Here is a 57,671-nt window from a genome sequence, read left to right as displayed (position 1 = left end):
ACCTGCTGCGCCTGCGCACCCACGGCATCACCCGCGACCCGGCCGACCTGCAGCGCGAGCCCGACGGCGGCTGGTACATGGAAATGCAGGAGCTCGGCTACAACTACCGCCTGCCCGACCTCAACTGCGCCCTCGGCCTGAGCCAGCTCGCCCGCGCCGACGAGGGCCTTGCCCGCCGCCGCCAGCTGGCAGCCCGCTACGATGCGGCCTTTGCCCAGGTGCCGGGCGTTACGGTGTTGGCGCCTGCCCGAGCCGGCCACGCCTATCATCTCTACGTCATTCAAGTAGCGCATCGGCGTGAGCTGTATGACTTTCTGAAAACCAAACAGATATTCGCGCAGGTGCATTACATCCCGGTGCACCGTATGCCTTACTACGAGGCCCAGGGCTGGCGCGCGGGAGACTTCCCGCTGGCGGAGGAATACTACGCGCACTGCCTCAGCATCCCCATGTTTCCGACGCTGACCGACGAGGAGCAGGACTACGTGGTGGCCTGCATTCGGGAGTTTGTTGAAGCGCCCCATGCTCGCTGATATGACGCCCCCCGATGCCCGAAACCTGGCCGGCCGCTTGGCGCTGGGCACCGTGCAGTTCGGCCTAGACTACGGCATCAACAACGTGGCCGGCCGCCCCGACGACACCACGGTAGCCGAAATTCTGAGTACCGCCCAGGCCGCCGGCATCAGCCTGCTGGACACGGCCGCCGCCTACGGCGACAGCGAAACCCGCCTGGGCGATTGGCTAAGCCGCACCGCCGCCGGGGCTCGGCCGTTTGAACTGGTCACCAAACTGGCGGCGGGCCCGGCCGGGGAGGTACGACAGGCTTTGCAGGAATCGCTGGCGCGGCTGCGGCAGGCTTCGATTTACGGCGTGCTGTTCCACCAGTTTGCCGGGTTTCGGGAGCATCCGGCGGCCTGGGAGGTGTTGCGCGAGGCGCAGGCGGCGGGCACGGTGCAGCGCATCGGCGTGTCGCTCTACCATCCCGAGGAAGCCGAGTGGCTGCTGGCCCACCCGATGGGCGTGGGTTTGGTGCAGCTGCCTTTTAACGTGCTCGACCAACGGTTTGGCCCGCTGCTGCCGGCCTTGCAGCAGGCGGGCGTGGAAGTGCACGTGCGGTCGGCTTTCCTGCAAGGCCTGTTGTTGCGCTACCCGGCCACGCTGCCCCCATTCTTCGCGCCGCTGGCCCCGAAAATCAGCGCGCTTGACGCATTGGCCAAGTGTGCCGAAATACCGCTGACTAGCCTGCTGCTGCTGTTTGCCGCTTATGCGCCCGGGGTTAGCCGGGCCGTCATCGGCGTCGATACGGCCGCCAATCTGCGTGAAAACCTGGCCGCGGGCGCCTACGCCGGCCAGGCCGAGCGCCTCCGGCCGGAGCTGCAAGCCCTGGCCGAAGCCACCACCGATTTTATCCTGCCTTACGCATGGCCTCCTCGCTCTTAGCCTCTTACGCCAACTTGTTCGACCTAACCGGCCGCCTCGTGCTTATTACGGGCGGCTACGGGCACCTGGGCCGCGGAATGGTAGCCGGGCTGCTGGCCCACGGCGCCACCGTGGTGGTACTGGGCCGCGATGAAGCCCGTTTCAAATCCACGTTTGCCGAGGTGCTGGCCGATGGGCGCTTGCATTTCGAAAGCTGCGACGTGGCGTCCACGCTATCGGTGCAGGCGGCGCTGGCGGCCTGCCGGGAGCAACACGGCCTGCCCCATGTGCTTGTCAACAATGCGGTGTACAGCGCTGGTCAGCAGCCCGATGCACTGACCGACGAGCAGTTTGCCCGCGGCCTCGACGGCTCGGCGGGCAGCGCCTACCGCTGCCTGCGCGAGGTGCTGCCCTACTTGCGCGAAAACGGCGGCGGCAAAATCATCAATGTGGCGTCGATGTACGGCTTGGTGGCGCCCGACTTTGCGGCTTACGATGACTACCCGCAATTCCTTAACCCGCCCCACTACGGCGCGGCTAAAGCCGCTGTCATTCAGCTCACTAAGTACTTCGCTTCGTACCTCGGCCCCGAGAATATTCAGGTAAATTGCGTGTCGCCGGGGCCTTTCCCGAGCGAGGGCGTGCAGGAAACCGCCGGTTTTGTGGCTGAACTGCAGCAGCGCAACCCATTGGGGCGCATTGGCCGGCCCGAGGATTTGGCAGGCGCTTTTGTGTATTTGAGCGCGGCTGCATCGGATTTTGTAACCGGCCACAACCTCGTGGTGGACGGGGGCTGGACCATACGCTAGACCTATGCTACCCCTCTGGCCCGTTCGCGTTGTCGTCATCATTCAGGCCCGCATGAACTCCTCGCGCCTGCCGGGCAAGGTGCTCCTGCCCCTGCCTCTGTCGGCCGAAACCACGGTGCTGGGCCACGTGGTGGCCCGCGCCCGGCAGGTGGTGCCGGCCGCCAGTGTGGTGGTGGCCACCTCCACACTGGCGGCCGACGATGCTGTGGCCGCCGCCGCCCAGGCCCTGCAAGTACCAGTTTTTCGGGGCGATGAGCAGGATGTATTGAGCCGGTTTGTGGGCGCCGCGGCGGCTCACGATGCCGAAGTGGTGGTGCGCATCACCGCCGACAATCCGGCCCTCGACCCGGCCTTCATGCGGGCGGCCGTGGCCCACCATCTAGCTACGCAGGCTGACTACACGCTGACAACGGGTTTGCCTTTAGGCACTAATGTAGAAGTGCTGACGGCCGCCGCCCTGCGCCGGGCCGGCGCGGAAGCCACCCAGCCGGAGGAGCGGGAGCATGTGACGCCCTACCTGCGCCGCCACCCCGAGCTTTTACGGCTCGAAACGCTGCCGCTGGAGGTGCCGGCGGCGGTGGCCGGGCTGCGCCTCACCGTGGATTATCCCAGCGACTACGCCCTGCTGCACCTGCTTTATTCACAGCTTCCGGCCGATTTTTCCCTGACCGACCCGGCGGGCCTGCCCGCCCTGCTGGTAAGGCACCCTTGGCTGGCCGCCATCAACAACGCCAATACCCAGGTGCAGCCTTAGCGCCTGTTTAAGCTAGTTGTTGAGACGCGATGGCAGTTAGCCCGAATAATCGTGGCATTTTTGCACCCCGTTCACCCCGATTCCGCCCTATGTCCTCCCCGATTAATGTTCTGAGCGGTGCGCCCGTGCAGGAGCAGACGCGCCGCGAAAACTTCGCCCAAACCCTGCGCGAGTCGCCCATTCCGAACCCCGAGCTGCCCAACAACCTGGGGTTGTACCTGAATAGGCAGACGCTCTCGCGCCTGCTGTTCTTCACCGAGCTCTACCAGCAAATCATCCCGGTGCACGGCGTGGCCATGGAATTTGGGGTGCGCTGGGGCCAGAACCTGGCGCTGATGCACGCCTTGCGCGGCATCTACGAGCCCTTCAATTACAACCGCAAAATCATTGGTTTCGATACGTTTGGCGGGTTTCCGTCCGTCGATGCAAAGGACGGCGACCGAGTAAAGGCCGGTGACTATGGCGTGACCGACAACTATCAGGAATACCTCACCCAGATACTGGCCTTGCACGAGCAGGACAGCCCTATTCCGCACAAGCGCAAGTTTGAGCTGGTGGCCGGCGACGCCTCCGAAACCGTGCCACGCTACCTGCGCGACCACCCCGAAACCGTCATCGCCTTCGCCTACTTCGACTTTGACATTTACGCTCCTACAAAGGCTTGTCTCGAAGCCATCCGGCCCCGCCTGACCAAAGGCGCCATCGTGGCCTTCGACGAGCTGAACTGCCCCGAGTTTCCGGGCGAGACGCTGGCATTCGACGAGGTTTTCGGCGTGGCCAACTACGCCCTGCGCCGCAGCCCGCTCAATCCGCTGATTTCTTATTTGGTGGTGTAAGCATTGGTTGTCGGAATCTTACTGAACGTCATGTCGAGCGCAGCCGAGACATCTCACTAGGGTCGTCCTCGCGATTGATTTACTGTTGCACGCGAGATGTCTCGGCTGCGCTCGACATGACGTTTTGGTTTTTTAGTCTTTAACATGCCCACCTATCGTCCCCTTTCCCAAGCCGACTACCGCTGGCACGACTACCAGCTCGTGCCCATCCGTTACGAGGACCGGGAGCCTATTCAGGCTTGGCGCAATGCCCAGCTCGAAGTGCTCCGCCAGGCCGCGCCGCTCACCGTCGAACAGCAAGACGCTTATTTTCAGCGGGTAGTGATGCCATTGTTTGAGCAGGAGCAGCCGGGGCAGCTGCTATTTTCATTGCTGCACCGCGGCGAACTGGTGGCTTACGGCGGCCTCGTCCACATTTCCTGGGCCGACCTGCGCGCGGAGGTTTCTTTTCTGGTGGCACCTGAGCGGGCTGCGGATGCGGTCATTTACCGCCAAGATTTCCGGGCCCACCTGCGGCTGCTGGGTAAGGTGGCGTTTGAAGAACTGAAATTCAACCGCTTGTTTACTGAAACCTACGACATCCGGCCGGCGCACGTGGCCATTCTGGAGGAAAGCGGCTTCCGGCTGGAAGGGCGGCTGCGGCAGCACATCCAGCTCGCGCCGGGTACTTTTGCCGACTCACTGATGCACGGCCAATTGGCCGCCGACTATGCCACAGCCTTTGGTTCTGCCTCTTAAACGAATTTTTATCAGCGGCGGCGCTGGCGTGATTGGCCAGGAAATGGTGCGCCGCCTGGCCACCCTGCCCGATGATGTCGAAGTATTGGTGGGCGACCTCAAGCCCCGCCCGGCCGATTTCCCGACCCGCTTCCAGTACCGACAGGGCGACCTGAACTTCCTCACCGAGCAGGAAATCGGCGTATTTGCGCCCGAGGTGTTCATTCATCTGGCCGCCACCTTTGAGCGGTCTACCGAAACCTACGGCTTCTGGGAGGAGAACTTCCGGCACAATGTGCAGCTCAGCCACCACCTCATGACGGTGCAGAAGGACCTGCCCTCCCTGCGCCGCGTGGTGTTTGCCAGCAGCTACCTCATCTACGACCCCGCGCTGTACAACTTCGCCGAAGTGCCGGCCCAGCCCCGCAGCCTGCGCGAAACCGACCCCATTCTGCCCCGCAATCTAACGGGCATGGCCAAGCTGGCCCACGAAATCGAGCTGCGCTTCCTGCAGACCTTCCGTGGCGCGCAGTTCAGCACGGCCATCCCGCGCATCTACCGCGGCTACGGCCGCAACGGGCGCGACATCACCTCACGCTGGGTGCGCATGCTGCTGGCCGGCGAGGAAATCACGGTGTATGGCGCCGAGTCGTTTTTCGACTATCTCTACGCCGCCGATACCGCCGAAGGCCTGCTCCGCCTGGCCGCCGCCGAAGCCGTCACGGGTATCATCAACCTGGGCACCGGCCGGGCCCGCCGCGTAGCCGACGTGGTGGAAGTACTCAAGCAAAATTTCCCCGGCATGCGCGCCAACTACGTGGCGTCAGACATTCCGTTCGAAGCATCACAGGCCGATATGACACTTTGGTCCAGCCAGATAGATTGGCTGCCTTCAACCTCCTTGGAGGTGGCCATTCCCGAAATCATTGCCTACGAGCGTGGCCGTCAGCAGGCGCCCGCCGCCAAGGCGCCGGGCCATATCCTCATCAGCAGCGTGGCGGCCAAGGTACCGCTGGTGCAGGCCGTGCGGGCTGCCGCGCAGCGCCTGCACCCCGAGGTGAAAGTTATCGGCGGCGACATGAACCCGGCCTGCCTGGCCCGGCACTTCACCGACGATTTCTGGCTGATGCCCGCCACCACCGACCAGCACCTGCCCGACATCATCAGCCAGTGCCAGGCCCAAGGTATCGGCCACATCATCCCCACCCGCGACGGCGAGCTGGCCTTCTGGAGTCGGCACCGCGTCGCATTGGCCTACGCCGGCATTGCCGTGCTGGTGAGCACGCCCGAAGCCGTGACGCGCTGCCTCGACAAGCTGGAGTTTGAGGTATTTGGCCGGGCCAATGGCTTACCGGTTATCCCAACCGCGCTGGGGCTGGATGCGCTAACCTCGGATGCCAGGCAGCCAGCCACCACGGGCTTTGTGGTGAAGGAGCGGCACGGCGCCGGCTCGCTCAGCTTGGGCCTGAATCTGCCCGAAGCCGCTGCCCTCGCCCACGCCCAAACCCTGGATGAGCCCGTTTTTCAGCCCTTCATTCAGGGCCAGGAAATCAGTGTGGATGCTTATGTGGACCGCGCCGGCCGGGTGCTCGGCTTGGTGCCCCGCACCCGCGACGTCATCGTGCGGGGCGAGTCGCAGGTGACCACCACCCTGCCCGACCCGGCCCTGGCGGCCCGCCTCGTTCCCATCGTGGAAAAGCTGGGGCTATACGGGCCGCTGGTGTTGCAGGCGCTGCTCACGCCAGACGGCGAATTGCATATTATCGAGTGCAACTGCCGATTCGGCGGCGCCTCTACATTGGGCATCGCGGCGGGAGTCGATTCGTTTTTCTGGTTTCTGCAGGAAGCGGCGGGGGCTGATTTGAGCCAATTTCCGTTCCGGCCGGCGGCTGGGCCGCTGCGGCAGGTGCGCGCGGCGGCGGATGTGGTGACAGCGGCGTAGCGACGCGACTTGTATAAAAAGCCTTTCCCGTCATGCAAAGCGCCGCGAAGCATCTCGCGTGCGCAACGCAATTCAATCGGTTGAGTCGCTAGTGCACGCGAGATGCTACGCTCTGCATGACGTTTTCTCTGCTATTTATCCCGAGTCAAATCACATGCCCGTCCTTGTTTTCGACCTCGACGACACCCTTTATCCCGAGTTGAGCTATGTGCACAGCGGCTTTCGGACGGTGGCCGATTTCCTAAGCCCGCTACTGGGCGTGGCGGCCGATACGTTAGCGGCTGGCATGATGGCCGAAGAAGCGGAACAAGGGCGGGGCCAGGTGTTTGACAACGTGCTGCGCCAGCACGGACGTTGGAGCAAGGCGCTGGTGGCCGCCTGCCTGCGCACCTACCGCCAACACCAGCCCACCCTGAGCCTCTACCCCGACGCTGAGCGTTGCCTGACGCGCTTCGCCGCCGGCCCGCTCTATATCGTGACCGATGGGCATAAGGAAGTGCAGGCCCGCAAGGTGGCCGCCCTGCCGTTGGCCGGCCGGGTGCGCCACGCCTACCTCACCAACCGCCACGGCCGCCACCGCGCCAAACCAGACCCGCACGTGTTCGAGTTGATTTGCCGGCGCGAACGGGTGGCGCCCGGTCAGGTGATTTACGTGGGCGACAACGTGCGCAAGGATTTCGTGGGCATCAAGCCACTGGGTTTCAAAACCGTGCGTATCCTGCGGGGCAACTACGCCCACCTCGAAGCCGATGTGGCCCACGCAGCCGACCGGAGCATTCACTCGCTGGACGAGCTGACGGCGGACTTCGTGGCCGGACTGGTGGGCAGCTGAGGCCGGGCAAGGCTTCGGGCGCTGCCCAAACTACCTTTGTGGTTCTACTTCGCATTTGTCGTCTCATGACCGAAATCAACATCGGCGGCCGGCCCGTTGGCCCCGCGCACAAGCCGTTTATCATCGCCGAAATGTCGGGCAACCACAACCAGAGCCTCGAACGGGCCCTGGCTTTGGTGGATGCCGCTGCCGCCGCCGGCGTGGATGCCCTTAAGCTGCAGACCTATACCGCCGATACCATCACAATGGACACCGGCTTCGCCATCGATGAGGAAGGACAATCGCTGTGGGAAGGCAAGAACCTGTATAAGCTGTACCAGGAAGCGCACACGCCCTGGGAATGGCACGCCGAGCTGTTTGCCCGCGCCCAGCAGCACGGCCTGCTGGCTTTCAGCTCGCCGTTTGACGAGACGGCGGTGGATTTTCTGGAAACGCTGGACGTGCCGGCCTACAAAATAGCCTCCTTTGAAAACGCCCACTGGCCGCTGCTGCGCAAGGTAGCCGCCACCGGCAAGCCCGTGATTGTGAGCACCGGGGCCGCCACCCTGGCCGAGATTGATGACGCCGTGCGGGTGCTGCGCGAAGCCGGCTGCCGCGAGCTGGTGCTGCTGAAATGCACCAGCACCTACCCCGCCTCGCCGGACAACACCAACCTGCGCACCATTCCGGTGCTGGCCGAAACCTTCGGCTGCCCCATTGGCCTGAGCGACCACACCATGGGCGTGGGCGCCAGCGTGGCCGCCGTGGCCCTGGGCGCCTGCGTCATCGAGAAGCACTTCACCACCAGTCGCGCCGAGGGCGGCGTCGATTCGGCCTTTTCGCTGGAGCCCCACGAGCTGAAGCTGCTGGTGGAAGAAACCGAGCGCGCCCATCAGGCACTGGGCGGGGTGCAGCTCTGCATCCAAGCGGGCGAGGAGAAAAGCCGGCTTTACAAACGCAGCATCTACGTGGCCAGGCCCATTGCGGCCGGTGAGGAATTGACGACCGACAACCTGAAAATCATCCGGCCCGGCGACGGCCTCTGGCCCCGCCATTGGGAAACCGTACTGGGCCGCAAGGCCGTGCGCGACCTCAAGCCCGGCACGCCGCTCACGTGGGAGGCCCTGTAGTGCCGCCGCGCACCCTGCCGCTGCTAGCGCGCCTGCGCGACATTCTGCAGCTGCGCTTTTCCGACGTGTATGCCTCGGTGCCGGCGGCGGCCATGGCCAGCATCTCGCCCGCCAATCCGCTCCGGCGCCTAGCGCGGGTGCTGGGCTACGCGGGATTGCGGCTGGTGGGCAACATCTTCCAACTCATCAAAAACCGCGAAGACCTGCACGGCAAAGTGTGGCTCTACGTAGTGAGCGCCAACAATTACGATGCGCTGAGCTTCATCAAAGAAGCCCGACCCGATGCCGTGCTGCTGGCCGGGCAGGCCAAAAACGTGGGGCGCTACGCCGGACAGGTCAACCGGCTGTCACTGCGGCGCAAGCTCCTGTATTACTGGCAATTTCCCGTGGTTTTTGTTGGGTTGCTGCGCTCGGAGGGCTGGCGGGCATGGCGTTTTTTTGACTTTATTTTCTACGCCATCGGTTACTACGAGGTGTACCGCCGGGCCCTGCGCCACTACCGGCCGCGCGCGGTGGTTTTCTCCAACGACCACAACGACGACACCCGCTCGCTGCTGCTGGCCTGCCGCGCCGAGGGCGTGCCCACGGCCTACATTCAGCACGCCAGCGTGAGCACCAGCTTCCCGCCGCTGGGCTTCGACCTGAGCCTGCTCGAAGGCCAGGACGCGCTGGACAAATACCGCCAGTGCGGCCCGGTGCAGGGCCGCGTAGAGCTGGTGGGCATGCCCAAGGCCGATGCTTTTCTGGGGCATAAGAACATACGGTTGTCGGTTGCGCGGGTCGGGCTGGCCTGCAACGTGCACGACCCGCTCCCCGCGCTGGCCACCACCCTCACTTACCTGCTGGAGGCACTGCCCGAATTATCCTTCACGCTGCGCCCGCACCCCAGCGACCCGCGCGATTTCGGCCCCTTACGCAGCGCCCTACCGTTGCTGCACTGGTCGGATGCGCGCCAGGAAAACGTATTTGCCTTTCTACAACGACACGACGCGCTGATTGCCGCCGACACCTCGACGCACTTGGAGGCCACGCTCCTCAACCTGGCCAGCATTTACTACCGCTTTAGCACCAATGCCTCGATTGATGATTACTACGGCTACGTGGCGCAAGGCTTAATAGAATCGGCCCGAAGCCTGTCCGAGCTCAAGTTATTGCTGATTGAATATCAAAAACATAAGCCCATTGACCTTTTCCGAAGGGCTGCTTATTACAATGCTACACTTGGTACCAAGTATGAGGGCCAGAGCCAAGCACTGGCCCTGCACTTTATATCCGATTGGCTAAAGTAACTTTACTGACTTGCTTCATTACTGGCTTATTATTTAGCTGCGCATGCTAACTCTTTCTACCCGACTTCACCTCTCTCGTTTCTCGTACTTTTATAAACTTATTTTCGGGTTAACGCTCGCCTTGGCTAGTGTTTTAAGCAGCAAGGCGCAAACCTTGCCTGGCCCTGGCAACTCACTCACTTTCAACGGCTACAACAGCTACATTAGTTGTGGCACCAGTAACCGGGGCATCACCCAACAGGTTACGGTGGAGGCCTGGATAAAAACGTCGAGCAACGCTTATCAGTGGATTTTGGGGAAATATTACAATTCGCTGCTGGAAGAAAAGGGCTACCACCTCGCTATTCTGGGGGGTAATGCTTATTTCAATGGACGGATTGGGGTGGGCCAGTACATGTCGTCGGGAGCGTCGGGGGCCCGCATCGACGATGGCAAGTGGCACCACCTCGCTGGCGTGTGTAACTTCAGCACCTGGCAGATTTACGTGGACGGCGTGCTGGAAAACACCGGCACCTACCCGGCTTCGCAATCGGACCTCACCACCAGCACGGCTATGGTCATTGGCTGCTACGACGTGCAGAGCGGGCAGTATTTCAACGGCGACCTCGACGAGGTACGGGTGTGGCGCACGGCCCGCACCCAAACCGAAATTCGCGACAACATGTGCCGCAAATTTGCCACGGCCCCCACGGCTCTTGTGGCCTATTATCGCTTGGACCAAAACAACGGCACCGTGGCCCTCGACAACGGCGCCGTGCCTACCAACGCCAACCTTCTGAACATCAGCGGCACTTGGCACCTGTCGGGGGCACCTGTTGGCGATGCCAGCGCGAGTTTGTACCAGAATGCCTGGCCCGCCGGCAGCCGGGTGAGCGTGGGAACAATATCCGGCGATTCGGCTGTGGTTGGCGGGATTTCTAGCCAAACCCGTGGCGTGCAGGTCTATACCATCAATGCCTTGCCGTCCATTTTGCCACCAGGCGCAGCCACAGCCAACTATGTGGGCGTGTTCACTATAGGCCCCTCGGCTACTACCAATGCCTATTCCTTGCGGCTGCATCCCCTGGTTGGCCCTAACTGCCGGAGCGCCTACTCACGCATCAGCAACGAACTGGGCTGGAATTCAACCGGCCAACTTCCGATATTGGGTAGTTCGCTTTTGCTGCAAAACGCCGCTTACCGCAGCGAATACATTTTGGGCCCCGGCATCGTTACTACGGCTGAAATCACCGGCGACTCAGTCCTTTGCAGTGGAGCACGCACCCAATTGACACTGGCTTCTCCAGCGGCCTTCACCGTCCAGTGGAGCAATGGCGCTACCTCCCCAACTATTATCAACCTATCCCCCGGTACCTACACTGCTACCGTAAATTTCGCCTCGGGTTGCTCGCGGGTATTGCGTCGCACGGTGCGCGCGGTGGCCGCGCCCGGCCTCGCCATCGCCGGAGACTCCGTGGTGTGTGCCGGCACCAGTACTTCGCTAACCGCGACAGCCACCGGCGCGACAGCCTACCGGTGGTCGACCGGCGCCACCACCCCGACATTGCCCGTCACCCAACCCGGCGCTTATACCGTGACGGCCACCTATGGCTCCGGCTGCACCGTTTCGGCCAGCCGCACGGTGCGCCTCAATGCGGCCGGCTTGCCTCCTGTCTTCTCGCTGGGCGCTGATACCACCTTGTGCGAAGGCGACCAGTTGTTGTTGCAAGGTCCTACAGGCAATGCCTTACGCTATCAATGGTCGGATGGCTCGACCAGTCGCCAGCTATTGGCCCAGACTTCGGGGCGCTACACACTGCGGGTGTTTACCGCTTGCGGCGAGCAAAGCGCTAGCCGCACGGTGGCCGTGGCTTCCTGCCTGAAGGTACCTAATATTGTGACGGCTAACGGCGACAAGCACAACGACCAGTTCGCGGTGCAGGGCCTGAAGGGCGAGGGCTGGACGCTGGAGGTGTACAACCGCTGGGGCCGGGCCGTTTTCCAAACCGCCAACTACCGCAATGACTGGGGCGCCGACGCCGCCCCCGGCGTGTATTATGTGCTGCTGCGCCGCCCTGCCACCGGTTTTGTGTACAAAGGCTGGCTGGAAGTGATGCGCTAACCGCGCGGGCCCGGCGGCTATCTTCGCGGCGTATGGCAGCCCCGGCACTTTCTGCGTCTCCCCCCCCGGCCTGGCCGGCAATTACGCCGGCGGTGCGACTGGCTTACGTGCTGCAGCACTTCTGGCAAGCCTACCCAGCCGCGCAAAAAGTAGCCATCGGCTACGAGCCAACGCTTGGCGAGGTAAGCGTTGCAAATGGCGCGGGGTCTTTTTTCGATGAAGCCAGCCCTTACTGCCCGGCTCCTAACTGGCGCAGCTGGGGCGGCCGGAAAATCCCCTTTTTCTTTGATTCTGAGCCGGAAGTCCCGCTACTGACGTTAACGCCTGGCGCCGCAATTATCAATGCAGACGTTGTTTCGGCGGCTTTTTATCTGCTCAGCGGCTGGCAGGAATACTTTTCCTTGGAACGTGACCGGCACGGGCGTTTTCCTTACGCGTGCAGCGTGCAGCAGCAGTACGGCTTCGTGGCCGTGCCGGTAGTAAACTACTATTTCGACGTGCTGAAAACAGCCGTAGAACACGTGAGTGGGCAACGCCTGGCTCCCCGCCAGTGGCAGGGCGCCCCACTCGCGGGCTTCATCACGCACGACATTGACAGCCTGCACGGCGGTTGGGGCACGGCCGTGCGGGGCGCCCTGCGGCAACGGAAGTTGCGGGAGGCCGGGCGCGCGCTGCTGGACAAAGCCCTGGGCCGGCCCGCTCCCTGGGACAACCTGGAGCAGGTGCAGGCCGCCACCACGCACCTGGGGGCACCGTCCACATTTTTCATGCTGGGCAGTTCCCAACCCGCACCCAACGGCACCGCTAACGCCGACTACGAAATAGATTCCGTCCTCTTGCAACGGCTTCGCCAACTGGAAGCCAATGGCGCCGAAACGGCCAGCCACGGCAGCTACGGCACTGCTTGCGACGACCGACAACTGCGAGAAGAAGCCGGGCAATACTCGCCCGGCCAACTGGCGGGCAACCGGTTCCATTTCCTCTGCTGGGAGCCGCGGCGCACGCCCGGCGTGGTGGCCGCCGCCGGCTTTCGCTACGATTCAACCCTGGGGTTTGCCGAACATTTCGGGTTTCGCAATTCGTATTGCCTGACTTTCTATCCGTTTGATTTCGAGCGCGCTCAGCCTCATTCCTTTCTGGAAATCCCGCTTAATGTGATGGATGCTACCCTGCAGCACCCCCAGTACCTGCAGCTACTGCCCGAAGAAATCCTGCCCGCGCTTCAGCCCATGCTGGGCGAAATAGCGCGCTTCGGCGGCGTGGCCACGGTGCTCTGGCACAACGACCATTTCGACCCGGCCAACACCGCCACCGGCCCGCGTCAGTTTGCCGAAATAATGAACGACCTGCGGGAGCGCGGCGCCGTTTTTCTCACCGGAAGCCAGATTGTGGCCGAACTTTGCGGCCAGTAACGCCTGCTTCGCGGCTGCTTTTCGTTGCCGTGCCAGCCTCCTGTCAGGTGCAAGCCCGCATTTCTCATCGCCTCCTTTACTTATTCACCATTTGGGCATTGTTCAGCGCCAGGGCATCCGCAACACCCTGATTTCCTACATTGGCCTCGCCATCGGTTTCGCCAACACCATTTTTGTGCTGCCCCGGCTGATAACCACCAGCCAGCTCGGGCTGGTGGGCGTGCTGGTTTTTCTGGCCACCATTGGGGCGCAGTTGGGCATGTTTGGGTTCGCCAGCGCGGGGCTGCGCTACTTTCCCTATTTCCGCAATCAGGGGCGCAACCACGCCGGGTTTCTGCCGCTGCTGCTGGGGCTGCCGCTGCTGGGCTTCGCGGTAGTAGCGGTGGTTATGGCCCTCGGCAAGCCCTTGGTATTGAGCTGGTACGAAGCCGAAGATGCCGCACTGGTAGCGCCGCATTATGGCGTAGCCATTGCGCTGGCGGGCGTCATCATGCTCGGCGCGCTGCAGGATGCTTACCTGAAGTCGCTGTTTCACACGTCGTTTGCCTCCTTTTGCCAGGAAATCCTGCTACGGCTGCTGATTGTAGGCGCCGCGCTGGCCTACAGTGCCCACTACCTGAGCTTTGCGGGCTTCGTGGTGGCCTACGCCGGGGCTTACGCGGTGGTGGCGCTGCTGCTGACTATTTACCTGGCCGCCATCGGCGAGTTGCATTTGCGTCCCACGCGCGCCGCTTTGCGCGTGAAGCCGCTGGGCGAAATGCTGGCTTTCGGCGGCTTTGCGCTGCTAAGCAACATTTCGGGCACGCTGCTCCTGCAAGCCGACAACTTCATGGTGGGCACCAAACTCAGCCTGGCCGCCGGCGGCATCTACCTGCTGGCCACCAACGTGAGCACGGCCCTCACCCTCCCCTTTCGGGCCCTCAACAAAACGGCCTTTTCGCTCATTGCCGAATACTGGAAGGAAGGCGACATGCAGAAAATGGGCGTGTTTTACCAGCGCGTCACGCGCCTCAACACGCTGCTGGGCTGCTACCTGGCCCTGGGCATCGGGCTCAATCTCAACTTCATCTTCGGCCTCATCCACAAACCCGCATACGCGGCCGGGGCCGGGGCCGTGCTGCTGCTGCTGGCTGGCCGCCTTTTCGATGGCATCACGGGCGTCAACGGCACCATCGTCGTCACCTCGCCCCGCTACCGCTACGATTTGGGGTTCAACGTGTCGCTGGCCCTGCTCATCGTGGGCCTAAACTGGGTGATGATTCCGCGCTACGGGCTGGAAGGCGCCGCCTTGGCTTACTGCATCGCCCTGGTCGGTATCAACTCCATCCGCACCTGGTTTGTGTGGCATACCTATGGCCTGCAGCCGTTCGACAGCCGCATTCCGCGCATCTTGGCGGTGGCCGCCGTGGCGGGCTTCGTGGCGTGGGTGCTGCCGGAAACCAGTAACATCTGGCTCACACTGCTGATGCGCGGCGGCGTTCTCACGCTGCTCTACGGCGCGGGTGTGCTGCTGACGAGCACCGCGCCGGAAGCAGTGGCGCTGCTGGATAAAATGCGCAGGCGGTAACTGTTGGGCGATGTAGAGACGCGACACTTCGCGTCTCATCGTCAGCGCTCTTAAGCTTCTGACAATTAGCGTTGAACGCCGAGACGCGAAGTGTCGCGTCTCTACACGTGTTACGCCCCCACCAGCACCGGCTGCTCCTTCTTGCGCCGCTTCGGCGACGGCCCGTTCTGGTTCATTTCGCGGTAGAAGAAGGCGAAGATGAGCGGGAAAATCAGCAGCGTGAGTACCGTGGCCGTCACCAGTCCGCCAATGACGACGATGGCCAGCGGCTTCTGCGTTTCGGAGCCGATGCCGGTGCTGAGCGCGGCCGGAAAAAGGCCAATCATCGCCATGAGTGCTGTCATCACCACCGGGCGCACACGCGAGGCCACGCCGGCTACCAAGCTGTCGGTCAGGCTCATTTTCTTGCGCAGGTTTTCCTTAAACACGGTGATGAGCACAATGCCATTCTGAATACATATCCCGAGCAGGGCAATGAAGCCGATGCCGGCCGAAATCGAGAAGTTGACGCCCGTGATGTGCAGCGCGGCAATGCCGCCGATGAGGGCAAAAGGCACGTTGGCCAGCACCAGCGCCGCGTCCTTGCCGTTGCCGAAGGTGATGAAGAGCAGGATGAAAATGATGACCAGCGACACCGGCACCACCTGGCTCAGGCGCTTGGTGGCGCGCACCTGGTTCTCAAACTCGCCGGCCCACTCAATGCGGTAGCCTTTGCCGAGCTTGATGGTCTGGTCCATCTTCTTCTGCGCCTCGGCAATGGTCGAGCCCATGTCCCGGTCGCGGATGGAAAACTTCACCGCGATGAAGCGCTGCCCGTTATCATGGTACACGAAGGCCGGGCCGTTTTCCGTCTTGATGGTGGCAATTTCCTTGAGTGCCACCTTGCTGCCGCGAATGGTGGGTACGCGCAGCTCGCCGATTTTGGCCTCCGTGTCGCGGTCCTGCTTGGGGTAGCGCACCGTTACGTCGAACTTGCGCTCGCCCTCGTAAATCTGGGTGGCAGCCTTGCCGCCCACAGCCATTTCCACTACCGTTTGCGCATCAGCGGTTTGCACGCCGTAGGCGGCCATGCGGGTCTGGTCGAGCTTCACGCTCATTTCGGGCTGGCCCAGGTTGCGCAGAATGCCCAGGTCTTTCACGCCGCGCACGCCGCCAAGCACCTTCATCACTTCGTTGGCCTTGCCGTCGAGTTCCTTCAAATCGTTGCCGAAAATCTTCACCGCCAGCGCCGCATTGATGCCAGCCACGGCCTCTTCCACGTTGTCGATGATGGGCTGCGAGTAGTTGAAAATGATGCCGGGGTACTCCTTCAGCTTCTTGTCCATCTCGTCAATCAGCTGCTCCTTCGTGATGTTGCGCTTCCATTCCTCCTTGGGTTTGAGGTTGACCTGCGCTTGCACGTAGTAGATGCCCGAGGGGTCGGTGCCGTCGTTGGAACGGCCCGTCTGGCTCAGCACCGACGTTACTTCTGGAAACGAGCGCAGGATGCGGCGGTAGTTGGCCGCCATCTTGTTGGTTTCGGTCAGCGACGACGACATCGGCAGCTTGGTTTCCACCCACAGCGCGCCCTCGTTCAGCTCCGGCAGAAACTCCGAGCCCAGAAATTTAAACGAGTACAGCCCGGCTACCACAATGGCCATCGTCACCCCGAAGCTCAGCAGCTTGTGGCGGTAGGTGAAGCCAAAGGCCTTGGTTACAATATTGTCGAAGAAGGTCACGATGGGGTTGTGCTTCTCCTTCACGTTCTTGTTCAGCAGCAGCGAGCACAGCACCGGCACCAGGGTCAGGGTCAGAATCAGGGCACCAATCAGGGCAAAGCCCAGCGTGTAAGCCAGGGGGCTGAACATCTTGCCCTCCACTTTCTCAAAGGCGAAAATGGGGAGAAGGCAGGTGAGAATGATGAGCTTGGAGAAGAAAATGGCCTTGCCCAGCTCGCCGCCGGTCTTACGAATGAGGCCCAGCTTGGCCAGCTTGTTGAACTTCTCCATCCCCACCTGATGGGCCTTGTGGTCAAGCACCACGAAAATGCCCTCCACCATCACCACCGCCCCGTCGATGATGATGCCGAAGTCAATGGCACCCATGCTCAACAAGTTGGCACTCATGCCTTTCAGTCGCAAGCACACGAAAGCAAACAGCAGCGCCAGCGGCACCACCACGCCCACCGTGAGCGTCGTCCGCCAGTCGGCCATGAAGATGAGCACGATGAGTGTCACGAGCACAATGCCTTCAATCAGGTTGTGAATCACGGTGTGCGTGCAGTGGTCCATCAGCACGTCGCGGTCGTAGAACGTTTTGAGGTACACGTCGTTGGGCAGCACCTTCTCGTTGAGTTCCGCAATTTTGGCTTTCACGCGGCCCAGCACTTCGGCGGGGTTTTCGCCCTTGCGCATAATCACGATGCCCTCCACCACGTCGCTCTGGTCGTCGAGGCCGGCCTGGCCCACGCGGGGGGCGTTACTCTCCGTCACCTGGGCCACGTTGCGCACTAGGATGGGCACGTTGTTCACGTCCTTCACGATGATGTTGCCGATGTCCTCGGGCTTGGTGAGCAGGCCGATGCCGCGTACCACGTAGCTCTGCGAGTTCTTTTCAATCACGTCGCCGCCCACGTTCAGGTTCGACTTCTGCACGGCGTCGTACACTTCCAGCGGGGTCATGTCATACTTGGCCAGCATGGCGGGGTTCACGCTGATTTCGTACACCTTACGGGTGCCCCCGAAGGCGGCGATGTCGGCCACGCCGGGCACCGATTTCAGTTGCCTCTCCACCGTCCAGTCCTGGATGGCGAGCAGTTCGTTGGTGCTGCGGCCGGTGCGGCTCTGCACGGTGTACCGGAAAATCTCGCCCGTCGGGCCGTACGGGGGCTGCACGTGGGAGTCGCAGCCGGCGGGCAGGTTCACGCCGCTCAGCAGGTTGTTCACTTGCTGACGGGCGAAGAAATCCTCCACGTTGTCCTCGAAGTTTATCTTAAGCACCGACAAGCCAAACATGCTGATGCTCCGCATATTGCTCTTCATCTGCACCGAGTTCATGGCCACCTCAATGGGCGTGCTCACGAAGCGCTCCACCTCCTCGGCCGAGCGGCCGGGCCAGAGGCTCACAATAATCATCTGGGTATTGGTGACATCGGGAAACGCCTCGATGGGCGTGTGCACGTAGCTGTATGTACCGCCGGCCACCAGCAGCGCCGTCATGAAGAAGACGAAAAAGCGGTTCTTCAACGAGAAGGCAACGATGCCGGAAATAAATTTATTCATAAAAAAAATCGGGTGGGAACAGGCAGAGGATGAGAATATGGTGAAAAGTTGATGAATAACCCGTGAGGTTTAGATGAAGTAAGGGGTATAGAAAAAGCCCGCTGCCGGATGGGGCAGCGGGCTTTTTGTCTGTAGCGTGGACGCTGCGCGTCCGCGCGATGGCGAATCGTTCGTTCGGGCGCGGACTCGCAGAGTCCACGCTACATTAATGTGCGCCCACCGTCTGCTGGCTGCCGGTGCGCTCGGCCGCCAAATCATCGCCGTAATGCGTGTGCTCGGAGCGGTAGAAGCGCTCAAATACCAACGGGAAAATAAAGAGCGTGAGGACGGTACCCGTTATCAGCCCGCCAATCACCACAATAGCCAGCGGCTTGCTCGTCTCCGAGCCAATGCCGGTGCTGATGGCGGCCGGCATCAGGCCGATGGTGGCCATTAGGGCCGTCATCACCACGGGGCGCACCCGCGAAATCACGCCTTCGTTGATGCTATGGTCGAGCGTGTGCTTTTTGACCAAGTTCTGCTTGAAGACGGAGATGAGAATCACGCCGTTCTGAATACAGATGCCGAATAGCGCGATGAAGCCGATACCGGCCGAAATCGAGAAGTTGGTGTGCGTGATGAGCAGCGCCGCGATGCCGCCGATGATGGCAAACGGCACGTTGAGCAGCACCAACCCGGCGTCTTTCAGGTTGCCAAACAGGATAAACAGGATGAAGAAAATGAGGGCCAACGACACCGGCACCACCTGCGTGAGACGCTGCTGGGCGCGGCGCTGATTCTCAAAATCGCCGGTCCATTTCTGCTCGTAGCCTTTGGGCAGGGCCACGTGGCGGTTCACTTTTTCCTGGGCTTCTTTGATGGTGGAGCCCATATCGCGGCCCCGGATGCTGAATTTCACGGCGGCAAAGCGGCGGTTGTCGTCGCGGTAAATCAGGCTGGGGCCCGTCACGGAACCGATGTTGGCAATTTCCGTCAGCGGAATGGTTTTGCCCGACTGCGTGGGCACCATCAGGCCCGAAATCTCGGTGGGCGTCTGGCGGAATTGCGGCTCGTAGCGCACGCGGATGGGGAATTTGCGCTCGCCTTCATACAGTTGGGTTGCTTCCTTACCGCCCACGGCCATTTCCAGCACTGCGGCCGCGTCCGACTTGCTCACGCCGTAGCTGGCCATGCGGCTTTCGTCGAGGTCGACGTGAAACTCCGGCTGGCCGATGTTGCGGAGCACGCCCAGGTCATCGATACCCTTCACCGTTTTCAGCACCTCGTACACCTCGCGGGCCTTGGCTTCGAGTGTGGCCAGGTCGGTACCGTAAATCTTCACAGCAATCGAGCCTTTCACGCCCGAGGCGGCTTCCTCCACGTTGTCGGTGATGGGCTGCGAGAAGTTAAAGTCGACGCCCGTAAACTTGTCGAGCTTGGCCTTCATGCGCTCCACCAAATCCTCGCGGTAGGCCTTGGATTTCATCTTCTTCTCCACTTCCGGCGTGTGCTTGAGCTGCACCAGAAACTCGTTATTGTAGAAGCCCGTCGGGTCGGTGCCGTCGTTCGGCCGGCCGGTCTGGCTCACCACGTCGCTCACTTCGGGGAAGCTCAGAAAGTCGCGCCGCATCTGGTTGCACAGCTCGTTGCTCGACTGCAGACTGATGCTTAGCGGCAGCTGCGCCCGTACATAAATCGAGCCCTCGTTCAGCTCCGGCAAAAACTCCGAACCCAGAAACGAGAATGAATACAGTCCCACCGCAGTCACGGCAAAGGCAATAACCAGACTGGCCGTTTTGCGGGCATACGTGAAGGCGAAAAACCGCTCAGCCCCGCGGTTCACGCCGCGCACGAAGAAGTTGTCTTTTTCCTTCACGTTCTTTTTCAGCAGGATGCTCACCAGCACCGGTACCAGCGTGAGCGTGAAAATCAGCGCGCCCAGCAGGGCGAAGCCCAGCGTCCAGGCCAGCGGTGAGAACACCTTGCCCTCCACTTTCTCAAAGGAGAAAATCGGCAGCAAAGCGGTGATAATAATGGCTTTGGCGAAGAAAATAGACTTGCCCATGTCGCGGCCCGACTTCTTGATGAGCCCGAGCTTGGAGAGTTTGTTGAACCGCTCCATACCCATCTCGTGCGCCCGGTGGTCGAGGGCCACGAAGAGCCCTTCCACCATCACCACAGCGCCGTCGATGATGATGCCGAAGTCGATGGCGCCCATGCTGAGCAGGTTGGCGCTCATGCCCCGCAGGCGCAGGCAGATGAAGGCAAACAGCAGCGCCAGTGGAATAATCACCGACACAATCACCGTCGTCCGCCAGTCGGCCATGAACAGGAACACGATGAGCGTGACCAGCACAATGCCTTCCATGAGGTTATGAATCACCGTTTCCGTCGAGAAATCGATGAGCTGCTGCCGGTCGTAGAAGGTTTTCATCTTCACGTCGGGCGGCAGAATTTTCGAGTTCAGCTCCTCTACCTTATCGTGCAGGCGAGCAATGACTTCCGACGGGTTTTCGCCCTTCCGCATCACCACAATGCCTTCTAGCTTGTCGTCCTCCAGGCCGCGGCCCACCTGGCCCAGGCGTGGCAGGGCGCTTTCGGTCACCTTGGCCACGTCACGCACCAGAATGGGCACGTTGTTCACGTTCTTGATGACCGTGTTGTTGATGTCGCCGATGTTGTTCAGCAGGCCGATGCCGCGCACCACGTAGTTCTGCTGGCCCTCGTTTATCACGTCACCGCCCACGTTGATGTTGGAGCGCTGCACGGCGTTATACAGGTCGAGGGGCGTGAGGCCGAAATCCTGCAGCTTGCCGGGGTTCACCGAAATTTCGTAGTCCTTCACCTCGCCGCCAAAGCTGTTCACGTCGGCCACGCCGGGCACGGCCTTCAGGTTGCGCTCAATCACCCAGTCTTGCAGGGTTTTGAGCTCGCGCACGGTTTTGGTTTTGCTTTCCAGCGTGTAGCGGTAGATTTCGCCGGTGGGGCCATAGGGCGGCTGCACGTCGGGCGTGATGCCGTCGGGCAGGTCCACCTCGCGCAACAGGTTGTTTACCTGCGGGCGGGCGAAGGCGTCGTCCACGCCGTCGTCAAAAATCACCTTCACCACCGACAGGCCAAACAGCGTGGTGCTGCGCACCGAGGCCTTTTTCTGCACCGGGTTCAGGGCGATTTCGATGGGCACGGTTACAAACTTCTCCATCTCCTCGGCCGAGCGGCCGGGCCACTGGGTGATGATGGTGATTTCGGTGTTGGTGACGTCCGGGAACGCCTCGATGGGCGTGTTCCGGTAGCTCACCACACCCATCACCACCACCACCAAGGTCATGAGGAAGATAAAGCCTTTGTTCTTAAGCGAGAAAGCAATGATGCCTTGAATGAACTTATTCATTTTCAGTCTCTAGCAATGAGGATATGATGAAGACGGGGCCGACTTTAACGGCAACAGTGACCCCGAATACGGCCGCAAAGCTCGTATCCAGTGTCACTGCCGGGGGAAGAAATGGTTAGTCGTTCAGCTCGTCGTACACGAGCAGTTGGTCTTTGGCGATGACCACATCGCCGGGCTTGAGACCGGTGCTCACGTAGCTGTAGTCGCCCACGGTTTTGGTGAGGGTCACGGGGCGGGTTTCCACGTGGGTGCGGTCCTTGTACACCATCACAAAGTTGCGGTCCTTGTCAAACACCACCGATTTGGCGGGCACGGCCAGGGCCTTGGCGCCTTCGGTATTTTCCACGCGCACCTGGGCGTACATCTCCGGCTTTAGCAGATAGCCGGGGTTTTCGAGGCGCACGCGCACTTTCATCACCTTGCTGTCGGGGTCGAGCACGTTGAACACTTTATCAATCTTGCCCCGAAAATGCTTGTCCGGGTAGCTGAGCGTGGTCACGTCGGCCGAGTAGCCCACTTTCACCTTCGAGATGTCCGACTCGAACACGTTGGCCATAATCCAGACGTCGTCCAGGTTGCTCACCGTGAACAGGTTCTGCACGTTGTCGTTGTTGAACTGCTCGTGCTCGGTGGCGTTTTTCTCGGTGATGAAGCCCGAAATGGGCGCCCGTAGCTCGTACACGCCGTCCTTGCCCACGCCGTACACGCTCAGCTGCTTGATGTTCTTGCCCACCGTGCCGCGGGCCTTGGTCACCTCCGCGCGGGCCAGCACCACGTCGCGCTCCGAGTTCAGGCCGGCTTTGTACATGTCTTCGGCCACGGCCAGGTTTTTCCGGGCAATGTCGTAGTCCGACGTGGCGGCCGTGGTCTGGTTCTGCACGTCGGCAATCTCGCTCGACTTGATGACGGCCAGCACCTGCCCTTTGGTCACTTTGTCGCCGAGCTGCACTTTCAGCTGCTCTACCACGCCGCCCACCAACGGGTACACTTTCACGGTATTGTCGCCGTCCGACTGGATTTCACCGGTCAGCACCAGTTCGTCCTGCACCGGGCGCAGTCGCACCGTGTCCAGCACAATCTGCGACATCATGGTGTCGGAGAGTCGGAAGCCTTCCTTCTTTTCTTCTTTTACTTCGGGTTTGGAGCAGCCGGCGAGGGCCACAGCGGCCAGCAAGGCCAGGAAAGGACGATTCATTGGGTTTTTAATGCTAAAAGGCGGGTCATGCAGAGCGCAGCGAAGCATCTCGCCTGTGGTATTAATTCAATCGTCAGGTTAGTGGCGGCACGCGAGATGCTTCGCTGCGCTTTGCATGACGTTCGGCTTATTGGTCGGCGCGGAAGACCGGCTTGCCCACGGCAAAATTCAACTGCTCGAAAGCCCGCACCCGGTTGGCACGCAGCGTATTGAGCTGCACCAGGTTGTTTTTGTAAGACTCGAAAAAGTCCAGGTATTCCACCACGCTTAGAATGCGCTTGGCGTAGCTCTGCTCAATGCCCACCATCAGCCGCGCAAAGGGCGCCGTGTCGCGGTCAGTGTTCTGAAACAGCTCGTCGTTGCGGGCCGCTAGCTGGTAGGCTTGGTGTACCTCGCTTTGCACCACCAGCTGCTGCTGGTCCACCAGCAGCTGGCTGCCGGCAATCTGGGCCTTGGCCACCTGGATGTTGCCCTGGTTGCGGTTGAATAGTGGCACGGCCATGCCCAGCGTCAGGGCGTTGTAGTTATTGATGTAAGAGCCGGCCTTGTCATAAGTATAGCCCACGGCCAGGTCGGGCACGGCCAGCTTCTGCTGCAGCTTCAGGTTCAGGTTTTGCTGCTGCAGGGTGGCGCGGCGGGCGTTTAAGTCGGTGCGGCGAACCAGAGCCGTGTCAATCAGGGCCTGCTCGGGGTAGCCGGTCAGGGTGAGGTCGCGGGTTTTGGTCACGTCCACCTGCGGCGCAAACTGGCTGGCGGTTGCATCGCGCAGCAGCACGTGCAGGTCGGTCTGGTCCGAGGCCACGTCATTGAGCAAGGTCTGCCGCTCGCTTTGCAGCGTGAACAAGAACGCCCGCAGCCGAATCACCTCTTTCAGCGCAATGTTGCCCTTCTCGTACTGCGTTTGGTACAAGCCCACGGTGCGCGTGAGGGAGTTGATTTCGGTGGCGTACGCCTTCAGGGTCTGCTGCTTGAAGAACACGTCGTAGAACGTGGTGCGCAGCTGGTAGCGCAGGTTGCGCAGCAGGTCCTGCAGGTTGTACTGCTCCACCACAGCGCCTTGCTGGGCGGCCAGGCCGGCGGCCTTGCGGCGCCCGGCCAGCGAAAACAGTTGCTGCACGGTCACCACGGCCTCGCTGCCCGCCGTGCCCTCCGGCACCGTGGGCCGCGCAATGCGACGGCGCAGCACATCCTGCTCCACGTAAAGGGTGGGGTTGTCAATCAGGCGGGCCTGCACGGCTTGCGCCTGGGCCACGGTCACGTTATATTGCTGGGCCAGCACGGCCAAATTGTTCTGGAAGAATTGCTGCTCGGCCTGCGGTAGCGTCAGGCGAATGGTATCGGCCGGGGCGGCCGATGGGGTTTGGGCCGCGGCCGAGCCAGCGGTCAGCAACCCGGCCCCCAGAAGGGCTATAAAACGTAGACGGAACATACTCAGCGTTGATTTCCTCACAAAGATGAAGGGAGCCGCATGAGGATAAAATGAATGATTTTTCAGGGCCACGAACGAGGATAAATACTCGCTGAACAACCCAAATACCGGGGCCAACGCTTTCCTCAGAACAAGCCCAGTTCCTTCGTTGCAAGCGGACGAGGCCCCGCGTCGGCCTCCATCTCCAGGCTGACGGCCGTGGCCGGCAGTTGCACGGCGGCCGGCCGCACGGGCGCTTCATTGCCCGCCGCCGTACCAGCCAGCACGAAGCAAAGCATCACCATCCCACCCACCAAAACTACCAACATGCTGGAACGCCGTACGGTCCATTCAACAGTCGACCCCACCCGTTCACGCACTACCGACGTCAGGGTGCGCGGGGGCGCAGTTGTTGGTTTTAAGCCCGTCGCCAACCCGCCCAGCCACAGCAGGCCCACCAGGCCTTGCAAGCCCGCCGGCAACATGGCCCGCACCGGTCCCTTGATGGCAGCCAGTTCCGAAGCCAGTCCGCTTGCCTGCAGCCGCCGGCTGGCGGCATACTGCCCCATCAAAGCCGGCAGCACCGTCCCAACCAGCTTCAATAACGTATCGGCCGATTCTGCCCGGATGCCTGCAAAAGCGCTGATGGGCTCAACCAGGACGCGGCTGCCGGTCCCAAATAGCTTTTCCAGCACGTCGTGCCCCTGCACCAGGCTATTGCCGCTGGCAAAGCCGCTGCCCAGCACGCCCAGCACACCCGTGGTGGTGTTCACATTATAATGCGTACCCAGCCACGCCTGACGGCTCAGGTTGAAAACCGCCTGACTGGCCCCGCTGCCCGATTGGTTTACCAGCCCGCACAGCACCATAGGGACAATGCCCCCGACCGCTCTGCCTACGCTCGACTCTGCCTCCCCGAGCCGGCTCGCCACGTGGCGCACCAATTCGCGCGAGAAAGCAGCTTTAACGATGTCGAGCACGTTAGGCATTCAACAGAAAAAGAGAATGTACCGGGATTAATTTTAACCCATCTTATTTCAAGCAAAATAACCACTCAAAAAATGCAGATTAATGATATTGACGCTGAATTATATGATTTACCAGCCCAACAAATGAATCTACCCGTTTAACCTTATAATGCCCAGGTTAAAAATGATGTGTAACCCGAGAAGCGCCAGCATCAGGCTCCATTTGCAAGAGCCATAACCCTATTTTACTGGCCGTGATACCTATTAATCGTCCTCATAATCGAGCCCCAGGCAGCTGTTCAGAGCTTGCAGCAGTTCGCTGGCAGCGTGTTGCTGGCCGGCTTTGCGGGCCACGGCTAGGCCCGTACGGTAAACCTTTTCGGCCTCGGCTTTCTTACCAAACTGCTCCAGCAGCTTGCCGGCGTGGTAGTAAGTACCCACGTAATCGGGGTGTTCGGCTAGCAGTTTCTGATAATATTCCCAGGCCCGTTCCGGCTCCTGGGCCCGGTATTCGGTGGCCAGGGCGTAGATGGTGAAGGCGTCAGTGGGGTCGTCTTCGTAGAAAGCGAGCAGTTGCTGCAAACGGGTGGCCGGAGTGTTCATCAGGGAGGGAGTTTTGTTTACCTTTGGGGCAAAATTGCGGCTTTTCTGCGGCATTTGGTTCTAATTGATGGGCTTCCGGAAACCGGCAAGCTCTTACAGGTTGTTATGCATGCAGCCTTTTTTCACTGATTTCGCCACCCAAACCCTCTTTCAATGAAGTTTCTGGTTTGTATTTCCAACGTGCCCGACACGACCACCAAAATCACCTTTACGCCCGATAATAAGGAGTTCAACAAGGCCGGCGTGCAGTTCGTGATTAACCCTTGGGACGAATACGCCCTCACCCGCGCCATCGAGTTGAAGGAAGCGGCCGGCAGCGGCACCGTCACCGTCCTCAACGTGGGCGAAGCCGACACCGAGCCTAACATCCGCAAGGCCCTGGCCATCGGCGCCGACGACGCTATCCGCGTGAACGCCGCTCCTTCCGATGCTTATTTCGTGGCCGAGCAGATTGCCGCCATCGCCAAAGAAGGTGCCTACGACGTGATTCTGATGGGCAAGGAAAGCATCGACTACAATGGCTTCCAGGTGCACGGCATGGTGGGCGAGATGCTGGGCATCCCCACGGTGGCCCCGGCCATGAAGCTGGATATGAGCGGCAACACCGCCACCCTGGAGCGCGAAATTGAAGGCGGTAAGGAGATTGTGAGCGTGAACACGCCCTTCGTGGCCTCGTGCCAGCAGCCCATGTGCGAGCCCCGCATCCCCAACATGCGCGGCATCATGACGGCCCGCACCAAGCCCCTGAAAGTGGTGCCCGCCGTGGGCGAGCCCGCCCGCACCACGGTCGCCGAGTTTGCGCTGCCGCCTAAAAAGCAGGGCGTGAAGCTCATCGACGCCGAAAACGCTGGTGAGCTGATTAAGCTGCTGCGCAACGAAGCCAAAGTCATTTAATAACGTCTGTCATGCTGACGAAGGAAGCATCTTATCACGGCTGCTTTCGTCGCAATTACTAATTCTCACGGCGCAACGGTGATAAGGTCCTTCGCTGCGCTCAGGATGACAAAACATAAAAATCATGTCAGTATTAGTTGTAGTTGAATGCGCCGACGGCGAAGTAAAAAAGTCGTCGCTGGAAGTAGCCTCGTACGGGGCGCAGGTGGCCGCGCAGATGGGCACCACCGCCACGGCCATTGCCGTGGGCGAGGCCAATGAGGCCAACCTGGCCAAGCTGGGCGAGCAGGGTATTACGAAAGTGCTCTACGACGCCGAGCCGCGCCTTAAGGATTTCGTGAACAATGCCTACACCAAACTCATTGCCACGGCGGCCGAGCAGGAGCAGGCTAAAATCATCGTGCTGGCCAATAGCAACATTGGCGCGGCCGTGGGCTCGCGTCTGTCGGTGCGCCTCAAGGCGAGCCTGGCCACCAACGTGGTGGAGCTGCCCAAAATCAGCGGCGACCAGTTCACTGTGAAGCGTGGGGCTTTCTCGGGCAAGGCGTTTTCGGACGTGGTGCTGAGCGGCGACCGCAAAATCATTGCCGTGAAGAAAAACTCGACCGAGGCGCAGCACGACGCCGGCAAAACGGCCGAAGTGACCAGCTTCTCGGCCCAGCTCTCGGACGCCGACTTTGCTGACGCGCCCAAGCAGGTGGTGATGCAGGACCAGGCCGGCGGCGTGCTCCTGCCCGAAGCCGAGCGTGTGGTATCGGGTGGCCGTGGCATGAAAGGCCCGGAAAACTGGCACCTTATTGAGGACTTGGCCAAAGCCCTGGGCGCGGCCACGGCCTGCTCCAAGCCGGTGTCGGACGTTGACTGGCGCCCCCACCACGAGCACGTGGGGCAAACCGGCATCACCGTGTCGCCGAACCTGTACATTGCCTGCGGCATTTCGGGTGCCATACAGCACCTGGCCGGTGTGAACAGCAGCAAGGTCATCGTGGTTATCAACAAAGACCCCGAAGCTCCTTTCTTTAAGGCGGCTGATTACGGCATTGTAGGCGACGTTTTTGACGTGTTGCCCAAGCTGACGGCCGCAGTTAAGGCGCTGAATTAAATTGTATTCGATGGATTTGGGGGCTTGAGTCGCTGGTTTCGGAAGAAATTCAGGGCTCGGGCCCCCAATCTTTTTTTGGCATTCGCGTATTACAGGGCAAGTTTTGGGCGGCCAATGCCCGGACTTTTCTTTATTTGCAGGTACATCCTACCCACCGGCTGCGGCCGGGCTGCCTGCCCTCCTATCCAAAGCCACCCAAGACACACAGTACCATCCCCTTGAAAAAAATCCAGCTTGAAATCCTGGGCCTGTCGTCCAGCCAGTCGCAGTCTGGCTCCTTCGCGCTGATTTTGGGCGAGAAGGGCGGCAACCGCCGCTTGCCCATCATCATCGGCATGTTTGAAGCCCAGAGCATCGCCATCCAAATCGAGAAAATCAGCCCCAACCGGCCCCTCACCCACGACCTGTTCAAGTCGTTTGCCGAGCATGTGCACGTGGTGATTCTGGAAGTTGTGATTTCTGATTTAAAGGAAGGCGTGTTCTATTCGCGCATTGTGTGCTCCGATGGCGCCACGACCTTCGAAATCGATGCCCGGCCTTCCGACGCCATTGCCATCGGTCTGCGCTTCGGCGTGCCGATTTACACCGTTGAAAGCGTGCTCAGCGAAGCCGGCATCATCCTGTCTGACCTCGACGAGGCCGAATCGGAAGCCGAAGACGACGAGGATGAAGACGACGAAGACGACGATTCGGACGCTCCCCGGCCCAGCCGGGCCCAGCCCGAGCCGCGCGACCCCAGCGGCCAGGTTTCGCTCGATGAGTTGACCAAGATGCTGGCCCAGGCCCTCGAAAAAGAAGACTACGAGAAAGCCGCCAAAATCCGCGACGAACTCAATAAGCGAAACGGCTAAGTCATTTCGCTCAGCAATGATTATCCAAAACGCGCTGCCCCAAATAGAGGCAGCGCGTTTGTTTTCTTTGCGGCTATGAACGAAGCCAACGACTCCCTGAAATACCCCATCGGCCGGCCGCAACTGCCCAGCCAGCCGCTGACCACCGCCGAACGCACGGCACTCATCCAACAGATTGCCGACTTGCCGGCCCAACTCACGGCCGCGGCTAAGGCCGTGGGGGGCGTAGGCATGGAACAGCCCTACCGCCCCGGTGGGTGGAACGGCCGCCAAGTCATCCACCATGTGGCCGACTCGCACATGAACGCCTACGTGCGCTTCCGGCTGGCCCTCACCGAGGATAACCCGACTATTAAGCCCTACGAGGAAAGCGCCTGGGCCGAACTGCCGGACGTGGCCGCCACGCCCATTACGGTGTCGCTCACGCTGCTGGAAGCGCTGCATTCGCGGTTTGTCACGTTGCTGCATCATCTCACGGATGAGCAATGGCAACGCACTTTCTACCATCCCGGCAACCAGCGGACTTCCACACTAGAGCAGACGCTGGCGCTGTATGCCTGGCACGGACGGCACCACTTAGGGCATTTGCAGCTGTTGCTGGCGAAGAGCTAAAAGCACCGCTCACATAAAGCCAGAACGTCATGCTGAGCGCAGTCGAAGCATCTCTACCGCGAAGAGCAAATAATTACTCCTACGGTAGAGATGCTTCGACTGCGCTCAGCATGACGTTCTATAATTTGGCCGTTCCGGCTACTTTCAAATACCGCCGCCGGACTCACTTTCTTCGGCGAAAGCAGCCATGCCGCCTTCGGTCTCTTCGTCGACGCGTTTGGCGGCGCGCACCAGGCTGCTGCTGAAAATGAATTCGCGCAGCTCGGGCACGGTGGCGTTCAGGATTTCGTCCTTGGTGCCGTCCCAGAGCTTTTTGCCTTGGTGTAGGAAGATGATGTGCTCGCCGATTTCAATCACCGAGTTCATGTCGTGGGTCACGATGACGGTGGTGATGTTGTATTCGTGCGTGATTTCGTGAATCAGCTCGTCAATCTTGATGCTGGTGGCGGGGTCGAGGCCGGAATTGGGCTCGTCGCAAAACAGGTAGGTACACTGGGGCGCGATGGCGCGGGCAATGCCGACGCGCTTTTTCATACCGCCCGAAATTTCGGCGGGCATTTTGTCGCCGGCTTTTTCGAGGCCCACGCGCTTCAGGCAGAACTCGACCCGCTCGCGGCGCTCCTCAGGGCTCATTTCAGGCGTAAGCATCTGGAGCGGGAATTCCACGTTTTCAGCCACGGTCATCGAGTCGAATAGCGCCGAGCCCTGGAACAGCATCCCGATTTTGCGGCGAATTTCCTGGCGGATATCAATCTTGCTATTCGTGTACACCGTGCCATCGAAGGTGATGGACCCGATGTCGGGCTTCATCAGGCCGACAATGCACTGCAGGAGCACGCTTTTGCCCGTGCCCGACCCGCCGAGCAGCAGGTTGCACTTGCCCGATTCGAACACGCACGACACGCCCTTGAGCACGGGCGTGCCATTGAACGACTTTTCAATGTTTGATACTTCAATCATATAATCCCTATTTTCAGGCAATGGGAGCATATTTTGCCCCAATCAGTCAGTTTACAGTCAGTTTCGGACCTGTATGCTCCACTTTGTGGACTATCAAACCGGTTTATAAAGGTATGGTTACGGATACGGCTAGCGTCTCAAAATGATGCCTGGGCCCGTGGGTAAGTTTTGCCTTGCCGTGATAGTATACTCGCAATGTTACCTATCCAGCATCAGCGCATCAAAGAGCTTTTACACCACGTCGGCAAGTTATCCCCTGCTGAATTGGCTCCCGTGTTGGCTTCGTTTTATACGGGGCTCAGCTTCGCCGTGGCACGTCAGCAGCTTCAGCAACTTGCAGACACCTTCAGCATCATCAGTGTGACCGTGGCGGGATTTGTAATGGATACTGACTGGCAACACCGGGAAAGCGCCGACGCGCAGCACCAGCGCGAAGAAACCCGCAAAGCCACGGGTCCGCAAGGTGAGGCTATGCTTTCCGCTTCACAGGTGGCAACAAAGCTGAATGTAACGAAAGCGAAAGTGTACGCCATGATTCACGCTGGTATCCTTCCCGCAACTGACATCAACAAAGGGAAAGGCAAACCCTTGCTCAGAATCCGGGCATCAGATGTGCCTTAATCACGCGGAGCTTTTTCGTGTTATTTCGCCGATAAGATGTGGGTAGCTAGGATGACCCGAATGACTCCATATTGCGCATCGATGGCTAACGCGGGTGCTTACATGCGGTTTCGCTCGCTGAGCCTAACCCAACCCTGGTATCCTAGTCTTTAGCATACCCTCTCATTAATGCTAATAAGCGTGAGAGCACGGGCTCAATGACAAACCAGCAGACAAGGAAGACCTTATTGTTGCTAATACTATATTATACTCTGATTATCAGAAACTTCAATACACTACTTTGAGCTTTGTCGAACCTGACGGGGTAAGATTTATTTTCGAGTTTGGAATAAAGGTGGGATGTTTGGCTGGGTCAGGATTCGTTCTGGTCGATGGCATTACTGTCTTCGTAACTTTGGGAGTGAGAGCGTGGCTCTCCCCTGGTTCCTGCATAAACTCATGCTCCAGATGATTTTCCTTCTGACCTAACCAAATAATGAAAATGCCAAACGTTGCGCATGTCGATAAAAAAGACCCAAACAGAATTCTTACCTACCGCCCTCATTGCTGCCATTGATGCATTACAGTTAAAAGGAACACCAAAGGCTACAGCAATCCAAATCGTGGCGGCAATAATCCGCCTGAGCAGACGCGAGCATCTAACCCTTGAAGAGTTCAAGACTATTTCAGCTGCATACTTCCGGGAAATCAGCCATAACTACCAGGTCCCTTTCGCGGCCCTGAAAGCAGCCGGTATAGTTGAAACCTACACCAATAGCAAAGGCCAGCAGTATTCCACTGCTGCCAGTGTTGCAAAAGCCTATCGCGTTAACCCGGATTTGATAAGCGAGACAGAGGCAGAAGTTAAGTTCAGCGTTAATACAGAACGATTCCGGGCAACAAATCTAACCGAGCCCATGACATCGTGGACACGTGCAGACTTGAACATGCTTCAGGTCGATATGAAAGAGGCCCAGGAGTACATCCAGATGCATTTAGAATGCCTACTGGCCAGTGATTGGAAAGTAACTCGCCTGAGCCCCGAATATGCACTTAACAGTTACAGTGATAATGTACGGTTTGGGCTCTCCCCCAACCGTTATAAGTATTCAATACCACAGTTAATCGACCAGGTACTTGTAAAAGAAGAGAACAGAGGCAAGAACCTATTCCGGCAGGGCAATGGATTTGTAATTGACACGGAAACCGCATTTCTGGAGAGGAAGCGGAAACGAATCCGTAACTATTGGAATCGAGCGATTCATTCAGTTGTTGGCCGCCAGTTCTTTGTTAAAAGGGTTGAATCTAACAGCCGCATTCATACTAATATTACAGAGTTCCCAAAGCAGTTATTGTCTACAGTTACCTGCAATGGAGAACCCTTGGTTGAAATTGATATCGCAAACTCACAAATGGCCGCGCTGGCACACGTGATGTTACATGGGGATGTTCTCGGGGAAGGAATCATGTTTCCACCGTTGAACTTGGACACTGGAACAACCAAGAGTTTCATTAGCCATTGCCAGGGTGAGACCATCTATAGCGAAGTAGCCAGAATGTTAGGGATTAGTCGGGCTGTAGCTAAGACTGAAATGTTTCGAGTGGTGTTCGGCGGTGTAAACAAAACCTCTAAAGCGTGGAAGCAAATCAAAGCGGATTTCCCAGCAGTAGCTGCATGGCTCGAAACAGTTAAACAGTTGCCGGATTTCAACCTCGCCATCTATCTACAGCGTTGGGAAGCCCATGTGATGATTGAAAACGTGTACCCAGCAATCAAAAATGCAGGGTTTGTAGCCTTCTCAAAGCATGATAGCTTTTTGGTTCCACAATCACAGGTAGCGCAGGTTCGGGCTCTTGTTGAGCAAGTGATGAGAGATATGAAATACTTGGCTACACTGAAGCATAAGGCTACTCCCTGTGCCATAAAACTTGTTCTGGGCGGCGATGATTTTCTTCTAATGCCTCTCGGGGAAGATATGCAGCAAAAATGCAGCGATATTATTCTAGCAATTTCCTGATGAAAAAACCCGGAAATTTTTTACGCCTGAACCCATCACAAACACTGGCTTAGGGGGACAGGGGGAGATATCAGGATACAGGGGGCCCAGGGGGGTAATTTGGGACTTATGCACCTTTCTTGAGCTATTCGGCGCGTAATAATCAAGCATTTCATCGTTCAACGTGTCGTAAAGCCATTTTGGGCATGAGTCTACCGCTAAGGACACAATGGTTAATGACGCGATAACTTAATAAAAAGTACCGATAAGTATCATAAAGTGGAGTTATGGTACCTATAAGGGCTGGATTATATTCCACGCCAGACCGCTGGTGAAGTGAGCCCTTTTCAGTTTGATTTACTCAAGTTTTATTGCTAAGTTTGGTAGTACGGATGTATAACCAAATTAGCAACCATGAACTTCACTCATTACGACCTAGGCCAGAAGTCAACCGGGGATATCATAGAGGTAACTCTCAAAGGAAGTGCAGCAAACGTCCGTCTCATGGACAGTTCAAACTTGCAGAGTTACCGTAATGGGCGAAGCCACCGCTACCAAGGTGGCCTTGTTACCCGTTCTCCATACAGGTTACAAGTTCCTAGTTCCGGTCACTGGCACATTACGGTTGATATGGCAGGGCTTCAAGGCTCAACACAGTCATCAATTCGGCAGTTGCCGAGAGCACTTCCCGTTGCCCAGGAAGCGCCTCTCGCTTCCGTTCCTTCGCTTGTTCAGCAGCCCCGGCCTGAACCCCGTGGTTTCGGGGCTCCGCCTGCAATTGAGGAAGATATTCGGGAATATGATGTATTCATTTCTCACGCTTCAGAAGACAAAGCTGAGGTAGTTACAGACTTGGCTGTAGCACTGCGGGCATCGGGGCTCCGGGTTTGGTATGACGACTTTGAACTGAAGATTGGCGACAGCCTCAGACGGAAAATTGACAGGGGACTTGCCAATAGCAAGTTTGGCGTTATCGTGCTGTCTCGTTCGTTCTTCAGCAAAGGCTGGACGAATTATGAGCTAGACGGTCTAGTCACCCGTGCCGTTTCAGGTGAACAGGTTTTGCTACCTATCTGGCATAACATTACCAAAAAAGAGGTCATGGACAACAGCCCGTCCTTAGCTGATAAGGTTGCTCGAAGCACTTCAACCCATACTGTTGAAGAAATTGCCAAGGAAATATGCGAGGTGATTCGCAACAGTTAGCCAAACTATTTCGACAGTTCATTGGGAGCCCGCATGCGCATGAGATACTGAGTATTCTAGCTGGCACTAGGTTTCCTCAGCGTCTCATAAACCCGCTTCAACATCCACTCCTGAACCATTCCACCGAAATCCTTATCGGCAAACAGGCGGTTGAAGATTTCTTCGTTCTGGTCTCGGCGTTCCAGCAGAAACTGCCGGTACATGTCATCGAACCCGAACTTGAAGTTCTCAATAGTGTTGGACTGCGCTTGCTTGCTGAGCAACGCGTTCGATACCAGGTCTTTTTCAATCTGGTCGAATAGCAGTTTGTCAGCGTCATCGAACTCCGTCCCAAACCGCTCGTTCAGGACGTGAATAATGGCCGAAAGCCGTTCCCGTTCTTCCTTCTCGCGGCGCAAACCGGCTTCCGTTGTGGGGTCTAGCTCGGCGGTCTGGTCTTTTTCCGGCGTGATGTCTGTAGTGCCCACTTTTTGGAGCCGATAATATTCCAAGGCCACTTCATCGTTCAGCACGAATACATCTGTATCGCGGCTGGGTGGCAGCTTCGTTAGCAGCAAGCGCCCGTAAGCGAACAGCTTTTCTAAGTCGGCATCGGTGAAGGGCATGACCTGGGAGAGGTACGCATAAAGGCGCACGAAACTGTTCAGGGTGTGCTTAAAATCGTCTTTGGTCTCTTCGTCTACAATATACTTGTAGCGTTGCACAGCGGGGTCTAAATAGCCGTTCAGCTTGCCTTGGTCGGCTGGAGTCAGCGAACTGGATGATTTGAAGTACACTTGAGCAAAGGCATTGACTTCTTCGGTGTAGATGACGTTCCGTAGCTCCAGGCGAGCTTTAAGGTCATAGAGTAGATTCGGGTCTGGGCTCTCCTTCAGGTACGTTATTTCGTAATAGGGCTGGAAAGATGCAAGAATTGTTTCCAGGTCGTTGGCGAAGTCCAGCACGAACGTATCATCCTTGCCGGGGCTCGTGCGATTAAGCCGTGAGAGGGTTTGTACGGCCTTTACCCCGCTCAGCTTCTTATCGACATACATCGTGTGCAGTAAGGGCTGGTCAAATCCGGTCTGGTACTTGTCGGCCACTATCAGTACCTGGTATTCGTCGCTGCCGAACTCTTCCGGAAGTGCCTTTTCACTGATGCCCCCGTTCATTTTGGGCTCGGTGTATTCTAAGCCGTGGTCGTCTACTACTTTCCCCGAAAAGGCCACCAGGGTTTTCATATCGGTGTAGCCCTTTTGCTTGATGTAGCGGTCAAATTCCTGCTTGTAGCGCACAGCGTGAAGCCGTGAGCCCGTTACAACCATTGCCTTGGCTTTGCCCCCAATCTTGTGCCGTACCACTTGCCGAAAGTGTTCCACCATCACTTCCGTTTTCTGGGCCAGGTTGTGCGGGTGCAGGCTCACAAAGCGCCCAATGGCACTGGCAGCCTTCTTTTTGTTTAGCTCGGGGTCGTCCTCAATGGCTTTGCTGACCCGGTAATAGGTTTCATACGTGGTATACCCGCGCAATACATCCAGAATGAACCGTTCCTCAATGGCCTGCCGCATACTATACAAGTGAAACGGCTTGTGTTTACCATCGGCAGTAGGTTCGCCAAATACTTGCAGGGTTTTGGGTTTGGGCGTGGCCGTGAAGGCGAAAAAGCTCAGGTTGACCTGCTTGCCACGGGCTTCCATCACGCGCCGGATGTTGTCCTCGGCGGAGTCCTCGGCGCTGGGGCTCTCGGCTTCCTCGGCGGCGGCTTGTTCCAGGGTGCGGCCGGTGAGCACCTGCTTCATCTTGGTCACGCCTTCGCCACTCTGCGAACTGTGGGCTTCGTCAACAATTACAGCATACTTGCGCTGGGGCATTCCCGCCACTTTTTGCACCACGAAGGGGAATTTCTGAAGCGTGGTGATGATGATGTTGGTTCCGGCCTGAAGGGCAGCAGCTAATTGGGTACTGTCCTTCTCAATCTTCTTCACCACGCCCTGTTTGTGCTCAAACTGGAAAATGGTGTCCTGCAATTGTTGGTCGAGGACACGGCGGTCCGTGATAACAATTACAGAATCGAACACCCGGTTCGCTGCGGCATCGTGCAGGCAACTCAGGCGGTAGGCCAGCCAGGCAATGCTGTTGCTCTTGCCGCTCCCAGCCGAATGCTGAATCAAATAGTTATGCCCAGCGCCATTTTTGTAGGCGTGGCGGCCCAGGCGGCGCACGGCATCCAATTGGTGGTAACGCGGGAAAATGAGGCTATGCTTTTCCAGGATTTTACCGTCCAGGGTTTTCACCTTCTCGGTTTGCACGTGCAGGAACCGCCCTACGATGTCCAAAAACGTGGTTTTGCTCAGTACATCTTCCCAGAGATAGGCCGTGCGGTACCCATGCGGGTTGATGGGGTTGCCCGCGCCGTTGTTGTTGCCTTTGTTGAAGGGCAGAAAGCGAGTGTGAGCCCCGGCCAATCGGGTAGTCATGTATACTTCATCCGGGTCAACGGCAAAGTGAACCAAGGTGCGGCGGCGAAATTGGAATAACAATTCCTGAGCGTCGCGGTCATTTTTGTACTGGTTCTGGGCGTGGTGGGCGGTCTGGCCGGTGAGGTGATTCTTCAGTTCCAGGGTTGCCAGCGGGATGCCGTTTAGGCTCAGCACCACATCCAATGATTTCTTGTTCTGAAGGCTGTAATACAGCTGGCGCGTAATGCCCAGCCGATTGAGCCCATATAGTTGCAAAGTTTCCGGGTTCAGGTCGGTTTCTGGTTTGAAGTAGGCCAACTTATACTTCACCCCGAAGTCGGTGATGCCGTTGCGCAGAACATCCAGCGGCCCCCGAAGCTCTAACTCTTTATGAAGTCTATGGAGCAACTTTGCCGCAGCTTGCGCCCCGTGGGCTTTCTCCGTTTTGGTCCAGGCTTGGGGCTGGGTGTCTTGCAGGAACTGTAGTACTTCAACTGGGAACAACGCTGTAGCCCTATCATAGGTATCCGCAGCTAGGGCGGTATACCCGCCCGCAGTCAGCAAATGATGTTCCAGGGCTTCTTCGAAAGCCTTTTCGGTGTGAATTGCGGTGGACATACCGGGGAGATTAGCCGACTAGTTCGGCGGTAAGGGCAAAGTTGGGCTCGTACTGGCGCACGTCAATCTGACCGGTAACAGCCTCGACTACAAGAGCGTCACGATATTCTTGTAAAAAGATTATTTCCTTGTTGATTGTAGTCACAGCCCTATTTGTTCTTTCGGAACAGGAAGTTAAAGAGTCAACAATTCTTGCTTGCTCAGCAAGCGGAGGAACTACCATTATCAACTGGTTTAGCTTGCTTGCTTTTATTCCCAAGGCAGTTGAACCAGTAGCATAGCTTTGTAAGTGATTTTGAAACCCATGGCTTCTAATCCACTCTTTCAAAAAGTAATTATTGAGTTTGTCAGGTTGGCCCCTAAACTTTACTAGGCGTTGAGCTAGACATATATCAATCCTGTCTACATTGGCAGCTTCACCAAGGGGAGCTTCCATTGTGAATAAAACATCACCTATCTCCACATCTCCACGTTTCATGAATAATTCAGCTTCTTCAATGGAGACGAATTCTTCTGATAATGAATAATCAATTATACCATTTTTAACATTGCGTGCGGTTACCAAAAAAACACCAGCAGATATTTTGTTAGGCGTGCGGCCACGATAATCAACAATAGATTCCAGGTAAGTAGTGAGCTTGACTATTTCCCAGTGAGAAGGTATTTTTCCCAGCCATTCTATGCCGGATTCTTTCATTGGCGCATCAAGGTCTAGCCCTTTTGTAACGGATTGATTAATTGTTACCGCTAATTCTTCCTGCAAAAGGCCAAGCATTTTTTTCTTTTGCGCAATCAAGGCGTTGATTCTGGGTATCACTTCTTCCAGAAAATCAGCAATTTTATGCTGCTCACTGGTACTCGGGACTGGGAGTAATAACCTTTTCAGGTCTGAATATTTGAGGGATTGACGCACACCTCCGCCGAGCCCGTAAAGCACTTTGCTCAAATCGTAGGAATGCAGTAAATAATAGAAAAACAAACAGGAAGAATCATTTCTCACAGCTTCAAGCGCAATATAAGCTGATGTAATAATACCTGGTTCTTCACTCCTAACCAGCCCTACTCTCAGGCTTCTTTTGTCATTCTGAAGGTCTGTAGGTCTAATTATTATGTTCCCTTTTGAAACAATTTGATACGTGTCAAATGACTCTGGAAGCAAACCAAAATTGCTTTCTACATGTCTATCAACTATTCTCCCATAACTAAGGGAAAATACTTTGTCAAATTTGCCCCCTATATTTTTTTGATACCGTTCGGACAAGCATGCAAATAGTGGCATTATGCCCCAATGCTCAGGAACTTGCTTTATCCATTCAAGTCCGCTGGGTTTGTAATGGGTGTATTTGTTCATTATTTAATTACTTGCTGAAGTAAGCCTTCGGTTTCTGCCTCAAGTTTGAGAATATCCTTCCGAATCTCTGACAAGGAACGCAATACGTTATATTGATAGAAATACCGGGTGAAGCTTATTTCGTATCCTTCTCTGGTTTTGGTGTGGTCAATAAATGCGTCTGGGGTATAAGGTAGGTTTTCGCGCTGAAAATACTCTTCTGGGTCTTCTAGCAAAGGAACGTTTTCAAAGTCGCGCAAGCTAGCATCTGGTTTGGGTATCCCTGCACGACCTGTAACAATCTGGCCGTTGATGTCCCTGAGGGGTCGTTCAACAGTGATACGACGATAACCAAAATCTTCATTTCGGAATATTTTAGAATATTCCCCTTCACTGAAATCCCCATAAATACGCGTTATCTCAGAGATTTGCTCTGGACTAATGAGAAGTCTTTTGTCACCAAGACTCTTTGCCATTCGCTGATAAAAGCTAATGCCATTCACTAGTTGCACTTTTCCTATTCGTTCAGTTGATTTCCGATTTGTTATTATCCATATATACGTGCTGATGCCGGTATTATAAAATAATTGGTCTGGCAGAGCGACAATGGATTCTAGCATATCCCGCTCTAATAGCCAACGGCGAATTTCGCTTTCCCCGCTTCCCGCAGAGCCCGAAAACAGTGGCGAACCATTGAATACAATTGCAAGACGGGAGCCCTCTGTTGTGTTTTTCATTTTGCTAACCATATGTTGCAAAAACAGGAGCGAACCATCAGAAATGCGTGGTAACCCAGCCCCAAACCTTCCCGCATGCCCTAACTTATCGTGTTCTTCTTTAATCGCTTTCTCTGATTTTTTCCATTCTACACCAAAGGGCGGATTCGAAAGCAGATAATCAAACTTTGCATTAGGAAGTTGGTCCTGGGTAAAGCTATTACCCAACTTGATATTATCGGCTCGATGACCCTTAATGAGCATGTCAGCCTTGCATATTGCATAGGACTCGGGATTCAATTCCTGACCAAATGCTTCCAGGCGGGCCTCATCATTTAGCTCATGCAGGTATTCTTCCGCCACTGACAACATGCCGCCCGTGCCACATGCCGGGTCATATATGGTTTTCACGATACCCTTTTTGGTCAGGATGTCGCGGTCTTGCAAAAACAGCAAGTTCACCATCAGCCGGATTACTTCTCTAGGCGTAAAATGCTCCCCAGCTGTTTCATTCGAGGATTCTGCAAACTTGCGTATCAGTTCCTCAAAAATGTAGCCCATCGTTATCGGCTTTACCTTACTGGGGTGCAGGTCAATTTCCTGAAATTTCTTCAGCACCATGAACAACAGATTTGCCGAATCCAGTTTGGTTATCTGGTGGTCAAACTCAAAGTGTTCCAGAATTTCACGTGCGTTCTGCGAGAACCCGTTTATGTAGTGGCGCAAGTTGGCCGCTACGTTGTTCGGGTCGCTTACCAGCCGGTCAAAATCGAACGGGCTATGATTGTAGAAGGTGAGCCCGGATTTCTGGTTCAGTACCATATCCGCCATTTCGGGCGGCAAGTTTTTGGTTCGGGGGTATTCGGCAAGCACGGCGGCCTTGGTGGGGGCCAGCACGCTATCGAGGCGGCGCAGCACCGTTAGCGGTAGGATGACCTTACCGTAATCGGCTTGTTTATAGTCACCGCGCAACAAATCTGCCACGGCCCAGATGTGTGAGGCGTATTGTTTAAAATCCATTTTTTTATAAAGCAAAAGGCCCCGTTGGTAGTACGGGGCCTTGAAAGTACATGTGCAATGGGCAAATACCAATCATTGTATTCAACACTTCGGTCAAAAATCGAGTGGCGCTTGAATAAGCAAAAACCCCTATTTGAATGATTGTTAGGCGGGTTGGCTGTGTTTTTGGATGAGTTCTTTAACCCTTGATGCATCATACCTCACAGTTGGAAGAAGGCTGTCGTCATGATGAAGAAGCTCTGTAAAAAAATCGCTGATTTGCTGAGGTGTTGGCATTGATTGCCTATTATGAAAAAATGCTTCCTCAAAACTGGCTTTTGTTGTGACGATAAATTGGTCAGCCCCGATAGCAGCACAGTAGCGTATAATTGAGTTTCTATCGCTCTCGGAAAAATGGTGAATTATGGTGCCCGTTACGTATGCCACTGGAGTAGTTGCCCCCATTTCATTCAAGATGTCTGTTAGCTGATTATTGTTTGAATAATCATATATAATAACATAATTATTTATGATAAGCAGATAAGGAGATTTTTTGTTGGGATGGAGCAAAGTAAAATTGCGAGTAAAATCCTCAGGTTCACCAGTATATCCAATGAATATGTTTCTAGTTAGAGGCTGTGCAAGGCATTTTTGCCGAATTTCACTCTCAGATTCAGCAAGTACAGCATTAACCTCATCGCTGACTTCTTGTTCCAAGTCAGGAGCCAGTTTGAAGCCATTGAATTCAACAACAGAGCATCTTAAGATGATTGACAGCCAAAAGAAATGTGCAACTCGTTTTAAATCATCAGATAAGGTGACGGCGTTTAAAAGCGGCGGGGAGACTTGATTATTATATAAGGACTCGAACTTGGATAACTGTACTTCAGTCTGAGTACAGTAAATGTCATCCCTAACATAGTGATGTTCATTATTTTCAATTTCTTCATCAGTAACAGGACGCCCAAGAGTATCTTCTAAAGCCTCTGGTAAAACGGACCTGCCAAAGGAGAAGTCTGAACCAGTTCCGTCAATCCGAAAGCTTTGCTCAATATCTCTGGTTGTGCTTCCATCACTAATCCCAGGTGCGATAATGAAATGAGGAATAATGTGTGAGCCCTTAAAATCGGCCTCTCTGACTTTGCATATTAGACAATTCATGTGGTTCAGGGTTGAAAATGGGTTGCACGGGGACTTTATTTGACAAGAATACAGCTTTTCTTCTATACTACATTGAGTAAGTCCAAGGAATGCACTAGCATCTTTGGGCCAACTTGTCAAACTAGTCCTCTCGGTTCATCTTAGGCTATTATTTTCCAATGCCTACTGCTTGTCAACGTGAGCTTGGTAGAAGGCAGCGAAGTCAGTTTCACTGATTTTGTAAGATGGCCTGTCCCATGTTCCAAAGTTGGCAGCACTCAGCTTGTCCTCTTGGATTCGCTTCAACATCGTCTTTTCTACACATTTAAGGCGCTTGGCTACGTCTTTGACAGTCAGCATGGGTAGGAAAGTCTCCAAGCTGCTACCTAGCTTCCACATCCCAACCAGTAGTTAAAAGCGGTTCATCATTTCCATCTGCCCCATTTCCCCGTCCACATAGGCGCTGAAAGACTTCAAATCTTTGTGGCCTGTCCAGTTACGAATCTTAAATTCGGGTATTCCTTTCATTAAACACAGGCAAACAAACGTTTTGCGGCCTGCATGGCTACTTAGATGCTGATATTTCCGCGTTTTCGTGGCATCAAAAACGGTCGTAACGCCGCTGAAAGTAATCCGCTTGAAAGGCTTATGTAGCGTCGGGCACATTTCGCCTAGCGTGGCCAGTCGGGCATTGTACTGCCCCAAATCAACGCCGTGCATACCTTCTGGGTAGTCATCTAACACTTTCCGGCTCAGCCAATTCAGCGGAATCGTAAGCGTCTCTTTCGTTTTCCGCGTGGTAATAACAATACTTTCACTACGAATATCGGCTGGGCTCACACGCACAGCATCCGAAAAGCGCAACCCTGTGGCCGCACACAGCGAAAACAAGGCACGGGCATACCGTAAATGCTTGCAATCCAAATCTAGGGCAAGCAACTCATCCAATTCGGCAGCACTCAGGGCAACAATTTGTTGATTTGTTGGGGCATTCTTATGCTTTTTCGGGCGACGATACTCCCGGAAGGCTACATGCTTGCTCACGCCGGTTTTCACCCAATGATTCAGCAGAGTTTTCAGCAGTCCCATACGGACATTCGTCGTGGCGTTGCGGTGGCCTTTGCTCAACATGAAGTCATTGAAGGCAGTCATCAGGGCATAATCAAAGCTGGCAAGCGTCAGCTTAACGCCACGGGCTTGCTCAAACTCCATCAGCAGTTTCCCCAGCGGCTTTAATGCCCGCGCCGTGTTGTACCCGTCTTTTTCGCTGTCCTTCACTTTGGCCAGCAAACCATCTTCGTATTCTTTGAAGAGTTGCCAGAATGTGACCTTCGCCCCAACCGGGGCACTTCCTTGTCTCGGGGCTCTCTCGGCTTCCCACATTTCATGCAGTACGTCCGGGGTAATAGCCTCTTTGTAGTCTTCCGCGAATCGGCGGATTATGAATTGAATGCTCGACTTCGCTTTGTCAATAGCTTCGTTACCGTCCTCAATACTCGCATTGTGTTCTTTCCAGGCTGCACCGGCGCACTTAACAAGACGCCCGTCATCCATACCGCCCTGCTTTACTTTCAGTCCCTTTGGGCCGATAACAAGCCGTTTGGTTTCGCCGCCGTGAGCATACTGGATATAGACGTTTTCAAATCCTTTGCTATCTAGGTTTCGGGTTACGACTTTGAGCGACATCAGCGCGGGCGTTTGGGGTTGGTGTATACCCCATTATACGCAAAACACTTGCTTTCAGTCAGCCATCAGTCAGTATATGGTGTGTTTTTTTACAATCCGCTGTATCCAGTCAGTGGCCGAATTGTGGCTTTAAGCGGTCAAAATCGGGGTTTCTGTATCATTAAGTATCATCGTGTTTTGCATACCATGATAAGATACTTCAATCATGGTTTGATTGATGAATTGTTGAGATTGGTGGACGGCTGAATTGTTGAATTGCTATCTGAGTGAACTGGTGGTTCGTAACGAAATCAACCAATCAATTCAACCAAACAGCCATTTGCCCATTCAACCATTTAACTCAGAGCAGCAGCGCGGCGAGGGCGAAGTCGGCGATGAGGATGGCGATGATGGAGTTGGTCACGGCGCCGGTGCTGGCCGCGCCTACTTCGAGGGCGCCGCCGGTGGTGAAGTAGCCTTTGAAGGCGGAGATACCCGACACGAGGAAGGCAAATACGACTGCCTTGATGAGGGCGAAAACGATGTTATAAGGAATAAAATCGGTGCGGATGCCTTCGATATAATCCTGGGCCGTCATCACGCCGGTGAGGGTGCCGGCCAGGTAGCCACCCAGAATGGACAGCAACATGGCCAGAATAACCAGCATGGGGAACATGAGCAGGGCCGCCAGAATGCGCGGCAGCACGAGGTAGGACGTGGAATTGATGCCCATTACCTCAAGGGCCGAAATCTGCTCGGTGATGCGCATGGTGCCCAGGCCGCCGGCGATGCTAGAACCCACTTTGCCAGCCAGCACAATGCTGGTGATGGTGGGAGCCAGCTCCAGAATGGTCATTTCGCGCACCATGTAGCCGATGGTGGACTGCGGAATGAGCGGGTTGGTGAGGTTATAGGCAATCTGGACGCAGGTTACGGCCCCAATGAAGGCCGACACGATGGAGACGATGACGATGGAATCGACGCCGATGAGGATGGCTTCGTCGATGGTGCGGTTCCAGAGCACCCGAAACCGCTCGGTGCGCGTGACCATGCCGCGCAGGAAGAGGACGAACGAGCCTAGTGTTGTTAGCATAAATTATGGTTGAGAATTAAAACCGAAGTTTGGGCCGTGGAGTTGCGGTGAGGGCCGATTGCGGCAACCCCGGACTTTACGTAAAAACCAGCGAAAACAGTGCAAACGAACGAAAAATTAATTGTCGTGACCGGCGGCAGCAAAGGTATTGGCCGCGCCGTAGTGTCGCGCTTTCTGCGGGCGGGGTTTCCGGTGGCCACCTGCGCCCGCTCGGCGGCCGACCTGGCCGCCCTCACAACCGAAATGGCAGACGATGTTCCCGGCGCCCTACTGCATACCCAGGCCGCCGACCTCAGCCAGCCCGCCGATTGCGCCCGCTTTGCCGCCTTCGTGCTGAGCCTGGGCCTGCCCGTGGAGGTACTGGTGAACAACGCGGGTGCCTTCGTGCCCGGCCGCCTGCAAGACGAGCCCGCCGACGGCTCGCAGCTACGCCAGATGCTGGCCGTGAACCTGCTCAGCGCCTACGACGTGACGCTGCCCCTGCTGCCCGGCTTCATTGCCCGCGGGCGCGGCCATATTTTCACCATCTGCTCCACGGCCAGCATTACGGCCTACCCCAACGGCGGCTCCTACGGCATTGCCAAACACGCCCTGCTGGGCTTCACCAAAAACCTGCGCGAAGAGCTGAAGCCGGCAGGCGTGCGCGTGACGGCCGTGCTGCCCGGCCCCACCCTCACGGCCAGCTGGGCCGGTGTGGAGCTACCGAAAGAGCGGTTTGTGCAGGCCGAAGACGTGGCCGAAGCGGTGTTTGGCACCTATTCGCTCTCGCCCCACGCCGTGGTGGAGGAGCTGCTGATTCGGCCGCAACTGGGGGATTTGTAGGCGTTAGGAAGCCACTTGGTTGGGGCGCTGAATCCACCGTTGGTAGATATACAGCAAGGCCATTGTCCAGAAAAGCACTTCGGCAAGGCCGGCAACCGGCTTTATAAAGGCATGAAAAACGAAGGCCACCACGACGGCGCAGGTGGCCAACACCCAGGCCAGCTTGACATGGTCGAGTAGGCGGCGCTGAAGTTTGGCGCGGTACCACCAACCGTAGCTGCCGGCCAGTAGAGCGGCGCCCGATAGCATCAGCACATCGGCAAATGCCCAATGCTCAATTTTGAATAGCGCACCAATGGCGGTGAACGCAGCGCCAGCCACAACCAGTACATTCAGCAGCCAACCACCTTTGCGCCAAAAAGCACTCGTGACAAGCAGTAGCACAAGCAACGTCCACTTTATTATCTGGTACACCAACCCCATATTCAACGAGGAATACTCAGGTAGATTCATAGGATTTAGTGAAAATCACTCCGCTTTTTTACCGCCTTTGCCCGTGACCCGAATGTCGGTGGTGGCGGGCGGGCCGCCGTAGTAGAGCGTGCCGTTGCCGGCCACGGTGCCGCCAATGGCATCGGTGGCGCGCACGTGGGCGCTGCCGTCGCTGTCGCGGGTCATGTTGAAGTAGCAGCGGCGGGCGGCCAGGCCCTGCGCAAACAGGCGACCCGACCCACCCAGCGTGAAGTTCAGCTCGGTAGTAGAGCCGCGCACGGTGAGGTCGCCAAGCTCGTACTGGTCGAGGAAAAGTTGTTTAGCGCGCACGGTCAGGTCGTAGTCGCCGGCTCCGATGAGGTGGAAGAAGATGGTATCCTGCGCGAATTCGCCCACGGTGCTGCCGTTGCCCTGGCCGCGCAGAAACACACTGGAGACGCGCGGCAGGTGCAATGTGACTTCGCGGGGCGAGTCGTAGCTGCGGGCCCAGTTGCAGCGGCTGGTGTTGGCGATTTCGAGGCTGTTGCCTTTGCGGGTGAGTACGATGTCGCCAATCAGGTTTTCGCCGGCGCGCACTTCGGCGTAGGTTTGGGTGTCTTGCACGAGGCGCAGGTCCACGTTGTCGAAGGCGGTGACGGTGGTGAGGCCGACGGCCACTTCGCGGCGCTCGGTGATGATGTCGCCGGTGCTTTTCAGGCAGTCGGTGCCGTGGCCGGGGCCGCAGGTCGTCAATCCGGTAGCCAGCGTCAGGCCCAGCGCCCATGATGCCAAGCTGCGCAGTACCCCAAACCCCTTCAGGCCGCTAACTTGCGGCCGCAAACTCATCTTGCGCATTTGCTTCCTTACTTTTCCCAAAGATAAATGGACCTCAGCGGTAAAGTTGCCATCGTGACCGGCGCCAGCAAAGGAATTGGCCGGGCCACCGTCGAAGCACTGCTGGCGCGGGGCGCCGCTGTGGCCGGCTGGGCCCGCTCGGCCCCGGATGGCTTGGTGCACGACCGGTTCCAGTTTTTTGCCTGCGACGTACAGGACGAGCATTCCGTCACCGAAGCATTCACCAACACCCAGCGCGAACTGGGCCCCGAAATACATGTGCTGGTGAACAACGCCGGCCTGGGCATTATGGGCGACGTGGACGGCTTCAAAACCGAGGACTGGAAAACGATGTTCGACACCAACGTGCTGGGCACCTTCCTGTGTACCCGCGCCGTGCTGCCCCAAATGAAGCGGCAGAAGCAAGGCCACATCGTGAATGTGGCGTCGCTGGCCAGCACGGCGGGTACGGCCGGCATGTCGGGCTACTGCGCCACCAAGTTTGCGGTGCGCGGCTTTTCGGATGCGTTATTTAAGGAAGTGCGGCCGGCCGGGATTCGTGTTACGTGCATCATGCCGGGCTCGGTGGAAACCAACTTCAACGGCAAAGAACCCGGCGCCACGCCCGACCCGCACAAGATGCAGCCCGAAGATATTGCCGCCGCCATTGTGCACGCCGTGGAAGCGCCGGACACGGCCATGATTTCGGAAATCCAGCTGCGGCCGGCGCAGGTGAAGTAACAATGTTCTTCATTCCCGGGCTTGTTTTACTGTGGTATACCGTTCGCCAATGGCGGGCTTCCGAACCTCGCTGGAAACGAACCAAAGGCTTATTTGTGTGGATAGCCGTTATTTGGCTGATTATCCAACTGGCACCTTTGGCTACAGCCTGGGCAGTTGTTTAAAGAATTGATATATGGTAGAAATTGAGCACCTGACCAAAACCTACGGCACCCAAAATGCCGTGGACAACATCAGCTTCACGGCGGGCAAGGGCGAAATCGTGGGCTTCCTCGGGCCGAACGGCGCGGGCAAAAGCACCACCATGAAAATTGCCACCGGTTACCTCCCTCCTACCGCCGGCACCGTGCGCGTGGCCGGCCACGATGTGCTCACCGACAGCCTGGCCGTGCGCCGCCACGTGGGCTACCTGCCCGAGCACAACCCGCTCTACCTCGACATGTACGTGCACGAGTACCTCGAATTCATCGGTTCGGTGCATGGCCTGAGTGGTAAAAACCTGCGCGCCCGCGTGGCCGAGCTGGTGCGGCGTGTGGGCCTCAGCCGGGAGCAGAACAAACAGATTGGCGCGCTGAGCAAGGGCTACCGGCAGCGCGTAGGGCTGGCCCAGGCCCTCATTCACGACCCGGACGTGCTTATTCTCGACGAGCCCACCACCGGCCTCGACCCCAACCAGATTCTGGAAATCCGCCAGCTCATCCGCGAGGTAGGCGAGGATAAAACCGTCATTTTCAGCACCCACATTTTGCCCGAGGTCACGGCGCTGTGCTCCCGCGTGCTCATCATCAGCCGCGGCAAGCTGGTGGCCGACAGCCCGGTGGCCGAGTTGGCCGCCCGCGCCGCCGGCGAAACCATCGTTCGCGCCGAGTTTGAAGGCGCCGTGGACACGGCCAAGCTGGCCCAGCTCCCGAACGTGCGCCACGTGGAAGCCGCGCCCGATGGGGCAGTACTGCTCCGCGCCGCGCCGGGCGTGGACGTGCGCGCCGCCGTGTCGCGCCTGGCCGGGCAGGAAGGCTGGATTCTGCTGGGGCTGCGGCAGGAGCACCAGAGCCTGGAGGAGGTGTTTGGGGAATTGACGAAGTAAAACAATTTAATCGACTGTCATCCTGAGCATAGCGAAGGACCTTATGACAGTTGAACAGCCAGCCGCAGCCATCTTGCGGCTAACGTGATAAAGTCCTTCGCTGCGCTCAGGATGACTAACGATAACAAATGCTAACGATACTCCAAAAAGAATTCAACGCTTTTCTGAACTCCCCCGTGGCCTACGTGGTGCTGGGGGTTTTCCTGATTGCGACGGGCCTGTTCGTCTGGGTTTTTCCTGATAGCAGCGTGCTCGACTACGGCTACGCCGACCTGCAGACGCTGTTCAATCTGGCGCCGTGGATATTCCTGTTCCTGATTCCGGCCATCACAATGCGCACGTTTGCGGAGGAGAAGAAGGCCGGCACCATTGAGCTGCTGCTGACGCGCCCGCTCACGGATGGGCAAATAATTGGCGGCAAATACCTGGCGTGTTTCCTGCTGGCGCTACTGGCACTGATTCCGACGCTGCTCTATTATTACTCGGTGTATAAGCTGGGCAGCCCGGAAGGCAACATCGACTCGGCCGCCACGGTGGGTTCTTACCTGGGGCTGGCGCTGCTGGCGGCGGTGTTCGCGGCCATTGGCATTCTGGCGTCGGCCCTCACGCGCGACCAGATTATTGCGTTTCTGGTGGCGGTGGTGGGCTGTTTTCTGGTGTATTCGGGGTTCGATTCTTTAGCCTCGGTGCTGCAGGGCAGCTCGGCTTATTACGTGAGCCAACTGGGTATTGCGGCGCATTACCGCGACCTGAGCAAAGGCCTGATTGACTCGCGGGATTTGGTTTATTTTTTCAGTGTGGTAGCCGTGGCGTTGCAGGCCACCCGCCTCGCTCTTCGCAGCCGGAACTGGTAATGGAAAATACGTTGACTACCGCCCCGGCTCCGATTCCTGCCTCGCGCAAGCAGCGCGACTTGCTGCAATTCGCGGCCGTTCTGGGCTTGTTGCTGCTGTTCAATTTCACGGCGCAACGCTTCTTTTTCCGGCTCGATTTGACCGAGGAGAAGCGCTACACCATGTCGGATGCAACCAAGAAACTGTTGCGCGACCTCAAGCAGCCGGTCACCATTACAGTGTATCTCACCGGCGACTTCCCGCCCGCCTTCCGACGGCTAGAGCAAGGTGTGCGCGAGACGCTAACCGAATTCCAGGTATACGGCGGCGCCAATTTGAACTACATTTTCATCGACCCCAGTGCTGGCAGCACCGAAGCAGCGCGCAACGCCTTCTACACCTCGCTGTTCAAAAAAGGTCTGAAACCCACCAATCTCGGCGCCACCGAAAATGGCAAGCGCGTGGAGAAAATCATCTTTCCTTACGCCGTGGTGAGCGTGGGCGGAAAGGATAAAAACGTGCTGCTGCTGCGCGGCAACCAGGCCGCCCCGGCCGACGTGCGCCTCAACCAAAGCATTGAGGGCCTGGAATACGAGTTGGCCAGCACCATCCGCACGCTGGTGCCGGCGCTGCGCAAGCGCATTGGCGTGGTGGAAGGCCACGGCGAACTGACCAACGTGCAGGCCGGCGACATCCTCGGTACCTGGCAGCAGCAGTACGACGTGTTTCGCGTGACGCTGAGCAAGGTGAAGGACCTGAGCGCGCTCGACGCCATTGTGGTAGCCCAGCCCAAAACGCCTTATTCCGAGGACGACAAGTTCAAACTCGATCAATTCATCACCCAGGGCGGCCGGGCGCTGTTTTTCGTCGATGCCCTGCGCGTGGACCTGGATAGCGTGAGCCGCAACGGCGTGGCCCTGGCGACGCCCTACGACCTCAACCTCGACGACCTGTTCTTCAAATACGGCTTGCGCCTTAACCAGAATCTGCTCCTCGACCTCAACAGCGGCCAGATTCCGCTCGTGACCGGCATGGACGGCAACAAGCCCAAAATCGAGCCCATGCCCTGGCAGCTCTACCCGCTCATAAACCGGTTCAGCCCCCACCCAATCACCCGCAACCTCGATGCCGTGTACCTCAAGTTCACGGGCAACCTCGACACGGTGAAGGCCACCGGCATCCGCAAAACGGCGCTGCTAAGCACTTCGCGTTACACCCGCGTGCTGCCCGCCCCGGTGCCCATCAACTTCAACGACGCGCGCTTGGAGCCCAACCCCAAGCTCTACCAGAAAGGCTTCCAGCCGGTGGGCTATTTGCTCGAAGGCCAGTTCACCTCGCTCTTCGCCAACCGCGCCCGGCCCGGCACCCTGCAGTTCCAGCCCGAAAAGCCGGCCAACGCCAAGCCCAGCAAAATCCTGGTCATCTCCGACGGCGACTTCATTCGCTCCGACATCGACCCCAAAACCGGAAACCCCTACCGCCTGGGCTTCGACCGCCTCGCCAACACCGAATTTGCCAACCGCGAACTGGTGCTGAATGCCACCGACTACCTGCTCGACGAAACCGGCCTTATCGCTGTGCGCGGCAAGCAAATCACCCTCCGCCCTCTGGACAAGGTGAAGCTGGCCGAGCAGCGCCGCCGCTGGCAGCTGCTGAACCTTGGCGCGCCGCTGGCGTTGCTGGGGCTGTTCGGAGCCGTGCGGGCGTGGCGCCGCAAGCGGCGCTATGCGGCTTTTGGGGCGTAAGTGCCAAATGCCAGAACTGCCTGCTCAGAGGTGAATCGTGTCATCGGCTACGAAGCTGGCCAACACCGCGTGCAAACCCGCATCGGCGTTCTGGGTTGGTTGATTCAGATAACCGTCTTTGGCGGGGTCGACGTAACCTTGGAGGTGCGTGAACTCCTCGGGATTCAAAGATTTGAAGCCCATCGACCATTGTGAAAAATTTCGCGCGGCAATGGGCCCATCGGATAATTTTACTACCCGGCCGTGCCGCGCATCCTGCGCAATGCGGGTGAAAATGTAGCTCACTTCCTCTTCGGTGCCTTCCAGCACCTGCATGATGTCGCCGTTACTGTACAGCAGCAGCCCGGTAAGCCCGTGCCCGTGGTTCCAGGCTCGCGACTGGGTGAGCAACGAGGTTAATTCGGCTTCGTTCAGCCCGGTAGTAGCTGAGCTTTGATAAACTAAATGGTGTAAAGATGTCATAAGTGGAAAGGCGTGCATTCAGGCAGCAAATAACCTTGCTTGCCGGAGCCTTCGCAATGGCCGAGGTTATAATTATTTGCCAGGAAGCTTATCTGTCTCTCCGATAGGCCCACTGCCCATCCACCAGCGTGCCGAGGATAGCCGACGGGTCGGCGGTGTACACCACGGCGGGCAGTAGGTGCTGCTGCCCGGCCTGCGCCAGCAATGGGTGACTGGAATCGTATACCACCGCATCGAGCGGCTGGCCGAGGGCGAAATAATCCGTAGGGGTGCGCCCGGCGGCTTTGTGCCCGGCGAAGAACGTCTTGTCGACCAGCACCGAAGCGCCATCGGCGAAGATGTTGCGGCGGCGGTGGATGAGCCGCTGGGCGTAGTCGAGCCAGCGCAGGTCTTCCAACGGGTTGAGGCTGATGTGGCTGTCGGTGCCGATGGACCAGCGGCCGCCGGCTTCGGCGTACTCCACGAGCGGGAAAATGCCGTCGCCTAAGTTGCCTTCGGTGCCGGGGCAGAGCACAACCTGCGCGCCGGAGCGGGCCAGGCGCGTTGTCTCATCTGTGGTCATGTGGGTGCAGTGCACGAGGTGGAACCGGTCGTTGAGCGGTAGGTTGTCGAGCAGCCACTCCACGGGGCGGGCACCCAGGTGGGCTAGGCTGCGCTCCACCTCCAGGGTTTGCTCGGCGGCATGGAGGTGGAAGGGCAGGTCGGCAGGCCCCTGGGCGTGGGTGGCCAGCACGTCGGCCGCCTCCACGGCCCGGAGCGAATGCACACCGAAGCCCAGGCTGGCGCGCTCGTAGTGCTTCACGGCATCGCGGTTTGCCCCCAGCAGGCGCAGGTATTCATCCACCGTATTTGAGATGAACCGGCGTTGCCGGGGCTGGGGTTCGCGGCCGAAATCCCCTTTCTGGTAAAACACCGGCACCAGCGTGATTTTAATACCGGCCGTGCGGGCGGCGGCCACCAGGCGCTCGCCCATTTCGGCCAGGTTGGCGTAAGGGCGGCCGGTAGGGTCGTGGTGCAGGTAGTGAAACTCGACTACCGACGTGTAGCCGTTGCGCAGCAGATGGCGGTACAAGGTGGTGGCCACCTGCTCATTCTGCTCGGGGCTGAATGTTTCGGCGCAGGCGTACATGGCTTCGCGCCAGCTCCAGAAATCGTCGCGCGCGCCCACAGCATGTTGCTCGGCCTGCCCCGCCATGCCATATTGGAAAGCGTGCGAATGAGCGTTCTGGAAGCCCGGCAAGGCCACGCCGGCCACTGGTTGCACGGCCGCGCCGGGCTCGGCCGGCGGCTCTGATTCCAGGTATCCAATAAGGCCCTGCGCATCAATACCAACGTAGGCCGGGCTGAGCCAGCCATCTTTCAAAAGCAGGGAAGCAAAATGGTAGTACTCCATGGGCGAGCGGCCGGATAGGGCTGGCGAAGCAGCCGGTTGGTTGTTTTTAATATGGCTTGAGCATCTGGCTCAGTGTGAGCAGCGTTTGGCGCAACACCGCTCGCACTTGCGCGGCGCGCGATTCATCGTAAGCCCGCTCTGCGTCGTCCAGATACAGGTTTTTGGACATTTCGAGTTGGAGCGCGTGCTGCCGGGCTTCGGGGCGGCCGAAGTGCCGCGTGATGTAGCCGCCCTTGAAAGGCGTGTTGTGGCGAAGCGAGAACGGACCCGCGCCCAACTGCTGCAAGGCCGCGCCAATGACTTCGGCCGAAGCCGAGGTTTCGTCGGCGCTGCCGAGAATCAAATCCGGGAACGGCCCGGCGTGAATGGACGGCACCGCGCGCCGGATGGAATGGCAGTCCCAGAGCAATACCTCGCCAAACAGGACGTGGGTGTCGTCCAGCAATTCCTGCAGCGCCTGGTGGTAGGGTTCAAAATACAGGGTTTTGCGCCGGACTACTTCGGCGGGTGCCACCTCAGGCCGCTCGTCGGTATAGATGGGCTCGCCGAGAAAGGTGGTGCTGGTGCAGAGGCCCGTGAGCACGCGGCCGTCGTGGTAGAGCGGGCTGCTGTCAGGGTTGCGGTTGAGGTCGACGACCCACCGGCTGTAGTTGGCTTTAATGATGGGAATGCCCAACTCAGTGGCAAAGTCATAGAGCTGATGCACAAACCAGTCGGTATCGTCAGGCGGCAGCAGGTTGGGTTTCAACTCGGCGCGGATGTCATCCGGGAATTCGGTGCCGGCGTGGGGCACGCTGATGACGATGGGAACCCGTGGCGCCGTGAGCGGCGCAATCTCAAAAAGCTTCATGGTTTTCGGGTGAGCCAGCCGGGTTGCTGCTTAATTTCTTTGGCAAAACAACTGTCCTTTCAATCAATGAGCGAAGGTAAGCCGGTTTTTTACCGCCAGAGTTGGTCCGCAACTCGATGGACGGCCGTACTTAATGAAACGGCCGGCCAGCCCCCGCCAAAAGAAGTATTGCCCCCGGCCGGCTGTCCTTTTCAAAGCCCAACCCCACCCCCTATCTTTGCCCTCCCTAATTCCTAGCCTTAGCCTCGCACCATGAAATTCATTGTTTCCTCCTCCGCGCTGCTCAAGCAGCTGCAAAGCATCAACGGCGTGGTTACGAACAACCCCGTGGTGCCCATTCTGGAGAACTTTCTCTTTGAGATTGAGGCCGGTAAGCTCACCATCACCGCCTCCGACCTGGAGACGAGTATGATTACCGAGCTGCCCGTGGAGGCCCGCGACACCGGCCGCATTGCCGCGCCCGCCCGCATCCTGCTCGATACCCTCAAGAACCTGCCCGACCAGCCCGTGACCTTCACGCTGGACGAGGAAACATATACCATCGAAATCAGCTCTTCCAACGGGCGCTACAAGCTGGCCGGCGAGAACGCCGCCGACTTCCCCCGCGTGCCGGTGGTGAAGGGCTCGGCCCCGATTGAGATGCCCTCGTCGTCGCTGGCCCGGGCCATTAACAAAACCATTTTCGCGGTGAGCACCGACGAACTGCGCCCGGCCATGACCGGCATTCTGGTGCAGCTGGCCGACTCGCAGGTGACCTTCGTGGCCACCGACGGGCACCGCCTGCTGCGCTACCGCCGCCAGGACGTGGGCGCCGGCCAAACCGCCAACCTCATTATCCCCCGCAAAGCCTTCAACCTGCTGAAAGGCACGCTGCCCTCCGAGGCTACGCCGGTGAAGATGGAGTTTAATCAAAGCAACGCCTTTTTCAGCTTCAACCAGATGCGCCTCGTGTGCCGCCTCATTGACGAGCGGTACCCGGACTACGAGAACGTGATTCCGGTGAGCAACCCCAACAAGCTCATCATCAACCGCTCGGAACTGCTGAATTCGGTGCGCCGCATCAGCATCTACTCCAACAAAACTACCCACCAGGTGCGCCTGCGCCTCGCTGGTTCGGAGCTGGTGGTTTCGGCCGAAGACCTCGATTTCAGCAACGAAGCCAAGGAAACCCTCACCTGCCAGTACGACGGCGAGGACATGGAAATCGGCTTCAACGCCCGCTTCCTGCTTGAAATGCTCTCGAACATCGACTCCGAGGAAATCACGCTGGAACTGAGCACGCCCAACCGCGCCGGCCTGCTCATGCCCACCACCCCCGACGACAACGAAAGCATCCTGATGCTGGTGATGCCGGTGATGCTGAATAACTACGTCTAAACTTTTATTGCACTGACTCAGAACGTCATGCTGAGCGCAGTCGAAGCATCTCTACCGCGCAAGTAACTTGATTACTGCTGCACGCGAGATGCTTCGACTGCGCTCAGCATGACGTTCTGCTTTCTTCTTTACAACCCATGAAAAAATCAGAAATCCGCTTCAGCATTGCTCTCGACGACAACAAAGTACCCGAGGCCATCAGTTGGTCGGCCACCGACGCGGGGCCGGATATTCACTTCGCCAAGGCCATCAACATCGCGCTGTGGGACCGGGAGCAGGTAGGTACCATGAAAATCGACCTTTGGACCAAGGACATGCCCGTGGACGAGATGAAGCGCTTCGTGGTGGATAACATTGGTTCGATGGCTGAGAACATCGTGACCGCCACCGACGACAAAGAAATGGCCATGAAGATGCGCGCGCTCTGCAAGGAGCTGTCGGAGTATCTGGACAAGCAGGAACAGGGGCAATAGCCCGGCAGCACTTGCTATAGCTTGTGCTTCTCTAAAAATACGTAATGACGAAAGAGCCCCGCCGGCAATGCCAGCGGGGCTCTTTCGTCATTACGTAGTGTAGCTAAAGAAGTGAACTACCGAGCGTTGCGGCCCAGGTTTCCGGCCGGGCGGTTAGCTGGCCGTTCGGGCGTGGGGGCAATAGTGGCATCGTTGGCCCGGGCGGGGCTGGGGTTCTGCACCGAGTTAGTCAGCAAAATGCTGGCCGACTGCGATGCATAATCCTTGTCGTACCGGTAGTAGGTGGCGCGGGAACCGAAGTAGCTGCTGTACTGGTCGTTGCTGAGCACGGCCATCAGTTCCTTGTCGCGCTCCTTGCACACACCGTTGCATTCTTCGTCGATAAGCTTTTGATTGCCCGCATTCTTGCGCTCAATGGCGGCCATCTTGGCCACTTTATCGGCATTGATGGCGCGGAGCTTGGTTGCCTGGTAATTGTTCAGGTGCAGGTCGCGCACCATGTGGTTGCTAAGCCGGTCGGCGCGCTCGGCCACGGGATTGAGGCGCGGGCTCGACTGGGTTTTGTCCTGTGGCTGGACGTTGGAAGCGCGGGAGGCCTGCTGGGCGCTGGCCGAGCCAGCTAGCAACGCCAGAATCAGGGAAGCAAATGCTGTTTTCGTAGTCATCGTCGTAGGGGGCTTTGGTAACACACTGACGCAAGGACCGGGCCAGAGTAGAGGGGCTCAGTATGGGTTTAAACGCACCAAACGATGTTCCGGTTCGGAATTAACCCGACTACATAGCCCCAGCCGAATATGCTACCATTGGTTTTTCCACATCATCGACTCCACTGGTTTGTCGGTCCGGTCGTTGTATTTGGCGTTTTGCTTGCGGTTGTAGAAGGTCGCCACATCGCCCTGCACCACGAAATAAATTAATTGGCCAATGGGCATGTTGCGGTAAACCCGCACGGGCATCGACACGCTGATTTCCAGCGTCCAGTGGTTGCAAAAGCCCACGTCGCCCTTGCCGGCGGTGGCATGAATGTCGATGCCGAGGCGGCCCACGCTGCTCTTGCCTTCGAGGAAAGGCACGGTGGCGTGGGTTTCGGTGTACTCCTGCGTCACGCCCAGGTAGAGCTTGCCGGGTTCCAGCACGAAACCTTCTTCGGGGATTTCGAAAGTGTCGATTTCGTTGTGCTTGCGCGCGTCCAGCACCGCGTCGCGGTAGGTGGCCAGGTACTTGCCCAGGTGCACATCGTAGGAGTTGGTGCCCAGGCAGCTACGGTCGTAAGGCTCGATAACGATGGTCCCTTTTTCGATTTCCGCGAGGATTTGCTGGTCGGTAAGAATCATGAAATGGTGGGGGTACTTTTTTAAACGTCTTGTTTATTAGAGCGGCATGCGGCGCACAGCGAAGCATGCCGCTCTTTTTAAGCTTATTTGCTCAGTCATCCTCGTGCCGCGCCGGGCCGGCGGGCTCAAAGTCATCGTCTTCGTCCTCGTCGTAGCGGTCTTCGCGCAGGCCGGGCGAGCGGGTGGGCCGCAGCCGGCTGGCCAGGCTGCGTGGCTCGGGTTCGGGCTCCGGCTCGGCGGCCAGGTTGTTGATGCGGCGGCTGAGGGCGGGCAGCACGTTGGTGGTCAAGTAGAGCAGGGTCAGGAAACTGCCCAGGCTGAGCAGAAACGTGAAATAGTCGAGCCAGTCGTGGCGCGGCGCGGGGCCACTCACGACGGGGGCACTCGTGAGCGGCGCCTCATCAGAAGCAACCGGAGTTTCGGCTTCCGGGCTGCCGGGGTTTGGGGCGGCGGTGGTGAGTGGCGCCGTGACGGGCGCTTCCGGTTGGGCTTCGGTTTCGGCCGCTTCGGCGGCCGGGCCGGCGGGCTGGCCGGAATCATTGAACTGGGCCGAAGCCTGCTGAATGAGCCGCTGCTCGGCCCGGATGAGGGCCACCCGCTCGTCGCGCGGCAGGTTGTGGATGAAGAACTCGAAGTTCTTGTCCAGCAGCACCGATTTGAGCTGTTTGTCGAACTCAGCCAGAGTCATTGGCCCGTTGCCGAAACGGTTTTTGTACCGCTCGGCGATGCCGTTGTAGTTCATAAACAGCTGCTTGAGCGCAGCATTGGTACCGAAGCCATCGAACTGGCGGCGAGCGGCGGCGGTGCGCAGCGTGAGCGGGAATTTGCCGCGGGTGAACGACTTGTCGTACACCGTTTCCATGGTGCGGAAGTTCAGCTCGTCGATGGTTTTATCGAAGAGGCGCTTGTTGGCCTGGGCGGGCGTTTCGGCACGGGCCAGTGGCCCAAGCAGCAGCAGGAGAGCCAGAAAAAGCTGTTTTACCATGGCGCAAAGGTATAGCGCAAGGTTACGCAAGGTGAAAAAAGGTTTCGCAAGGTTGAGTTGAACGTCAGCTTTGCGAGCCGAAAGGAGACGTATTCAAACCTTGCGAAACCTCTTTTCACCTTGCGAAACCTCGCGCTACTGGGCGCGATGGGCTTCTATCAGCGACTCGCGGCAGGCCTTCAGGTAAATTTCCACCAACTCGTCGGTGATGGCCGTGGACACGAACAGGGCCTCAAACTGCGAGGGGGCCAGATAGATGCCACGGTCCAGCATGGCGTGGAAGTAGCGGCCGAACGCGGCGGTATCGCACTTCTTGGCGTCGTCGAGGTTAGTGACGGGCTCGGAGGTGAAAAACAGGCTGAACATGGAGCCTACCCGGTTCACGGTGTAGTTCAGGCCCAGTTCGGCGGCAATCTGGCGGGTGCCGTCGGCGAGGCGGGCGCTGTTGGCTTCGAGGGCGGTGTAGAGCTCGGGGTGCTCGTGCAGGTAGCGCAGCTGGGCCATGCCGGCGGCGG

49 protein-coding genes (2 of these 49 running past the window's edge) are annotated in these 57,671 nt (G+C 57.8%); 27 read left to right on the top strand and 22 right to left on the bottom strand.

The window, feature by feature from the left end; all coding sequences use genetic code 11:
• From pseC to Q4S41_RS17695, 13 genes are all read left to right on the top strand, one after another.
• Window positions 1-533, top strand: partial view of a UDP-4-amino-4,6-dideoxy-N-acetyl-beta-L-altrosamine transaminase gene (gene pseC, locus Q4S41_RS17755; RefSeq protein WP_305032481.1) — the final stretch only. The gene continues 661 nt to the left of window position 1, outside the view; the window shows 533 of its 1,194 coding nt (coding positions 662-1,194); its start codon lies off the left edge, out of view; the stop codon is at window positions 531-533.
• Window position 534: 1 nt separating this feature from the next.
• Window positions 535-1,440, top strand: coding sequence for an aldo/keto reductase (locus Q4S41_RS17750; protein ID WP_305032480.1), 906 nt, complete (start codon window positions 535-537; stop codon window positions 1,438-1,440).
• Complete coding sequence (locus Q4S41_RS17745; RefSeq protein ID WP_305032479.1) at window positions 1,422-2,228, top strand: SDR family NAD(P)-dependent oxidoreductase; 807 nt, start codon at window positions 1,422-1,424, stop codon at window positions 2,226-2,228. The genes Q4S41_RS17750 and Q4S41_RS17745 overlap by 19 nt, the downstream gene beginning before the upstream one ends.
• Before the next feature lie 4 nt (window positions 2,229-2,232).
• The gene (locus Q4S41_RS17740) at window positions 2,233-2,982 is read left to right on the top strand and encodes a cytidylyltransferase domain-containing protein (RefSeq protein ID WP_305032478.1); all 750 of its coding nucleotides are present in this window, start codon (window positions 2,233-2,235) and stop codon (window positions 2,980-2,982) included.
• An 89-nt stretch (window positions 2,983-3,071) separates the two neighbouring features.
• Window positions 3,072-3,818: a TylF/MycF/NovP-related O-methyltransferase gene (locus tag Q4S41_RS17735; RefSeq protein ID WP_305032477.1), complete on the top strand. Its 747-nt coding sequence runs from the start codon at window positions 3,072-3,074 to the stop codon at window positions 3,816-3,818.
• A 144-nt stretch (window positions 3,819-3,962) separates the two neighbouring features.
• On the top strand, window positions 3,963-4,556 hold the full coding sequence (locus Q4S41_RS17730) for a GNAT family N-acetyltransferase (protein WP_305032476.1): 594 nt from the start codon (window positions 3,963-3,965) through the stop codon (window positions 4,554-4,556).
• Window positions 4,540-6,477, top strand: a complete 1,938-nt coding sequence (locus Q4S41_RS17725; protein ID WP_305032475.1) for an NAD-dependent epimerase/dehydratase family protein — start codon at window positions 4,540-4,542, stop codon at window positions 6,475-6,477. Before Q4S41_RS17730 ends, Q4S41_RS17725 begins: the two co-directional genes overlap by 17 nt.
• Before the next feature lie 154 nt (window positions 6,478-6,631).
• Window positions 6,632-7,309 (top strand): HAD family hydrolase, encoded by a 678-nt coding sequence (locus tag Q4S41_RS17720; RefSeq protein WP_305032474.1) that lies wholly within the window; start codon window positions 6,632-6,634, stop codon window positions 7,307-7,309.
• 65 nt (window positions 7,310-7,374) lie between these two features.
• Window positions 7,375-8,418 carry a pseudaminic acid synthase gene (gene pseI, locus Q4S41_RS17715; RefSeq protein ID WP_305032473.1) on the top strand — a complete coding sequence of 348 codons (1,044 nt, stop codon included), beginning with the start codon at window positions 7,375-7,377 and terminating at the stop codon, window positions 8,416-8,418.
• Window positions 8,418-9,707, top strand: coding sequence for a hypothetical protein (locus Q4S41_RS17710; RefSeq protein WP_305032472.1), 1,290 nt, complete (start codon window positions 8,418-8,420; stop codon window positions 9,705-9,707). The genes pseI and Q4S41_RS17710 overlap by 1 nt, the downstream gene beginning before the upstream one ends.
• 121 nt (window positions 9,708-9,828) lie before the next feature.
• Window positions 9,829-11,808, top strand: a complete 1,980-nt coding sequence (locus Q4S41_RS17705; protein WP_305032471.1) for a LamG-like jellyroll fold domain-containing protein — start codon at window positions 9,829-9,831, stop codon at window positions 11,806-11,808.
• Between the two features lie 32 nt (window positions 11,809-11,840).
• Window positions 11,841-13,220, top strand: a complete 1,380-nt coding sequence (locus Q4S41_RS17700) for a DUF7033 domain-containing protein (protein ID WP_449271971.1) — start codon at window positions 11,841-11,843, stop codon at window positions 13,218-13,220.
• 91 nt (window positions 13,221-13,311) lie between these two features.
• A complete protein-coding gene (locus Q4S41_RS17695) occupies window positions 13,312-14,787 on the top strand; it encodes a lipopolysaccharide biosynthesis protein (protein ID WP_305032469.1) in 1,476 nt (491 codons plus the stop codon).
• A gap of 110 nt (window positions 14,788-14,897) precedes the next feature.
• Here Q4S41_RS17695 and Q4S41_RS17690 read toward each other — a convergent pair whose 3' ends face one another.
• The 6 genes from Q4S41_RS17690 to Q4S41_RS17665 all read right to left on the bottom strand — a co-directional run bounded on the left by Q4S41_RS17690 (window position 14,898) and on the right by Q4S41_RS17665 (window position 25,591).
• Window positions 14,898-18,047, bottom strand: a complete 3,150-nt coding sequence (locus Q4S41_RS17690) for an efflux RND transporter permease subunit (RefSeq protein WP_305032468.1) — start codon at window positions 18,045-18,047, stop codon at window positions 14,898-14,900.
• Between the two features lie 205 nt (window positions 18,048-18,252).
• Entirely contained in the window at window positions 18,253-21,417 is a 3,165-nt protein-coding gene (locus Q4S41_RS17685; protein ID WP_305032467.1) for an efflux RND transporter permease subunit, read from the bottom strand.
• Window positions 21,418-21,532: 115 nt separating this feature from the next.
• On the bottom strand, window positions 21,533-22,612 hold the full coding sequence (locus tag Q4S41_RS17680) for an efflux RND transporter periplasmic adaptor subunit (protein WP_305032466.1): 1,080 nt from the start codon (window positions 22,610-22,612) through the stop codon (window positions 21,533-21,535).
• A 127-nt stretch (window positions 22,613-22,739) separates the two neighbouring features.
• Window positions 22,740-24,041 (bottom strand): TolC family protein, encoded by a 1,302-nt coding sequence (locus Q4S41_RS17675; protein ID WP_305032465.1) that lies wholly within the window; start codon window positions 24,039-24,041, stop codon window positions 22,740-22,742.
• A gap of 125 nt (window positions 24,042-24,166) precedes the next feature.
• Window positions 24,167-25,009 (bottom strand): DUF937 domain-containing protein, encoded by an 843-nt coding sequence (locus Q4S41_RS17670; protein WP_305032464.1) that lies wholly within the window; start codon window positions 25,007-25,009, stop codon window positions 24,167-24,169.
• A gap of 243 nt (window positions 25,010-25,252) precedes the next feature.
• Window positions 25,253-25,591, bottom strand: a complete 339-nt coding sequence (locus tag Q4S41_RS17665; RefSeq protein WP_305032463.1) for a tetratricopeptide repeat protein — start codon at window positions 25,589-25,591, stop codon at window positions 25,253-25,255.
• A 153-nt stretch (window positions 25,592-25,744) separates the two neighbouring features.
• On the opposite strand from Q4S41_RS17665, the gene Q4S41_RS17660 reads away from it, so the two are divergent.
• The 4 genes from Q4S41_RS17660 (at window position 25,745) to Q4S41_RS17645 (ending at window position 29,050) form a co-directional block, all read left to right on the top strand.
• Window positions 25,745-26,485 carry an electron transfer flavoprotein subunit beta/FixA family protein gene (locus Q4S41_RS17660; RefSeq protein ID WP_305032462.1) on the top strand — a complete coding sequence of 247 codons (741 nt, stop codon included), beginning with the start codon at window positions 25,745-25,747 and terminating at the stop codon, window positions 26,483-26,485.
• Between the two features lie 124 nt (window positions 26,486-26,609).
• Window positions 26,610-27,587: an electron transfer flavoprotein subunit alpha/FixB family protein gene (locus Q4S41_RS17655; RefSeq protein ID WP_305032461.1), complete on the top strand. Its 978-nt coding sequence runs from the start codon at window positions 26,610-26,612 to the stop codon at window positions 27,585-27,587.
• Between the two features lie 218 nt (window positions 27,588-27,805).
• The gene (locus Q4S41_RS17650; protein WP_305032460.1) at window positions 27,806-28,438 is read left to right on the top strand and encodes a bifunctional nuclease family protein; all 633 of its coding nucleotides are present in this window, start codon (window positions 27,806-27,808) and stop codon (window positions 28,436-28,438) included.
• A 75-nt stretch (window positions 28,439-28,513) separates the two neighbouring features.
• A complete protein-coding gene (locus Q4S41_RS17645) occupies window positions 28,514-29,050 on the top strand; it encodes a YfiT family bacillithiol transferase (protein ID WP_305032459.1) in 537 nt (178 codons plus the stop codon).
• A 144-nt stretch (window positions 29,051-29,194) separates the two neighbouring features.
• On the opposite strand, the gene Q4S41_RS17640 is transcribed toward Q4S41_RS17645, so the two are convergent.
• Window positions 29,195-30,010, bottom strand: a complete 816-nt coding sequence (locus Q4S41_RS17640; RefSeq protein WP_305032458.1) for an ABC transporter ATP-binding protein — start codon at window positions 30,008-30,010, stop codon at window positions 29,195-29,197.
• A 195-nt stretch (window positions 30,011-30,205) separates the two neighbouring features.
• On the opposite strand from Q4S41_RS17640, the gene Q4S41_RS17635 reads away from it, so the two are divergent.
• The 3 genes from Q4S41_RS17635 to Q4S41_RS17625 all read left to right on the top strand — a co-directional run bounded on the left by Q4S41_RS17635 (window position 30,206) and on the right by Q4S41_RS17625 (window position 33,813).
• Window positions 30,206-30,631, top strand: coding sequence for a helix-turn-helix domain-containing protein (locus Q4S41_RS17635; RefSeq protein WP_305032457.1), 426 nt, complete (start codon window positions 30,206-30,208; stop codon window positions 30,629-30,631).
• Window positions 30,632-31,128: 497 nt separating this feature from the next.
• Window positions 31,129-32,628, top strand: coding sequence for a hypothetical protein (locus Q4S41_RS17630; protein ID WP_305032456.1), 1,500 nt, complete (start codon window positions 31,129-31,131; stop codon window positions 32,626-32,628).
• 393 nt (window positions 32,629-33,021) lie between these two features.
• On the top strand, window positions 33,022-33,813 hold the full coding sequence (locus Q4S41_RS17625; protein ID WP_305032455.1) for a DUF1883 domain-containing protein: 792 nt from the start codon (window positions 33,022-33,024) through the stop codon (window positions 33,811-33,813).
• Window positions 33,814-33,869: 56 nt separating this feature from the next.
• Here the strand turns inward: Q4S41_RS17625 and Q4S41_RS17620 are convergent, their stop codons facing one another.
• From Q4S41_RS17620 to Q4S41_RS17595, 6 genes are all read right to left on the bottom strand, one after another.
• Window positions 33,870-36,869 (bottom strand): type I restriction endonuclease subunit R, encoded by a 3,000-nt coding sequence (locus Q4S41_RS17620; RefSeq protein ID WP_305032454.1) that lies wholly within the window; start codon window positions 36,867-36,869, stop codon window positions 33,870-33,872.
• 10 nt (window positions 36,870-36,879) lie between these two features.
• Complete coding sequence (locus Q4S41_RS17615) at window positions 36,880-38,220, bottom strand: restriction endonuclease subunit S (RefSeq protein ID WP_305032453.1); 1,341 nt, start codon at window positions 38,218-38,220, stop codon at window positions 36,880-36,882.
• Window positions 38,220-39,935: a type I restriction-modification system subunit M gene (locus Q4S41_RS17610; RefSeq protein WP_305032451.1), complete on the bottom strand. Its 1,716-nt coding sequence runs from the start codon at window positions 39,933-39,935 to the stop codon at window positions 38,220-38,222. The genes Q4S41_RS17615 and Q4S41_RS17610 overlap by 1 nt, the downstream gene beginning before the upstream one ends.
• A 144-nt stretch (window positions 39,936-40,079) precedes the next feature.
• Window positions 40,080-41,075 (bottom strand): hypothetical protein, encoded by a 996-nt coding sequence (locus Q4S41_RS17605; RefSeq protein ID WP_305032450.1) that lies wholly within the window; start codon window positions 41,073-41,075, stop codon window positions 40,080-40,082.
• Between the two features lie 390 nt (window positions 41,076-41,465).
• Window positions 41,466-42,740, bottom strand: coding sequence for a tyrosine-type recombinase/integrase (locus Q4S41_RS17600; protein WP_305032449.1), 1,275 nt, complete (start codon window positions 42,738-42,740; stop codon window positions 41,466-41,468).
• Window positions 42,741-43,080: 340 nt separating this feature from the next.
• Window positions 43,081-43,812, bottom strand: a complete 732-nt coding sequence (locus Q4S41_RS17595) for an MlaE family ABC transporter permease (protein WP_305032448.1) — start codon at window positions 43,810-43,812, stop codon at window positions 43,081-43,083.
• A 99-nt stretch (window positions 43,813-43,911) separates the two neighbouring features.
• Here Q4S41_RS17595 and Q4S41_RS17590 point away from each other — a divergent pair, with 99 nt between their 5' ends.
• Entirely contained in the window at window positions 43,912-44,634 is a 723-nt protein-coding gene (locus tag Q4S41_RS17590) for an SDR family oxidoreductase (RefSeq protein WP_305032447.1), read from the top strand.
• A gap of 3 nt (window positions 44,635-44,637) precedes the next feature.
• Here Q4S41_RS17590 and Q4S41_RS17585 read toward each other — a convergent pair whose 3' ends face one another.
• Window positions 44,638-45,057: a hypothetical protein gene (locus tag Q4S41_RS17585; RefSeq protein WP_305032446.1), complete on the bottom strand. Its 420-nt coding sequence runs from the start codon at window positions 45,055-45,057 to the stop codon at window positions 44,638-44,640.
• A gap of 45 nt (window positions 45,058-45,102) precedes the next feature.
• Window positions 45,103-45,885, bottom strand: coding sequence for a GIN domain-containing protein (locus Q4S41_RS17580; RefSeq protein ID WP_305032445.1), 783 nt, complete (start codon window positions 45,883-45,885; stop codon window positions 45,103-45,105).
• A gap of 42 nt (window positions 45,886-45,927) precedes the next feature.
• Between Q4S41_RS17580 and Q4S41_RS17575 the strand changes: the two genes are divergently transcribed.
• The 4 genes from Q4S41_RS17575 to gldG all read left to right on the top strand — a co-directional run bounded on the left by Q4S41_RS17575 (window position 45,928) and on the right by gldG (window position 50,282).
• Window positions 45,928-46,620 (top strand): SDR family oxidoreductase, encoded by a 693-nt coding sequence (locus tag Q4S41_RS17575; RefSeq protein ID WP_305032444.1) that lies wholly within the window; start codon window positions 45,928-45,930, stop codon window positions 46,618-46,620.
• 175 nt (window positions 46,621-46,795) lie between these two features.
• Window positions 46,796-47,704 (top strand): gliding motility-associated ABC transporter ATP-binding subunit GldA, encoded by a 909-nt coding sequence (gldA, locus tag Q4S41_RS17570; protein WP_305032443.1) that lies wholly within the window; start codon window positions 46,796-46,798, stop codon window positions 47,702-47,704.
• A 128-nt stretch (window positions 47,705-47,832) separates the two neighbouring features.
• Entirely contained in the window at window positions 47,833-48,558 is a 726-nt protein-coding gene (gene gldF, locus Q4S41_RS17565) for a gliding motility-associated ABC transporter permease subunit GldF (protein WP_305032442.1), read from the top strand.
• The gene (gene gldG, locus Q4S41_RS17560; protein WP_305032441.1) at window positions 48,558-50,282 is read left to right on the top strand and encodes a gliding motility-associated ABC transporter substrate-binding protein GldG; all 1,725 of its coding nucleotides are present in this window, start codon (window positions 48,558-48,560) and stop codon (window positions 50,280-50,282) included. Before gldF ends, gldG begins: the two co-directional genes overlap by 1 nt.
• A 24-nt stretch (window positions 50,283-50,306) precedes the next feature.
• Here gldG and Q4S41_RS17555 read toward each other — a convergent pair whose 3' ends face one another.
• The 3 genes from Q4S41_RS17555 to Q4S41_RS17545 all read right to left on the bottom strand — a co-directional run bounded on the left by Q4S41_RS17555 (window position 50,307) and on the right by Q4S41_RS17545 (window position 52,987).
• The gene (locus Q4S41_RS17555) at window positions 50,307-50,744 is read right to left on the bottom strand and encodes a BLUF domain-containing protein (protein WP_305032440.1); all 438 of its coding nucleotides are present in this window, start codon (window positions 50,742-50,744) and stop codon (window positions 50,307-50,309) included.
• Between the two features lie 88 nt (window positions 50,745-50,832).
• Window positions 50,833-52,137 carry a formimidoylglutamate deiminase gene (gene hutF, locus Q4S41_RS17550; protein WP_305032439.1) on the bottom strand — a complete coding sequence of 435 codons (1,305 nt, stop codon included), beginning with the start codon at window positions 52,135-52,137 and terminating at the stop codon, window positions 50,833-50,835.
• 46 nt (window positions 52,138-52,183) lie between these two features.
• Window positions 52,184-52,987 (bottom strand): N-formylglutamate amidohydrolase, encoded by an 804-nt coding sequence (locus Q4S41_RS17545; protein ID WP_305032438.1) that lies wholly within the window; start codon window positions 52,985-52,987, stop codon window positions 52,184-52,186.
• A 252-nt stretch (window positions 52,988-53,239) separates the two neighbouring features.
• Here Q4S41_RS17545 and dnaN point away from each other — a divergent pair, with 252 nt between their 5' ends.
• Window positions 53,240-54,364, top strand: coding sequence for a DNA polymerase III subunit beta (gene dnaN / locus Q4S41_RS17540; protein ID WP_305011918.1), 1,125 nt, complete (start codon window positions 53,240-53,242; stop codon window positions 54,362-54,364).
• A gap of 137 nt (window positions 54,365-54,501) precedes the next feature.
• Window positions 54,502-54,837 carry a gliding motility protein GldC gene (gene gldC, locus Q4S41_RS17535; RefSeq protein ID WP_305032437.1) on the top strand — a complete coding sequence of 112 codons (336 nt, stop codon included), beginning with the start codon at window positions 54,502-54,504 and terminating at the stop codon, window positions 54,835-54,837.
• A 116-nt stretch (window positions 54,838-54,953) separates the two neighbouring features.
• Here the strand turns inward: gldC and Q4S41_RS17530 are convergent, their stop codons facing one another.
• The 4 genes from Q4S41_RS17530 to hemL form a co-directional block, all read right to left on the bottom strand.
• Window positions 54,954-55,502, bottom strand: a complete 549-nt coding sequence (locus Q4S41_RS17530; RefSeq protein WP_305032436.1) for a hypothetical protein — start codon at window positions 55,500-55,502, stop codon at window positions 54,954-54,956.
• 132 nt (window positions 55,503-55,634) lie between these two features.
• Window positions 55,635-56,171 carry a dCTP deaminase gene (gene dcd / locus Q4S41_RS17525; RefSeq protein ID WP_305032435.1) on the bottom strand — a complete coding sequence of 179 codons (537 nt, stop codon included), beginning with the start codon at window positions 56,169-56,171 and terminating at the stop codon, window positions 55,635-55,637.
• Window positions 56,172-56,262: 91 nt separating this feature from the next.
• Window positions 56,263-57,156 (bottom strand): hypothetical protein, encoded by an 894-nt coding sequence (locus Q4S41_RS17520; protein ID WP_305032434.1) that lies wholly within the window; start codon window positions 57,154-57,156, stop codon window positions 56,263-56,265.
• A gap of 135 nt (window positions 57,157-57,291) precedes the next feature.
• On the bottom strand, window positions 57,292-57,671 hold the 3' end of the coding sequence (hemL, locus tag Q4S41_RS17515) for a glutamate-1-semialdehyde 2,1-aminomutase (protein ID WP_305032433.1). It continues 922 nt past the right edge of the window; only the last 380 of its 1,302 coding nucleotides appear in the window; the start codon falls outside the window, past its right edge; the stop codon is at window positions 57,292-57,294.

The sequence above is a fragment of the Hymenobacter convexus genome, assembly GCF_030580955.1.
In the GTDB taxonomy this organism is placed as follows: domain Bacteria; phylum Bacteroidota; class Bacteroidia; order Cytophagales; family Hymenobacteraceae; genus Hymenobacter.
Note: the sequence above shows the minus strand (reverse complement) of the source record. Positions and strands in the feature narration are given on the sequence as shown.

What these genes read in the sequence shown, in the direction of transcription:
- Q4S41_RS17690 (WP_305032468.1), bottom strand. Translation starts at nt 18,047, where the DNA reads ATGAATAAATTTATTTCCGGCATCGTTGCCTTCTCGTTGAAGAACCGC.
- Q4S41_RS17555 (WP_305032440.1), bottom strand. Translation starts at nt 50,744, where the DNA reads ATGACATCTTTACACCATTTAGTTTATCAAAGCTCAGCTACTACCGGG.
- Q4S41_RS17610 (WP_305032451.1), bottom strand. Translation starts at nt 39,935, where the DNA reads ATGGATTTTAAACAATACGCCTCACACATCTGGGCCGTGGCAGATTTG.
- Q4S41_RS17685 (WP_305032467.1), bottom strand. Translation starts at nt 21,417, where the DNA reads ATGAATAAGTTCATTCAAGGCATCATTGCTTTCTCGCTTAAGAACAAA.
- Q4S41_RS17585 (WP_305032446.1), bottom strand. Translation starts at nt 45,057, where the DNA reads ATGGGGTTGGTGTACCAGATAATAAAGTGGACGTTGCTTGTGCTACTG.
- Q4S41_RS17645 (WP_305032459.1), top strand. Translation starts at nt 28,514, where the DNA reads ATGAACGAAGCCAACGACTCCCTGAAATACCCCATCGGCCGGCCGCAA.
- Q4S41_RS17675 (WP_305032465.1), bottom strand. Translation starts at nt 24,041, where the DNA reads ATGTTCCGTCTACGTTTTATAGCCCTTCTGGGGGCCGGGTTGCTGACC.
- Q4S41_RS17625 (WP_305032455.1), top strand. Translation starts at nt 33,022, where the DNA reads ATGAACTTCACTCATTACGACCTAGGCCAGAAGTCAACCGGGGATATC.
- Q4S41_RS17730 (WP_305032476.1), top strand. Translation starts at nt 3,963, where the DNA reads ATGCCCACCTATCGTCCCCTTTCCCAAGCCGACTACCGCTGGCACGAC.
- dcd (WP_305032435.1), bottom strand. Translation starts at nt 56,171, where the DNA reads ATGATTCTTACCGACCAGCAAATCCTCGCGGAAATCGAAAAAGGGACC.
- Q4S41_RS17640 (WP_305032458.1), bottom strand. Translation starts at nt 30,010, where the DNA reads ATGATTGAAGTATCAAACATTGAAAAGTCGTTCAATGGCACGCCCGTG.
- Q4S41_RS17700 (WP_449271971.1), top strand. Translation starts at nt 11,841, where the DNA reads ATGGCAGCCCCGGCACTTTCTGCGTCTCCCCCCCCGGCCTGGCCGGCA.
- Q4S41_RS17660 (WP_305032462.1), top strand. Translation starts at nt 25,745, where the DNA reads ATGAAGTTTCTGGTTTGTATTTCCAACGTGCCCGACACGACCACCAAA.
- Q4S41_RS17720 (WP_305032474.1), top strand. Translation starts at nt 6,632, where the DNA reads ATGCCCGTCCTTGTTTTCGACCTCGACGACACCCTTTATCCCGAGTTG.
- Q4S41_RS17600 (WP_305032449.1), bottom strand. Translation starts at nt 42,740, where the DNA reads ATGTCGCTCAAAGTCGTAACCCGAAACCTAGATAGCAAAGGATTTGAA.
- Q4S41_RS17735 (WP_305032477.1), top strand. Translation starts at nt 3,072, where the DNA reads ATGTCCTCCCCGATTAATGTTCTGAGCGGTGCGCCCGTGCAGGAGCAG.
- Q4S41_RS17745 (WP_305032479.1), top strand. Translation starts at nt 1,422, where the DNA reads ATGGCCTCCTCGCTCTTAGCCTCTTACGCCAACTTGTTCGACCTAACC.
- Q4S41_RS17545 (WP_305032438.1), bottom strand. Translation starts at nt 52,987, where the DNA reads ATGAAGCTTTTTGAGATTGCGCCGCTCACGGCGCCACGGGTTCCCATC.
- gldA (WP_305032443.1), top strand. Translation starts at nt 46,796, where the DNA reads ATGGTAGAAATTGAGCACCTGACCAAAACCTACGGCACCCAAAATGCC.
- Q4S41_RS17740 (WP_305032478.1), top strand. Translation starts at nt 2,233, where the DNA reads ATGCTACCCCTCTGGCCCGTTCGCGTTGTCGTCATCATTCAGGCCCGC.
- Q4S41_RS17630 (WP_305032456.1), top strand. Translation starts at nt 31,129, where the DNA reads ATGTCGATAAAAAAGACCCAAACAGAATTCTTACCTACCGCCCTCATT.
- Q4S41_RS17605 (WP_305032450.1), bottom strand. Translation starts at nt 41,075, where the DNA reads ATGAATTGTCTAATATGCAAAGTCAGAGAGGCCGATTTTAAGGGCTCA.
- Q4S41_RS17670 (WP_305032464.1), bottom strand. Translation starts at nt 25,009, where the DNA reads ATGCCTAACGTGCTCGACATCGTTAAAGCTGCTTTCTCGCGCGAATTG.
- dnaN (WP_305011918.1), top strand. Translation starts at nt 53,240, where the DNA reads ATGAAATTCATTGTTTCCTCCTCCGCGCTGCTCAAGCAGCTGCAAAGC.
- Q4S41_RS17665 (WP_305032463.1), bottom strand. Translation starts at nt 25,591, where the DNA reads ATGAACACTCCGGCCACCCGTTTGCAGCAACTGCTCGCTTTCTACGAA.
- gldC (WP_305032437.1), top strand. Translation starts at nt 54,502, where the DNA reads ATGAAAAAATCAGAAATCCGCTTCAGCATTGCTCTCGACGACAACAAA.
- hutF (WP_305032439.1), bottom strand. Translation starts at nt 52,137, where the DNA reads ATGGAGTACTACCATTTTGCTTCCCTGCTTTTGAAAGATGGCTGGCTC.
- Q4S41_RS17655 (WP_305032461.1), top strand. Translation starts at nt 26,610, where the DNA reads ATGTCAGTATTAGTTGTAGTTGAATGCGCCGACGGCGAAGTAAAAAAG.
- gldF (WP_305032442.1), top strand. Translation starts at nt 47,833, where the DNA reads ATGCTAACGATACTCCAAAAAGAATTCAACGCTTTTCTGAACTCCCCC.
- Q4S41_RS17575 (WP_305032444.1), top strand. Translation starts at nt 45,928, where the DNA reads ATGGACCTCAGCGGTAAAGTTGCCATCGTGACCGGCGCCAGCAAAGGA.
- Q4S41_RS17595 (WP_305032448.1), bottom strand. Translation starts at nt 43,812, where the DNA reads ATGCTAACAACACTAGGCTCGTTCGTCCTCTTCCTGCGCGGCATGGTC.
- gldG (WP_305032441.1), top strand. Translation starts at nt 48,558, where the DNA reads ATGGAAAATACGTTGACTACCGCCCCGGCTCCGATTCCTGCCTCGCGC.
- pseI (WP_305032473.1), top strand. Translation starts at nt 7,375, where the DNA reads ATGACCGAAATCAACATCGGCGGCCGGCCCGTTGGCCCCGCGCACAAG.
- Q4S41_RS17620 (WP_305032454.1), bottom strand. Translation starts at nt 36,869, where the DNA reads ATGTCCACCGCAATTCACACCGAAAAGGCTTTCGAAGAAGCCCTGGAA.
- Q4S41_RS17750 (WP_305032480.1), top strand. Translation starts at nt 535, where the DNA reads ATGACGCCCCCCGATGCCCGAAACCTGGCCGGCCGCTTGGCGCTGGGC.
- Q4S41_RS17530 (WP_305032436.1), bottom strand. Translation starts at nt 55,502, where the DNA reads ATGACTACGAAAACAGCATTTGCTTCCCTGATTCTGGCGTTGCTAGCT.
- Q4S41_RS17615 (WP_305032453.1), bottom strand. Translation starts at nt 38,220, where the DNA reads ATGAACAAATACACCCATTACAAACCCAGCGGACTTGAATGGATAAAG.
- Q4S41_RS17520 (WP_305032434.1), bottom strand. Translation starts at nt 57,156, where the DNA reads ATGGTAAAACAGCTTTTTCTGGCTCTCCTGCTGCTGCTTGGGCCACTG.
- Q4S41_RS17680 (WP_305032466.1), bottom strand. Translation starts at nt 22,612, where the DNA reads ATGAATCGTCCTTTCCTGGCCTTGCTGGCCGCTGTGGCCCTCGCCGGC.
- Q4S41_RS17635 (WP_305032457.1), top strand. Translation starts at nt 30,206, where the DNA reads ATGTTACCTATCCAGCATCAGCGCATCAAAGAGCTTTTACACCACGTC.